The sequence below is a fragment of the Nocardia sp. NPDC041819 genome (assembly GCF_055590505.1).
Window position 1 is genome coordinate 284,770 of sequence record NZ_JBVJAP010000002.1, and the last position, 57,671, is coordinate 342,440.

45 protein-coding genes and 3 tRNA genes (2 of these 48 only partly in view) are annotated in these 57,671 nt (G+C 65.5%); 20 read left to right on the top strand and 28 right to left on the bottom strand.

The window, feature by feature from the left end:
• The 3 genes from ACZ6DL_RS08125 to ACZ6DL_RS08135 all read left to right on the top strand — a co-directional run.
• On the top strand, positions 1-8,753 hold the 3' portion of the coding sequence (locus ACZ6DL_RS08125; RefSeq protein WP_466049909.1) for a LuxR C-terminal-related transcriptional regulator. Its footprint begins 16,477 nt before the window's first position; only the last 8,753 of its 25,230 coding nucleotides appear in the window; the start codon falls outside the window, past its left edge; it ends in the stop codon at positions 8,751-8,753.
• An 82-nt stretch (positions 8,754-8,835) separates the two neighbouring features.
• Positions 8,836-10,269, top strand: a complete 1,434-nt coding sequence (locus tag ACZ6DL_RS08130) for a hypothetical protein (protein ID WP_466049910.1) — start codon at positions 8,836-8,838, stop codon at positions 10,267-10,269.
• A gap of 148 nt (positions 10,270-10,417) precedes the next feature.
• Positions 10,418-10,846 (top strand): ester cyclase, encoded by a 429-nt coding sequence (locus ACZ6DL_RS08135; protein WP_466049911.1) that lies wholly within the window; start codon positions 10,418-10,420, stop codon positions 10,844-10,846.
• An 88-nt stretch (positions 10,847-10,934) separates the two neighbouring features.
• On the opposite strand, the gene ACZ6DL_RS08140 is transcribed toward ACZ6DL_RS08135, so the two are convergent.
• Positions 10,935-11,017 (bottom strand) — tRNA-Leu (locus ACZ6DL_RS08140).
• A 225-nt stretch (positions 11,018-11,242) separates the two neighbouring features.
• Between ACZ6DL_RS08140 and ACZ6DL_RS08145 the strand changes: the two genes are divergently transcribed.
• The 8 genes from ACZ6DL_RS08145 (at position 11,243) to ACZ6DL_RS08180 (ending at position 21,759) form a co-directional block, all read left to right on the top strand.
• Positions 11,243-12,646 (top strand): DUF3662 and FHA domain-containing protein, encoded by a 1,404-nt coding sequence (locus ACZ6DL_RS08145; RefSeq protein WP_466049912.1) that lies wholly within the window; start codon positions 11,243-11,245, stop codon positions 12,644-12,646.
• A gap of 205 nt (positions 12,647-12,851) precedes the next feature.
• Positions 12,852-13,319: an FHA domain-containing protein FhaB/FipA gene (locus ACZ6DL_RS08150; protein WP_014980860.1), complete on the top strand. Its 468-nt coding sequence runs from the start codon at positions 12,852-12,854 to the stop codon at positions 13,317-13,319.
• Positions 13,316-14,833 carry a PP2C family protein-serine/threonine phosphatase gene (locus ACZ6DL_RS08155; RefSeq protein ID WP_466049913.1) on the top strand — a complete coding sequence of 506 codons (1,518 nt, stop codon included), beginning with the start codon at positions 13,316-13,318 and terminating at the stop codon, positions 14,831-14,833. Before ACZ6DL_RS08150 ends, ACZ6DL_RS08155 begins: the two co-directional genes overlap by 4 nt.
• Positions 14,833-16,317: an FtsW/RodA/SpoVE family cell cycle protein gene (locus tag ACZ6DL_RS08160; protein WP_466049914.1), complete on the top strand. Its 1,485-nt coding sequence runs from the start codon at positions 14,833-14,835 to the stop codon at positions 16,315-16,317. The genes ACZ6DL_RS08155 and ACZ6DL_RS08160 overlap by 1 nt, the downstream gene beginning before the upstream one ends.
• Positions 16,314-17,780, top strand: a complete 1,467-nt coding sequence (locus ACZ6DL_RS08165; RefSeq protein WP_466049915.1) for a peptidoglycan D,D-transpeptidase FtsI family protein — start codon at positions 16,314-16,316, stop codon at positions 17,778-17,780. The genes ACZ6DL_RS08160 and ACZ6DL_RS08165 overlap by 4 nt, the downstream gene beginning before the upstream one ends.
• Before the next feature lie 37 nt (positions 17,781-17,817).
• Positions 17,818-19,335, top strand: coding sequence for a protein kinase domain-containing protein (locus ACZ6DL_RS08170; RefSeq protein ID WP_466049916.1), 1,518 nt, complete (start codon positions 17,818-17,820; stop codon positions 19,333-19,335).
• A complete protein-coding gene (gene pknB, locus ACZ6DL_RS08175; RefSeq protein WP_466049917.1) occupies positions 19,332-21,233 on the top strand; it encodes a Stk1 family PASTA domain-containing Ser/Thr kinase in 1,902 nt (633 codons plus the stop codon). The genes ACZ6DL_RS08170 and pknB overlap by 4 nt, the downstream gene beginning before the upstream one ends.
• A 106-nt stretch (positions 21,234-21,339) precedes the next feature.
• Positions 21,340-21,759 (top strand): CBS domain-containing protein, encoded by a 420-nt coding sequence (locus ACZ6DL_RS08180; RefSeq protein ID WP_393231560.1) that lies wholly within the window; start codon positions 21,340-21,342, stop codon positions 21,757-21,759.
• Positions 21,760-22,039: 280 nt separating this feature from the next.
• Here the strand turns inward: ACZ6DL_RS08180 and ACZ6DL_RS08185 are convergent, their stop codons facing one another.
• A complete protein-coding gene (locus ACZ6DL_RS08185; protein ID WP_466049918.1) occupies positions 22,040-22,720 on the bottom strand; it encodes a RibD family protein in 681 nt (226 codons plus the stop codon).
• Complete coding sequence (locus tag ACZ6DL_RS08190; RefSeq protein ID WP_466049919.1) at positions 22,717-23,361, bottom strand: aminodeoxychorismate/anthranilate synthase component II; 645 nt, start codon at positions 23,359-23,361, stop codon at positions 22,717-22,719. The genes ACZ6DL_RS08185 and ACZ6DL_RS08190 overlap by 4 nt, the downstream gene beginning before the upstream one ends.
• Before the next feature lie 96 nt (positions 23,362-23,457).
• On the opposite strand from ACZ6DL_RS08190, the gene crgA reads away from it, so the two are divergent.
• Positions 23,458-23,721, top strand: a complete 264-nt coding sequence (gene crgA / locus ACZ6DL_RS08195; protein ID WP_040871406.1) for a cell division protein CrgA — start codon at positions 23,458-23,460, stop codon at positions 23,719-23,721.
• Positions 23,722-23,810: 89 nt separating this feature from the next.
• Positions 23,811-24,296 carry a PH domain-containing protein gene (locus ACZ6DL_RS08200; protein ID WP_466049920.1) on the top strand — a complete coding sequence of 162 codons (486 nt, stop codon included), beginning with the start codon at positions 23,811-23,813 and terminating at the stop codon, positions 24,294-24,296.
• 53 nt (positions 24,297-24,349) lie between these two features.
• Here ACZ6DL_RS08200 and ACZ6DL_RS08205 read toward each other — a convergent pair whose 3' ends face one another.
• The 5 genes from ACZ6DL_RS08205 to ACZ6DL_RS08225 form a co-directional block, all read right to left on the bottom strand.
• Positions 24,350-25,222 (bottom strand): rhomboid family intramembrane serine protease, encoded by an 873-nt coding sequence (locus ACZ6DL_RS08205; protein WP_466049921.1) that lies wholly within the window; start codon positions 25,220-25,222, stop codon positions 24,350-24,352.
• Positions 25,223-25,226: 4 nt separating this feature from the next.
• Positions 25,227-25,754 (bottom strand): peptidylprolyl isomerase, encoded by a 528-nt coding sequence (locus ACZ6DL_RS08210; protein WP_466049922.1) that lies wholly within the window; start codon positions 25,752-25,754, stop codon positions 25,227-25,229.
• A gap of 334 nt (positions 25,755-26,088) precedes the next feature.
• Positions 26,089-26,937: an ABC transporter permease gene (locus ACZ6DL_RS08215; protein ID WP_466049923.1), complete on the bottom strand. Its 849-nt coding sequence runs from the start codon at positions 26,935-26,937 to the stop codon at positions 26,089-26,091.
• On the bottom strand, positions 26,934-27,935 hold the full coding sequence (locus ACZ6DL_RS08220) for an ATP-binding cassette domain-containing protein (protein ID WP_062966936.1): 1,002 nt from the start codon (positions 27,933-27,935) through the stop codon (positions 26,934-26,936). Before ACZ6DL_RS08220 ends, ACZ6DL_RS08215 begins: the two co-directional genes overlap by 4 nt.
• An 819-nt stretch (positions 27,936-28,754) precedes the next feature.
• Positions 28,755-29,681 carry an acyl-CoA dehydrogenase family protein gene (locus ACZ6DL_RS08225; RefSeq protein WP_466049924.1) on the bottom strand — a complete coding sequence of 309 codons (927 nt, stop codon included), beginning with the start codon at positions 29,679-29,681 and terminating at the stop codon, positions 28,755-28,757.
• A 213-nt stretch (positions 29,682-29,894) separates the two neighbouring features.
• Here ACZ6DL_RS08225 and ACZ6DL_RS08230 point away from each other — a divergent pair, with 213 nt between their 5' ends.
• A complete protein-coding gene (locus tag ACZ6DL_RS08230; protein WP_466049925.1) occupies positions 29,895-30,599 on the top strand; it encodes a YoaK family protein in 705 nt (234 codons plus the stop codon).
• A gap of 77 nt (positions 30,600-30,676) precedes the next feature.
• On the opposite strand, the gene ACZ6DL_RS08235 is transcribed toward ACZ6DL_RS08230, so the two are convergent.
• The 3 genes from ACZ6DL_RS08235 to ACZ6DL_RS08245 form a co-directional block, all read right to left on the bottom strand.
• Positions 30,677-31,159 (bottom strand): C40 family peptidase, encoded by a 483-nt coding sequence (locus ACZ6DL_RS08235; RefSeq protein ID WP_247611246.1) that lies wholly within the window; start codon positions 31,157-31,159, stop codon positions 30,677-30,679.
• Between the two features lie 695 nt (positions 31,160-31,854).
• Positions 31,855-32,646, bottom strand: coding sequence for a hypothetical protein (locus ACZ6DL_RS08240; protein ID WP_466049926.1), 792 nt, complete (start codon positions 32,644-32,646; stop codon positions 31,855-31,857).
• A complete protein-coding gene (locus ACZ6DL_RS08245) occupies positions 32,646-33,371 on the bottom strand; it encodes a ParA family protein (RefSeq protein ID WP_174554905.1) in 726 nt (241 codons plus the stop codon). The genes ACZ6DL_RS08240 and ACZ6DL_RS08245 overlap by 1 nt, the downstream gene beginning before the upstream one ends.
• 373 nt (positions 33,372-33,744) lie before the next feature.
• On the opposite strand from ACZ6DL_RS08245, the gene ACZ6DL_RS08250 reads away from it, so the two are divergent.
• Both ACZ6DL_RS08250 and ACZ6DL_RS08255 read left to right on the top strand, forming a co-directional pair.
• The gene (locus ACZ6DL_RS08250; RefSeq protein ID WP_466049927.1) at positions 33,745-34,257 is read left to right on the top strand and encodes a type VII secretion system-associated protein; all 513 of its coding nucleotides are present in this window, start codon (positions 33,745-33,747) and stop codon (positions 34,255-34,257) included.
• A 123-nt stretch (positions 34,258-34,380) separates the two neighbouring features.
• Positions 34,381-35,178 carry a hypothetical protein gene (locus ACZ6DL_RS08255; RefSeq protein ID WP_466049928.1) on the top strand — a complete coding sequence of 266 codons (798 nt, stop codon included), beginning with the start codon at positions 34,381-34,383 and terminating at the stop codon, positions 35,176-35,178.
• A gap of 12 nt (positions 35,179-35,190) precedes the next feature.
• Here ACZ6DL_RS08255 and ACZ6DL_RS08260 read toward each other — a convergent pair.
• From ACZ6DL_RS08260 to ACZ6DL_RS08280, 5 genes are all read right to left on the bottom strand, one after another.
• Positions 35,191-35,263: transfer RNA gene (locus tag ACZ6DL_RS08260), tRNA-Ala, on the bottom strand.
• Positions 35,264-35,373: 110 nt separating this feature from the next.
• Complete coding sequence (gene mhpA / locus ACZ6DL_RS08265) at positions 35,374-36,951, bottom strand: bifunctional 3-(3-hydroxy-phenyl)propionate/3-hydroxycinnamic acid hydroxylase MhpA (protein ID WP_466049929.1); 1,578 nt, start codon at positions 36,949-36,951, stop codon at positions 35,374-35,376.
• Positions 36,948-37,304, bottom strand: a complete 357-nt coding sequence (locus ACZ6DL_RS08270) for a DoxX family protein (protein ID WP_466049930.1) — start codon at positions 37,302-37,304, stop codon at positions 36,948-36,950. The genes mhpA and ACZ6DL_RS08270 overlap by 4 nt, the downstream gene beginning before the upstream one ends.
• Before the next feature lie 210 nt (positions 37,305-37,514).
• Positions 37,515-38,450 (bottom strand): fumarylacetoacetate hydrolase family protein, encoded by a 936-nt coding sequence (locus tag ACZ6DL_RS08275; RefSeq protein ID WP_466049931.1) that lies wholly within the window; start codon positions 38,448-38,450, stop codon positions 37,515-37,517.
• Positions 38,447-39,580, bottom strand: coding sequence for a VOC family protein (locus ACZ6DL_RS08280; RefSeq protein WP_466050474.1), 1,134 nt, complete (start codon positions 39,578-39,580; stop codon positions 38,447-38,449). The genes ACZ6DL_RS08275 and ACZ6DL_RS08280 overlap by 4 nt, the downstream gene beginning before the upstream one ends.
• Before the next feature lie 133 nt (positions 39,581-39,713).
• Between ACZ6DL_RS08280 and ACZ6DL_RS08285 the strand changes: the two genes are divergently transcribed.
• Entirely contained in the window at positions 39,714-40,349 is a 636-nt protein-coding gene (locus tag ACZ6DL_RS08285) for a TetR/AcrR family transcriptional regulator (protein ID WP_466049932.1), read from the top strand.
• Positions 40,350-40,371: 22 nt separating this feature from the next.
• Here the strand turns inward: ACZ6DL_RS08285 and ACZ6DL_RS08290 are convergent, their stop codons facing one another.
• Complete coding sequence (locus tag ACZ6DL_RS08290) at positions 40,372-42,573, bottom strand: MMPL family transporter (protein ID WP_466049933.1); 2,202 nt, start codon at positions 42,571-42,573, stop codon at positions 40,372-40,374.
• Positions 42,574-42,777: 204 nt separating this feature from the next.
• Between ACZ6DL_RS08290 and ACZ6DL_RS08295 the strand changes: the two genes are divergently transcribed.
• Positions 42,778-42,850: transfer RNA gene (locus ACZ6DL_RS08295), tRNA-Ala, on the top strand.
• A gap of 125 nt (positions 42,851-42,975) precedes the next feature.
• Here ACZ6DL_RS08295 and ACZ6DL_RS08300 read toward each other — a convergent pair.
• From ACZ6DL_RS08300 to ACZ6DL_RS08310, 3 genes are all read right to left on the bottom strand, one after another.
• Positions 42,976-43,770 carry an LLM class F420-dependent oxidoreductase gene (locus tag ACZ6DL_RS08300; protein WP_466049934.1) on the bottom strand — a complete coding sequence of 265 codons (795 nt, stop codon included), beginning with the start codon at positions 43,768-43,770 and terminating at the stop codon, positions 42,976-42,978.
• 99 nt (positions 43,771-43,869) lie between these two features.
• Positions 43,870-44,664 (bottom strand): sugar phosphate isomerase/epimerase family protein, encoded by a 795-nt coding sequence (locus ACZ6DL_RS08305; RefSeq protein ID WP_466049935.1) that lies wholly within the window; start codon positions 44,662-44,664, stop codon positions 43,870-43,872.
• Entirely contained in the window at positions 44,661-45,854 is a 1,194-nt protein-coding gene (locus ACZ6DL_RS08310) for a class II D-tagatose-bisphosphate aldolase non-catalytic subunit (protein ID WP_466049936.1), read from the bottom strand. The genes ACZ6DL_RS08305 and ACZ6DL_RS08310 overlap by 4 nt, the downstream gene beginning before the upstream one ends.
• A 337-nt stretch (positions 45,855-46,191) precedes the next feature.
• Here ACZ6DL_RS08310 and ACZ6DL_RS08315 point away from each other — a divergent pair, with 337 nt between their 5' ends.
• Together ACZ6DL_RS08315 and asnB are read left to right on the top strand one after the other, a co-directional pair.
• A complete protein-coding gene (locus ACZ6DL_RS08315) occupies positions 46,192-47,007 on the top strand; it encodes a TauD/TfdA dioxygenase family protein (protein ID WP_466049937.1) in 816 nt (271 codons plus the stop codon).
• Between the two features lie 90 nt (positions 47,008-47,097).
• Positions 47,098-48,942 carry an asparagine synthase (glutamine-hydrolyzing) gene (asnB, locus tag ACZ6DL_RS08320; protein ID WP_466049938.1) on the top strand — a complete coding sequence of 615 codons (1,845 nt, stop codon included), beginning with the start codon at positions 47,098-47,100 and terminating at the stop codon, positions 48,940-48,942.
• A gap of 121 nt (positions 48,943-49,063) precedes the next feature.
• Here asnB and murC read toward each other — a convergent pair whose 3' ends face one another.
• The 8 genes from murC to ACZ6DL_RS08360 all read right to left on the bottom strand — a co-directional run.
• Positions 49,064-50,482, bottom strand: coding sequence for a UDP-N-acetylmuramate--L-alanine ligase (gene murC / locus ACZ6DL_RS08325; protein WP_466049939.1), 1,419 nt, complete (start codon positions 50,480-50,482; stop codon positions 49,064-49,066).
• Positions 50,483-50,706: 224 nt separating this feature from the next.
• Entirely contained in the window at positions 50,707-51,396 is a 690-nt protein-coding gene (locus tag ACZ6DL_RS08330) for an SDR family NAD(P)-dependent oxidoreductase (RefSeq protein ID WP_466049940.1), read from the bottom strand.
• 43 nt (positions 51,397-51,439) lie between these two features.
• Complete coding sequence (locus tag ACZ6DL_RS08335) at positions 51,440-52,510, bottom strand: hypothetical protein (protein ID WP_466049941.1); 1,071 nt, start codon at positions 52,508-52,510, stop codon at positions 51,440-51,442.
• A 74-nt stretch (positions 52,511-52,584) separates the two neighbouring features.
• Complete coding sequence (locus ACZ6DL_RS08340) at positions 52,585-53,607, bottom strand: NAD-dependent epimerase/dehydratase family protein (protein WP_466049942.1); 1,023 nt, start codon at positions 53,605-53,607, stop codon at positions 52,585-52,587.
• Positions 53,608-53,655: 48 nt separating this feature from the next.
• The gene (locus ACZ6DL_RS08345; RefSeq protein WP_466049943.1) at positions 53,656-54,822 is read right to left on the bottom strand and encodes a Gfo/Idh/MocA family protein; all 1,167 of its coding nucleotides are present in this window, start codon (positions 54,820-54,822) and stop codon (positions 53,656-53,658) included.
• Positions 54,819-55,889, bottom strand: a complete 1,071-nt coding sequence (locus tag ACZ6DL_RS08350) for an inositol-3-phosphate synthase (RefSeq protein ID WP_466049944.1) — start codon at positions 55,887-55,889, stop codon at positions 54,819-54,821. The genes ACZ6DL_RS08345 and ACZ6DL_RS08350 overlap by 4 nt, the downstream gene beginning before the upstream one ends.
• Positions 55,890-55,892: 3 nt before the next feature.
• Entirely contained in the window at positions 55,893-56,825 is a 933-nt protein-coding gene (locus tag ACZ6DL_RS08355) for a Gfo/Idh/MocA family protein (protein ID WP_466049945.1), read from the bottom strand.
• On the bottom strand, positions 56,822-57,671 hold the 3' portion of the coding sequence (locus ACZ6DL_RS08360) for a cupin domain-containing protein (protein WP_466049946.1). It continues 14 nt past the right edge of the window; only the last 850 of its 864 coding nucleotides appear in the window; its start codon lies off the right edge, out of view; the stop codon is at positions 56,822-56,824. Before ACZ6DL_RS08360 ends, ACZ6DL_RS08355 begins: the two co-directional genes overlap by 4 nt.

Sequence of the window (57,671 nt, forward strand, 5' to 3'; positions counted from 1 at the left end):
TATTCGAGAGATACGCTTGGATCGCTGAAATAGTAGCCCGACGATGGCAGAATGTCGGTGAGCGCGACGACCTCGTGCAACGCGGAAACGAGAAAATTCTCAGTGCTATCCGTAACGCCGCTCCTGGTAGAAACTTGGGCTCCGTTTCGTTCGCAGGTGCTCTTTTTTCCATGCGCGACGCCTTTGTCGAGTCCCGCGATCCAGATTCGGATCGGAAAACGGTCCGGATGCTCCGCAAGATATCTGCGTACATCAACCGTCGTGTCGATGAGACCAGCCAGAAACCCACCGATACCGAGATCGCGCAGGCCACGAACTTTACCGTAGCCCAGGTAGTCGAGGCGAGAAGTTTGCTCGCGCGGCGGATGCAATCGTTGGACGAACCGATAGGTGAGGAATCCGGAAGAAGCCGACACGATATCAAGGCGCATTCAGTCTTCACAAACGAGGACGCATCCTCTTCTCAATTCTATGACGTGGAATTCGAGGACACACTGGACAGTGCGTTGTCGGGTCTCACCGAGCCGAACCTCACGAAGCAGGTAGTGCTCCATCTCATGGAGGACCAGGCTCTCGACGAAGTCGCCACTCTGCTCGGGATCACAACCGACCACGCTGCGCAGTTGCTCGAGGAAGCCCGCGGCAGGCTACGTACGGCATTCGGCAGGCCTGATGCAAAGAATGTTGCCGAGGGAGCGTCACCACAGACCGCTCGGCCACCGAGCAACTCATACGGCGGTGACCGTCCCAAACCTCACCAGGCGGCAAAGCCGCAGGTGGATCAGTTCAGCCAGCCGGCTGAACTGTCGACCGACCCGGAACAACAGCTTCCCGAGCGTCGCGGGCATGCCGAAGTGGTCGAGCCGATTGACGACGCGGGGTCGGTAACCGAATTCACCGGGCAGCCAGCCGATCCGAACCAAACGGCGGTTGCGCCGCGCCGATCCGCAATCACCCACGGTGAAGCGGATGCAGGGGGGGTACCGGCGGCCGGCGATCACGCCGCCCCGATTCCCCGGCCCACCGCTGTCCGGCGCGTCGGCCTGATCGGCGGCGTTCCCGACCTCGTCGATCCCTTCGACGACCGCGGCAAACCGTGGGATCGTGGCGGCCCGGTTCCCAAGCACAAACGAATAAGCAGGCTCGTGGAACCTCACGCCGACGGCGGTGGATTCGCCCGCGGTACGGAGCAGAGCAGGCGCGAGGAGAAAGCCGAAACGCATTCGCTGCCGGAGCGAGTGCGGGGAGAGCCGACGGCGTCGGTGCTCGCGGATACTGCCGAATCCGGACCGGGATTGGTTGTCGAGGCGGTCCCTCACGCAGAGCTCACGGCCGCACTCGCATCGTACGGCGACACCGGCGACGGATGGACAGGTGCGGACAGCACGTACTCACGGCGCTTGCCGGACGGTCGTCATCTGTGGATGTTCTCCGACACGTTCCTCGGCACCGTGCATCCCGACGGGTCCAGGCCCGCGACGAGCCCGATGGTGAAGAACACGTTCGTTGTGGACGACCAAGGCCGGATGTCGACCGTTCACGGTGGGACGGCCGACGCCCCGACAGCTGTGGTGCCCTCCCCCAAGGGACAAATGCTCTGGGTGGGAGGCGGATACGTCACGGGAGACGTCCTCAACATCATGCTGGTTCGGTTCGTCAACAACGACCCGGACGACCTGATGTGGGGTCTCACGTGGGACGAGAACGTACTCGCCAGATTCGACGCCTACGACCTCGGCCTGATCGATCTCACCCCGATGCCCTCGCAGGCAGGAGTCATGTGGTCGGCCTGGCTGGACTACGACGGCACCCACACCTACGTCTACGGCACCGAGGAATCGGGCAGCGACAAATTCATGCACGTGGCCCGGGTCTCCGGTGATGACCTTCGTGCGCGATGGGAATTCTTCGACGGCGAAGGTTGGACGCCGAACGAAAACGATTCCGCCCGCATCATGCCCGGCGTCGCCAACGAATACAGCGTGACTCGATGGCGCGACCGTTATCTGCTGATCACCCAGGACACCAGCGCCCCTTTCAGCGCCGAGATATGGGCGTATCTGTCGGATTCGCCCACCGGCCCCTTCACCTCGCCGACCTTGGTGTACCGAGCGCCCGAGGCCGGCGCCACCGGATCCTTCGGCGACCCGAATGTATACGCCTACAACGCACACGAACATCCCGACCTGCGGTCCGGAGACACGCTGATCGTCAGCTACAACGTGAACAGCCTCGACTTCGAGGGCGTCGTCGGCGACGTGTCGAAGTACCGACCACGGTTCGTCACCGTGAGATTGAACCCAGGATTCGGGTCTTCCAGCACAGAAGCTGCCGAGCGCACACCCGGGCCGGAGCGCGGGACGACACCGGATGGCATCCCAGACCAGGCCCCGGCCGAACCGATCACCCCATCGCAGTCTCCGTCACGGAACGAAGAACCGGAAGCTGTGGATGTCCAGCCCGCCGAACCCCTGACCGAGACTTCGGCCGCCCAACGCCGAGAAGCCGACCGATCAGAGCCGGATGCGCCCGATGGCCTCGACCCCGCAGCGAATCCCGTGCTCGCGGCGGTGCTGAACCCAGCCGGGGATCCTGCCTTCGCTGCCGGAGAACCAGCGGGAAACGCCTCGGTCAGTCGACCCGCCGCGCAACCGACGCCGCGTGGCGACGAGATCGAAACGACCGACCACCATGAGAACGGATCTCGCTCCGCAGGACAGCCAGGTGCTCGCGAGAACACCGACGGCGGTATTCGCATAACTCCCGCCGGCCTGATCGTGCCCGCCGACCCGACCAACAGCTTGATCGTGCCCGCCGCGCATGTGATGCCCGCCGATCCCTCTCTGGAAGAGCTCATGGAGCGGCTGAGGCCGTGGAAGGAGATCTTCTCGTACTTCTGGGAGTTTCCGATGCCGCGGGAGGGTGAGTTATCCGGCCGGGAGTGGATCGAAAGCAGCGAGCGAAAAGCTTGGATGAGGCGGCGAGCGATTCGACGGGCACCGCTCTATGCGGGGGTCGACGCGGCCGTACGGTTGACGCTCGGAGCCGAGCGACTGCTGATGGCTCCCAACGCGACTCCTGGACCCGGGACGATCCGGCAACGACGGGTCATTCCGGGCCGTGGCCAGATCGATGCGGAGAAGAAGCGGACCATGCGCGCCGACGCGGAGGTACGCGAAGCCAATCGCGCCGACGTGGAGGAGATGACGGCCTTCGAGAAGTTCTGGAGGAGAGTGTCCGGGGACGAGCTGCCCCAGACCAAGCAGATCCGCCAGGGCGAATTGGCTTACGTGGGAGGCCGCCTGCTTCGAGCCGAGGGGCACAACCTCATGGTGGCGGGCCGTTATGCCGCAGGCTACAACCTCATGGTGGCCGGACGTGATCCCGTCCTGACTCCGGAAGAGTACGCACTGTGGCTGATGTTCAGTCACGACGCACTGTGGACCGTGCACTATCCCGGCTGCCGCGAGCTGAAATCGCAATCCCCCGAATTCCTGCTCACGCGCTACCTGACGGTGGCCATCTTCGACAAGATCGCCTCCAAGCCGCTCGAAGTGCAGTACTTGAATGAGGTCGTCCGTCCGTATTTGCGCCGTCAGGGTGCGGCAGCCGGCCGGGTATTGCTCCACGAACTATCCCATCACCTACTGGATTCGAGTCGCTCCACCCTGAAGCAGCTCGGCATGCGGAACCGAAGGGGCTTCGGCCGAAAGGCAGAAACCGAGGTCGAGGAGTATCAGGACAACTGTGCGGCCTGCCGGAACTCCGCTGCCGATCTCCCCGCAGCAGGCGACCTGGGTGGCCGCGAAGCGGTCGACCGGCCGCTCCATGCGACGGAATCCGTGCAGACAGCGACGACCGGCATCGGCGACGACGCGGACGAGTCCGACCCCGCCGAAACGGCCTTCGTGGTTACTTTCGAGGCGGTTCTTTCGGAGTATCCCGCACTGCGGGAACTTCTTCCGGAACGAGAGTACCGGCACCTCGGCGGCGACGAGGGCGAGGAGATGCCCTCCGAGCTGGCCCGGTCACTGCACGAGGCAGGGGTCCGGTACGGCGAAAAGCACTCGGGATCTCAGAAAGACGTCTATCTGATCGGCGATTACGCGCTGCTGATACCCGAGCCGTCGCGCACATCGCTGGACTTCGTGCTCTGGCCGGACGAGTACCAGACGCTGCGGGCGATCGCGGAGGTGGCGCTGCCGGGCGAGCGGCTGCCGGTGCCACAGGTGCTGCACGTGGAGCGGGATTCCGACGGCCACATCATCTTCGCGATCCAGCGGCGGATCTACGGCGAACCGGTGGCCAACGTCTTCGACGATGAACTTCGCTCGGACATGTCGACTTTGGCACAGTTGTTCACCCGGATTCAGGTCCAGCGGGACTCGCTGCCACTGCGCAAGGGCTCGTTGCGACTGCCGGCGGACTATCCGGAATCCGGCGACTCGGTGGGATTCTTCCGGATGATGATGGAGTACCTCGAGCGCGTTTACCGGCATTACCGCGAATTCGAGCCGTATCGCGTCGCGTTCGATGAGTTGCGGCTCTCCGAATCGCTGGTCGAAAGCCTGGAGCAAATGGTCGGCGAACTCCGCAGCCAGCCGTTCCGCGTGCTCCACGCGGACATCACCACAGCCAACGTCTTGCGGACAACCGGCGGCGGCATGATCGTGGACTTCGGCCTGGCTCTGTACGGCCCACCAGATTACGAGGCGGCAGTAGCCAGGCATCGTGCCCCCGGTGCGGTTGACCGCGACCACATCCCCCTTCACCTGCTGCCATACTTCGGTCTTCTCGACGTGATGAGAGTCCTGCTCGACACGATCCGCCTCGTCGACGAAGCGACCTCGCCCGATCCCGACGCCGACCGGATCGAAGAAATGGCCGCAAGCGTGGCCTTGGCGCTCGGCTTCCCCCACCGATTGCAATATGGCGTTACTCGAGCGATGCCGACGTATCTCCAGATCCGCGACCTCGCTGACCGGTTGATACAGCAGACCGCGGCGCGCTCCGGCGCGTCGACGTCCACTGAAAACGACCCCGAGGAACCGCTCTTCGTGGTTACCGAATTCGACGAGCCGGTGTACGTAGTCACCGAACCCGACGAGCCGAGTCCGACCACCGCGCCGGACAACCATGCCCCGGCAGTGGCGCTCGACCTTCCGCCGCAGCGCGCCCGTGGTCTGGATGGGCTCGTTCTCGATCCGGCATCGGCGGTGTCGGATCCGTTCGGCGGTGTGCGGCGCGGTCTCCCCGACGGTGTGCTGGCGCATGCCGGGCATCCGCATGACCCGGAGGGCGGGGCGATGGGCGGTGGGCGGAGCGAAGCCGAGCGAATAGCCAACGCCGCGCTGTCGACCTTCCGTGCCGAGGCCACATTCGAAAGTCTCCAGAATTGGGCCGCACACCTCTCCGACGGCAATCTCGATCACCTGCTGGTCGGCTTCACCGGCAGGGTCACCGGCCAGATAGCGGCGATACATCGCGGCGAACCGCCGTCGGTGACCGACAGCGTGATCAATCCGGCACGACTGTTGAACGCGCTCGTGGCCGAAGCGACTCGCCGCTTCGGCGACAGCGTTCCTCCTACCGCGCCGACCACCTATGCGGAGTTGTTCGCCCTCGGGCCATGGCTTCAGGCGAAGCGACGCGCCATCGGCGAGCTGGACGACGCCATGACCGCCGTGCTCGACGCCGCGTACGCGGTGACCCGCACCGCCGCTGCGCACCGTTGGTCGGTGGACGCTTCGCATCACACGATTCCGTCACATCTCGCGGAAGTGGGGCTGCGGATCGAAGAAGCGGGACGGCACGACATCTGGCTCGAAGAGGATTCATTCCAGCCGTCTGCCGTCCCCACGGCGGAACATGCGCGGCTGGCGGAGTCCTTCGTACGGAATGTGGAGCACGGCCGAACGATGGCTCGAATGGTCACGGAGTGGGCCGGTCTTATGAATACAGTGCTGCGGCCACAATCCGGCGAGAGTTTTTCCCCGAGGTACACCACGATCTTCCAGTCGCTGCCCATCCACGCCGTTGCGCTGGAGCGGGCGCGAACCGGCTCCGACAGCCTGTTCGCCGCGACGGCCGCGACTGCCCTGCCGCATCTGCTCGATGCGGCGTTCTACCTGTTGCCCACCAGCAACTTCACCCTTGGACTCGACTATCTTCGTCAAGTCGACGAACTGCTGACCGAGGCCATCACTCGCTTCGGAAACCGGGTCGTCATCTACTCGCTCCAGGAAGCAACCGACGGCATTCGTCGACTTTACGAAGACATCACAGTCGCGGGCTCCCGCAGATCGCCCGAAGTCCGGTCACGGCGCATACATGAGACCCTGTCGGAATATTTCGACATCGGATCGGAGCCCGCCCTCGCCCACTGGTTCCACTGGGGAGTACGGGCGCTGTGGGGGCTGGGTAGTCAGAGCCCGGGAATCGAGTACGCCCTTGGAGATCACCGGCTGGATCGCGACCTGCCCTGGGACTGGGATACCACCGATGACGAGCGCGCCCTCGCGGCAACCGCAGTGGATCTGCTGCGAATAGTCCACGGTCGGGGAGCCGAGATTCGGTCATTGCTGGAGCACTGCGATGCCGCAGATCTATTCCAGACGGCCTTCGACATCGTCTCGAAGAATATGCGATGGTGGATGAAGCTCAGGACCTGGACCGGCGGGAATACACCGATCGGCAGTCTCTTGGCGGGCGCCACAGACTTCTCGGTATCCCAGATTCAGTTGGCGGTGCTGAGACAGTATCCGCACATCATCGGGGCCGCCGCCGGAATCCCATATCGGGCGCGGGATCTGGCGAATCGGCTATCGCTCGCCCGTGACCTGAGATCCCGCCGCGTCGCGCCCGAGCGTCGGCGTGAACTCGCCGCGCTGCGCGAGCAGCTGGCAGAGGTCAGACGCATGGCCCACCGACTCGCTGTCCCCGGCTCCGGTCCGCCACCGGTGCTGCTGGTCTCCTACGATCCCGTGACGGAAGGCGGCACGGGTCGAGCTGTCGTCTCGATCGGGGAAGCCGACCACGCATCCTTCATGGCGTTCAACGTCACCGCAGCCGATACACCTGTCACCGATCTGGCGTACTGGGCGGATCACGCCTGCCTGCAGTACGAGGTTGCCCAGCAGCACGCGCCACGGAACAACCGCATATCGATCATGTTCACTGTCGGCTTACCGCGCGGGTTCGAGGCGCCTTCGCACAGCGCCGGGCCGGACCCCACGGCCAGGGGCAACGTCATCGAAGCGCGAGACGTAGCCGGGGACATCTTGGCCAGGGAACTCATGTTCTACGACGCAACCCGCGAAATGGCCCTCGACAGCCGCGACGAGAGCTGGTCTCGGATGGTGCAGCTGTCCACCGTAGTCGGGCACGGCGACGGCATCGGTGTGCTGCGCTCGTCCGCCGAGACGCTGGCGCTCAGCAGCGCTGTGGACCAGATCGTTCTCGTGCCCGGCTCGGCTGACGACCGTCTCCTTACCGCCAGCCAGCTCCATACCGGTACCGAGCGCGTCTACACACTCAATCCCCATCGCGACCGAAACGGGGATCCCGGCACCATAGGACTGATCGTGGTCGGCCACGGCGCCGATATCGAATCCGCACCCGAGGCCGCCGGCCGTTCAACCGCTCCACTGATCGAGACGCCCACCACCGTCCGTGAGCTCACGCAGCTGCTCTCCGCCCACGAATACCGCCCCCTCGAGGGCAGCCGGGGATACGTCATGACGCACGACGAGGGCGTGGCGGTGTACCGAGCAGCGCAACCACTGCTCCATGACGCGCTGACGGGAACCTACAACACCACCGTCGTCCTCGAAGACCTCGGTTTGGTCCTGCGCATCGGTCAACCCGATACCGGCAGCTACGATCCACGTTTCGGGCCTGAGCACAGGACTCTGCCGGTCATCTCCCGATACGTTCGAAACGCACCGCAACTACTGCAAGTCATCACCGGCCGCATGCCGGACGGGCGCGTCGTCGACGGTTCAGCGCCGATTCTCATCGAAAGGCTCGCGCGGGGACAGAATCTCGCCGAGACTTTCCGGCGAGCCGACCGGAGAGCGATCCGGTCCCATCAGGATCTGATACTGCGGACCTTCGCGAACATCCACGGGCAGCTGCGCACCATACCGGAGAACCATCCGCTGCTGGATCAACTGACACCACCAGGCGTCACGAAGGGAGACACCGGCGGGTGGTACCTGAATCATATCGATTGGTACCTCGAGAATTTCTATCGGCGGCACCTCGATCGCTTCGGTCACCTGTTCGACGAGTTCGGCCTGCTCCGCGGAAACCCATTCGAGCCGCTGATCGATGACGCTCGATCGATGCGTGAGTCCCGTCACCACATCCTGCACGCCGACCCGAACGAGGGAAACTTCCTCATCAGCAACGAGCTACGCGTGACACTGCTCGACTGGGAGCTCGCCGTCAACGGCCCGAGCGCCTACGACTGGGCTCGGCTGGACCATCTCATTCCCGGCATCGAGGTGCCTCGTGCATTCGGTGGCCCCGACATGGTCAAATTCGCCCGGGTCGAGAAGTTCAAACGGGTCATGAACGACACCGTCAAACTGGCGCCGCTGGCTGCCGCCGGACAACTCACCCCGCAACTGATCGAATTCATCGAGACCGAATTCAGCGAGGCCGTCATCCAAGTGCGTCAGCTATCCGGTCACACCGACCTGCTGCCGCCACGCGCGGAACTCGAAATACTCCGATCCTGGCGACCGTGAAAGAAGGAGAGCGCGGCATCTCGCGCCTCGGCTATCTTCGACGTTCGCGTCGCCACCGCAGCCGGCACTGCCAGGTCCTCGGGTGCGGCGAGAGCAGGGCCTGGATATCGATACGGAGGACGACGTGGTGGACGCGCCCGGTGGGCTGACCATAGAACACCCACTGGCTCGTGCGCTGGCGGCGAACGCGCCGACCGGGTGGCAGCGGCTGGATGCGGTGTTCGCGGTCACGGTGGAGAGTGAGATCGCCCGACTCGTGTATTCCGTCGGCCCGCAGGCGGTACCGATGGATCCGCCGGAGCCGGTGCTTGCCCTCGTCCGGGAGCACCGTGCGATCGCGACGGGCTCCGGAGCGGACCCGTGGTGGCGAATGATGATCGCGATGACGAGTTCCGGCGGGATCGAGGTCGCCTACGACTACGGCGACGAACCCTTCCCGGACGGTCAACTGTTCGTGCCGGAGGCGTATCGCGCCGATCTCGAGGCGTATCCGCGCGAAAAGTTGCCGGTGTGGTTGGCCGCCTACATCGGGCACGGCGACCGGCAGCGGCGTACTCCACAGCAGGCCGCCGCCCAGGCCCGTGCCGACCGGGCCGAACAGGTGTGGGCAGTCCTCGCGGAGAACGAGTTCCCCCCGTTCCCGCAGATGTGGGCCCGATGGACGACGATCTCGGCGGCCTTCGTGGCGGCGAAGTCGGAATGGGGCCCTCGAATGCTGCCCTGGGTCGGAGTATTCGAAGGCACTGCGCGCGGCGGCTCGACGTTGCACGCGCTTCCGGCCGGACGCGCCGTGTTGTCCGGTGGCGTGTGGAACGCGCCGACCCTGGACGCCGTGTACAACGCCGGCGCACCGATGCCCGAGCTGTACGGCGGCGCGCCGGACTGGGTGGCCGACCCCGTCTTGAATCCGCGGGCCGCTTCCGGCCTGCTGTCGTTCTGTTACTGGTGGGAAGCCGGGCGCTGGTATCGCGGGCAGTCGCCGTCGGCCCAGGAGTGCGCGCCCGCGGTGCCGGGCGTCTGGACGCGCGAGACGGCGACGAAGATCGTGGCGGGGACGCTCGGGGATCGTCCGGGCGAGGATGCGATCGAGGCGATAGGAGCGTTGTTGTCCGCCGCCGAGGCGGGCCGGGTGACACGAGCCACACTGGCCGCCGTCTTCGGCGACGACGGCCGCTTCGACATCGACGGCGCGCTGTATCAGTTCTCCGTGGCCGGGCTGCTGTCCACGGCGCCCGAGCCGATGCCCGCCGAAGCGGCGATCAGCCGGGTACGGGACTACGTCACCGGACGGCAGCTCGACACCAGCGGGTATCCGCTGTCGCGGCTGACCGCCGAGCGCTTCCGCTTCGGCTGGAGGGTGCACGCGCCCGCGGCGGAGCGCCCGCGGTCGGACCGGGCGATCTTCTATATCGCCGACGACGGCGAGTTCGCGCACTCGTCCTCGGCCGTCGATCCGGCGCGATTCATCGCCGCGTTCGAGCAGCGTTTCCTCGACCGCCACGGCCCGGTCGACTGAGCGCGCGACGCGAAGGTTCGTATCTGATCGTTCGCTACCAAGCTGTATCCGTTTTCTGAGCAGTGTTGGCAGAGGTTGCTGCTCGTCCGGTGCGACACTCGGTGAACGACAGCAGTTCGCCGCAGGCATCCGAGGAGAAAGGTCGATCATGTCGCTGGAAGCCAACAAGGCGCTGGTCCGCCGGTTCTATCAGGAGATCGACGCGGGGAACGTCGACGCCATGGACGACCTCGTCGCGGAGGATTACCTCGACCACTCGCCACCGCCGTTTCCCGGCCTCGCCACCGGCCGCGAGGGCCTCAAACAGGCCTTCCGCATGTTCTGGGACGCCACTCCCGGGCGGCACGTGATCGAGGATCAGCTCGCGGAGGGCGATCGGGTCGTGACACGACTCACCGCGTACGGCCGCCATACCGGGGACCTACCGGGGATACCGGCGACCGGGAACGAATTGGCGATGACCGGTACCGCGATCCACCGGATCGCGGACGGCAAGATCGCCGAGAAGTGGTCCGACAAGGACGTGCTCGGGTTCCTTCAGCAGCTCGGAGTCTTACCCGCTGTGGGAGGGCAGTGACCGACGCGGCCCGAGCGCGGCGTTTCGAAACACGAAAATGGGGAAAGCCGCGTATCAGTAACAATCCGATACGCGGCTTTCCCGTCTGTGGGCGAAGGGGGACTTGAACCCCCACGTCCCGAAGGACACTGGCACCTGAAGCCAGCGCGTCTGCCATTCCGCCACTCGCCCGAGCGACTGGGAGACAGTATCACGGCCTCGCGCCGGATACGAAATCGCCATTTCAGAGGCCTGACCGGGGGGCTGTACAGGCCCGGGAACCCGAGGCCGTCGCCAAGAGTTACAGGTGTGGACGATCGTGGATATCATGCAATGAACGTGGTCGATTAACGACACGCCATACACGCGTGTCGTTGTTACGAATCAGGAAGAGACGCGCACCGAAGGGAGGCCTTGATGGGCATCGTTTCGCGATTCGAGCGTCGCCTGCAAGGCGCCGTCGGTGACGTGTTCGCCCGAGTATTCGGCGGCAGTGTCGTTCCCCAGGAGGTGGAGGCGGCGCTGCAACGCGAGGCCGCCGACCATGTCCAGGACGTGGGCGGAGGGCATCTGCTGGCACCCAACAGCTATGTGATCACGATCAACTCCTCCGATCACCAGCAGTTGGACGCCGACCACGACCTCACCACCCGCGCGTTCGCCAAACACCTGCAGGACTACATCCGCGAACAAGGCTGGCAGACCTACGGCGAAGTACACGTGGCGTTCGAGGCATCACCTACGCTGCACACCGGACAGTTCAGGGCGAGTGGCCGCGTCGATCCCGACGCCGGACACAGAGCCGGCGCGGCTCGCGGCCCCGAATCACCGCCACAACGACCTGCAAACCCGCAACCAGGAGCTGGCCCCATGACGCAGAACTCAGGCTACGACCCGAGCCGTGAGCCCGCGGAGTCCGATCCACGCAACCGCGGGTACGCTCCACCGCCTGCCGGTCGCGGCGGTGCGCAGAACGGCGCGTACCGCGACGACTACGGCCGCGGTGGCGCGTACGGGGCCGATTACCAGGCTCCGGACGCACAGCAGGGTTACGGCGATTACCAGAACGGCTATGACTACCCCCAGGGTGGCCAGGGCGGTCAGGGCTACGGCCAGCAGGGATACGGCGAATCCGGTTACGGCCAGCAAGCCGGGTACGGCGAATCGGGCTACGGCCAGCAGGGCGGCTACGCCGAACGCGGTTACGGCCAGCAAGGCTACGGCGACCAGGGCTATGGCCAGCAGGGCTACGCCGATCAAGCCTATGGCCAGCAGGGCTACAGCGATGCAGGTTACGGCCAGCAGGGCTACGCCGAGCCGGGCTATGGCCAGCCAGGCTATGGCCAGCCCGGATACGGGCAGTCGGGATACACCGATCCGAGCTACGGCGATCAGAGCTACGCCGATCAAGGCGGCTACGGTCAGGACGACCAGGGCGGCTACGGTCAGGCGTACTCGCAGCAACCCGGATACGGCGCGCCGCAGGCTTACGCGGGCGGCCAGGGCTACGGCGCCGCGCCGCAGGCCGGTTCGGGCTATTCGGCGACCCTCCAGCTGGACGACGGCAGCGGCCGGACTTACCAGCTGCGGGAAGGCAGCAACATCATCGGCCGCGGCCAGGACGCGCACTTCCGCCTGCCCGACACGGGCGTGTCGCGCAGGCACATCGAGGTGCGCTGGGACGGACAGACCGCGATGTTGTCCGACCTCGGCTCCACCAACGGCACGCTGGTGAACGGCTCCCCCGTGCAGGACTGGCAGCTCGCCGACGGCGACGTCATCCGTGCCGGGCACTCCGAGATCCTGATCCGTATCGTCTGATCCCGTAAGCTCGCGGTGCAGGTCACGACATGGCTCTCGAGGGATTCGTCGGCCGTATCGTGATCGAACTCGACCGACGGCCCTATGATGCTGCCTACACACGCGCGGCGCCGACACCGGGGCCGGCAAGACCAGCAGGCTGGTGGGGGTGGTCGAACCGCACCTACGGCACCGACGTACACGGTCGAACAGGAGGTGGAGCGCCGTGCAGGGACTGATCCTGCAACTGACCCGTGCGGGGTTCCTTCTGCTGTTGTGGTTGTTCGTGTGGGCTGTGCTGCGCACGTTGCGCAGCGACATCTACGCGGCATCCGGCATTCGGATTCAGCCCAGGGCCGCACGCGGTTCCGCGGTGCTGCCTTCCTTCAGCCGGGGCCAGAAGGGCGCCAAATTTCTTGTGGTGACTCAGGGTTCACTCGCCGGCACCCGCATCTCGCTCGGCACCCAACCGGTGCTGATCGGGCGTGCGGACGACTCCACGCTGGTACTCACCGATGATTACGCCTCGACCAGGCATGCGCGACTGTCTCCGCGTGGTGACGACTGGTACGTGGAAGACCTCGGCTCGACGAACGGCACGTACCTCGATCGCGCGAAAGTCACCACCGCCGTCCGTGTTCCACTCGGCACGCCTGTTCGTGTCGGCAAAACAGTGATCGAGCTGCGATCGTGACACTTGTTCTCCGCTACGCAGCGCGCAGCGACCGTGGTCTCGTCCGAGGCAACAACGAAGACTCCGTGTACGCGGGCGCCCGGCTGCTCGCACTCGCCGACGGCATGGGTGGCCATGCCGCGGGAGAAGTCGCGTCCCAGTTGATGATCGCCGCGCTCGCCCATCTCGACGACGACGAACCCGGCGACGATCTGCTCGGCAAGCTCGACGCGGCGACCCGAGAAGGCAACGCCGCCATCGCCGATCAGGTCGAGGAGGAGCCCGAGCTCGACGGCATGGGCACCACGCTCACGGCAATCCTGTTCGCGGGCAAGAAACTCGGCCTCGTGCACATCGGCGACTCTCGCGCCTACCTGTTGCGCGGCGGGGAGCTGGCCCAGATCACCCGGGACGACACATTCGTCCAGTCGCTGGTCGATGAGGGCAGGATCACACCGGAGCAGGCGCACACGCACCCGCAGCGTTCGCTGATCATGCGCGCGCTCACCGGCAACGAGATCGAGCCGACGCTGATCATGCGCGAATCGCGCGCCGGCGACCGCTACCTGCTGTGCTCCGACGGCCTCTCGGACGTGGTCAGCGACGAGACCATCGCGAACACGATGCGCGAGGGCACCACCGACGAGTGCGCCGACCGGCTCATCGAGCTGGCGTTGCGCAGCGGCGGTCCGGACAACGTGACCGTCGTCGTGGCCGACGTCATCGATCTGGACTACGGCCAGAGCCACCCGATCGTGGCGGGCGCCGCGTCCGGCGTCGACGAGGACAGTCCTCCGCCCAACACCGCCGCGGGGCGGGCCTCCGCCCTGCGGCCGCCGCGCTCCGCGCCGCGCCGGGCCGCCGCCGCGCCCGAGCCGCCCGCGAAGAAGTCGCACCGGCTGCGCTGGATCGTGCTCGCGCTGGCGCTCGTTGTCGCCGTCTGTGTGGGGCTCGTGGTCGGCTACAAGATGATCCGCAGCAATTACTACGTAGGCGCGGACGATGGTTCGGTGGTGATCCTGCGCGGGTTGCCCGGGTCGATCCTCGGCTACTCGATCCATGACGTGAACCTGGTCGGGTGCGTGACCCGCAACGGTGAACTCACCCTGTCCGAGCCCGGCGCCGATCCGCCCTCCTCGTGCAAGCCGCTGAAGGTCAACGATCTGAAGCAGACCGGCCGTGACCAGGTGGACAAGGGACTGCCGCCGGGTTCGCTGGACAAGGCCAGGGACTCGATGACCTATCTCGCTCAGCGAGAACTGCTGCCGCCGTGCCCGGTCAAGGAATCGGCGCCGCAGCCGGGAGTCGTCCCGTCCGCCGAGACCACACCGCCCGCGCCCAACGGCGCTCCGCCCGCACCGGCCACCACCACACCGGCGCCTGCGCCTGCGCCTGCGCCTGCGCCTGCGCCGGAACAGGGTGACGCGAGGGGCACCGAGATCAAGACGCCGACCAAGTCGGAGGCTCCTGCCACGCCGTCGAGCACCTCGCCCAATCCCCAGACCACGGGGGAGAACTGCCGGGTGACGGACTGATGTCCGCGCCGGCACCGCCGTCGGCTGGGGCTTTTCCCAGTCCCCCGGGCGGCTTCGCTCCCGCGCCACCGCCGAGCACCAGACGAAATGCGGAACTGCTGCTGCTCGCGGGGGCAGCGGTCATCACCACCGTGTCCCTCTTCCTGGTCGAGGCCAGTCAAGAACAGTCGGTCACCTGGGATATAGCCAAGTACGGTCTGGCCTACCTGGCGCTGTTCGCGGTGGCGCACCTGGCCGTGCGGCGGTTCGCCCCGTTCGCCGACCCGCTGTTGCTGCCGATCGTCGCGTTGCTCAACGGACTCGGTCTCGTGCTGATCCATCGGCTCGACCTGGCCGACCAGCAGACCGCCGCCTACAACTCGTGGGCGACCCCCTCCCCCGACGCCAATCAGCAGATCCTGTGGACCGCGCTGGGCACGATGGTGTTCATCACACTGCTGATCGCCCTGCGCGACTACCGCACCCTCGCCCGCTACAGCTACACCCTCGGCCTTATCGGCCTCGTCGCGCTGGCCATCCCGGCGCTGCTGCCCAGCGCGTTCTCCGAGACCAACGGCGCGAAGATCTGGATCCGGCTGCCCGGGTTCAGCGTCCAGCCTGGTGAGTTCGCGAAGATCCTGCTGATCATCTTCTTCGCCTCGGTGCTGGTGGCCAAGCGCGAGATCTTCACCGCCGCCGGGCGTCACGTCCTGGGCATGGAGTTCCCGCGCGGCCGCGACCTCGGTCCGATCCTGGCCGTGTGGATCGTCTGCATCGGCGTGCTGGTGTTCGAAAAGGATCTCGGTACCTCGCTGCTGATCTTCAGCACGGTGCTCGTGATGCTCTACATCGCCACCGAACGGGTCGGCTGGCTGGTCATCGGCGGCGGGCTGCTCGCACTCGGATTCATCTTCGCCTACCAGTTGTTCGGCCACGTGCGGGTCCGGGTGGAGACCTGGCTGCACCCGTTCGACGACTACAACAACACCGGCTATCAGATCTCGCAGTCACTGTTCGGCCTGGCCACCGGCGGTCTCGCCGGAACCGGCCTCGGTAGCGGCAGGCCCAACCAGGTGCCCTTCGCCAAGACCGACTTCATCGTCACCACGATCGGCGAGGAGCTCGGCCTGATCGGGCTCGCCGCGGTGCTGGTGCTGTTCCTGGTGTTCGTGGTGCGCGGGCTGCGCACCGCCCTCGCGGTGCGCGACAGCTTCGGCAAGCTGCTCGCGGCCGGTCTGTCGTTCACCATCGCGATCCAGCTGTTCGTCGTGGTCGGGGGTGTGACCAAGCTGATTCCGCTGACCGGTCTCACCACTCCGTTCATGTCCTACGGTGGCTCCTCGCTGTTGGCCAACTACGCATTGCTGGCGTTGCTGATCAAGGTCTCCGACGCCGCCCGCGCACCCGCCCCGGTGCGTAAGAAGGAACCGGCGCCGATCGCCGACGCGCAGACCGAACTGCTGCGCCGCGACGGGGGACGACCGGATGCGGGGCCGCTGACATGAACACTCCACTACGCCGAGTCGCGGTCGCGGTGATGGTGATGGTCGTCGCACTGCTGGCGAACGCCACCTACGTGCAGGTGATCAAGGCCGACGACCTGCGCTCGGATCCTCGCAACTCCCGGGTGCTGCTGGACGAATACGCCCGCCAGCGCGGGCAGATCTCGGCGGGCGGCACCGTGCTGGCCAGCTCGATCGCGACCGACGATCGCTACAAGTACCTGCGCGCCTACCCGAGCGAGCCGGAGGCGTACGCGCCTGCCACCGGCTTCTACTCGATGCAGTACGGCAGCACCGGTTTGGAACGCGCCGAGGATTCGGTGCTCAACGGCTCCGACAGTCAGCTGTTCGGCAGCCGTCTCGTCGACCTGATCTCCGGCCGGGACCCGCGCGGCGGCAACGTGCTCACCACGCTCAACCCGCTGATGCAGAAGGTCGCCTACGACCAGATGACCAGCAAGGGCTACACCGGCTCGGTGGTGGCCATCGAGCCGAGCACCGGCAAGATCCTCACCATGGTGTCCACGCCGAGCTACGACCCGAACCTGCTGTCCGGGCACGACGGCGCGCGCGGCACCCAGGCGTGGGAAACGCTCAGCGCGGACCCGAACCACCCCATGTTGAATCGCGCTATCTCGCAGACCTACCCGCCCGGGTCCACGTTCAAGGTCGTGGTCACCGCGGCCGCGCTGGCCAACGGCATCGCGACCCCCGACGACCAGTTCACCGCCGCGCCGACCTTCACACCGCCAGGCACCAGCACTCCGATGGAGAACTACAACGGCACCACCTGCGGTCCGAATCCGACCGCTTCGTTGTTCGAGGCGTTCCGGCGCTCGTGCAACACCGCGTTCGCCGAACTCGGCATCAAGGTGGGCGCCGCGGACCTCAAGGACGAGGCGGCCGCGTTCGGTGTCGGCCCGCACCGGGGGATCCCGATGCCGGTGGCGGAGAGCACCGTCGGCCCGATCTCCGACGACGCCGCCCTGGCGCAGAGCAGCATCGGGCAGCGCGACGTGGCGCTGACCCCTTTGCAGAACGCGGTCGTCGCGGCGACCATCGCCAACGGCGGCGTCCGGATGGAGCCGTACCTGGTCGATCAGTTGCAGCGCCCGGATCTGAGCGAGCTGACCAAGACCAAGCCGGTCTCGGTCGGCCAAGCCGTCAGCGCCGATGTAGCGTCGACCGTAACCAACTTGATGATCGCGTCGGAGAGCAACACCTCCGGAGGTGGCCAGACCCCCTATCAAATCGCGTCCAAGACCGGCACCGCGGAACACGGGACCAACCCGCGTAACACGCCGCCGCACGCTTGGTATATCGCGTTCGCCCCCGCGCAGAACCCGAAGATCGCCATCGCGGTGATCGTGGAGAACGGTGGGGACCGGGCGCTTGCCGCGACCGGTGGCTCGGTGGCCGCGCCGGTGGCTCGCGCGGTTCTGGACGCCGGTCTTCGAGGGGGCTGAACGATATGGATGTGCGAGTGAAGGTACGGGGACCTCGATGCTGAACAACGGTGCGATGATCGCCGACCGATACCGGCTGCAGCGACTGATCGCGACCGGCGGCATGGGCCAGGTCTGGGAAGCGCTGGATACCAGGCTCGACCGCAGGGTCGCGGTCAAGGTGCTGAAGTCGGAGTTCTCGGCCGACCCGACGTTCCGGCATCGATTCCGCACCGAGGCGAAGACCACCGCCCAGCTGAATCACTCCGGCATCGCGGGCATCTACGACTACGGCGAGACCATCGACCCGCAGGGCAGCGAGATCGCCTACCTCGTCATGGAGTTCGTCCAGGGCGAGCCGCTGAACACCGTGCTCAACCGGCTCGGCAGGCTGTCGGTGACCCAAGGACTCGATCTGCTCGAGCAAACCGGGCGCGCGCTGGACGTGGCGCACCGCGCGGGCGTGGTGCACCGTGACGTGAAGCCGGGCAACATCCTGGTCACGCCGACCGGCCAGGTGAAGATCACCGACTTCGGTATCGCCAAAGCGGTGGACGCCTCCCCGGTGACCAAGACCGGCATGGTGATGGGCACCGCCCAGTACATCGCACCGGAACAGGCGGTCGGCGAGGACGCCACCGCGGCCAGCGACGTGTACTCCCTCGCCGTGGTCGGTTACGAAGTGCTGGCCGGACAGCGGCCGTTCACCGGCGACGGCGCGATCACCGTCGCGATGAAGCACGTGCGCGAGACACCGCCTCCGATGCCGGCCGATCTGCCCGGCAACGTGCGCGAACTGATCGAGATCACGATGGAGAAGGACCCGTCGCGGCGCTACGCCAGCGGCGGTGAGTTCGCCGACGCGGTCGCCGCCGTCCGCGCGGGCCGCCGCCCGCCGCCGCCCAGCGGAGCGCACTCCGCCGCGCCCCTGACCGGCGCCACGCGGGTGCTCCCGCCCGGCCCGACCGCCGTGATCCCCTCCACGCCCGCCGACTTCGACGGTGCGACGGTGCGCTACTCGACACCCGCCGCGGGCGCGGTGGGCGCGGCCCATCAGGCGGGCACCCTCGCGGCTCCGGCCACAGTGCTGAGTCGTGGTGCGGCGAGCGGTCCCCCGCCCGGTAACGGCAACAGGTTCACCACGACCCAGAAATGGCTGACCGGGCTCGGCATCGGCGCCGTGCTGCTCGGGGCGCTCACGGCCTACCTGCTCTTCGGTGGAGACACCAATCCGGATTCCACGCCGTCGCCGACCGTGACGGTCGCGCCGACCCCCAAGCCCGTCCCGCCGGTGGCCACGACGACCCCCAAGCCCGCACCTCCGCCCGTGGACACCGAGACCTACGAACCGCCCACCACCGAGCCGAAGACCACGACACCGGAGCCGACGACGACCACCCCGCCGCCCACCAGCACGGCACCGAGCACGACGAAGCCGACGACCACCGCGCCCACCGCCACCACCAGCCGTCCGCGCATCCCGACTCTCGACATACCATTCCCGGAGATTCCCGGTGCCCGAGGGCCTTCGGCCACCCGCAGCGGATCCGCCACTTCTTCGCAAGGACTGCCATGACGACCCCGAAGAATCTCTCGTCTCGCTACGAGCTGGGCGAGATCATCGGGTTCGGTGGTATGTCCGAAGTGCACAAGGCTCGCGACATCCGGCTGAGCCGGGACGTGGCGATCAAGGTCCTGCGGGCGGACCTGGCCCGTGACCCCACGTTCTACCTGCGGTTCAAGCGCGAAGCGCAGAACGCGGCCGCGCTCAATCATCCGGCCATCGTCGCGGTCTACGACACGGGCGAGGCGGAGGTGGACGGCGGCCCGCTGCCGTACATCGTGATGGAGTACGTCGACGGCGACACGCTGCGCGACATCGTGCGCGGCAAGGGACCGCTGCCGCCGCGCCGCGCGATGGAGATCATCGCGGATGTCTGCGCCGCCTTGGACTTCAGCCACAAGGCCGGGATCGTGCACCGCGACATGAAGCCCGCGAACATCATGATCAACCGGTCGGGCGCGGTGAAGGTGATGGACTTCGGCATCGCCCGCGCACTCGCCGACAACTCCAACCCCATGACCCAGACCGCCGCGGTGATCGGCACCGCGCAGTACCTCTCCCCGGAGCAGGCGCGCGGCGAAACGGTGGACGCGCGCTCGGACGTCTACTCCGTTGGTTGTGTGTTGTTCGAGATCCTCACCGCGGAGCCGCCTTTCACGGGTGATTCCCCGGTGGCCGTCGCCTACCAGCACGTCCGGGAAGACCCGCGACTGCCCTCGCACGTGTATTCCGGGGTGCCGCGCGAACTGGACTCGGTCGTGCTCAAGGCGATGAGCAAGAATCCGGCCAACCGATACCAGACCGCCGCCGAGATGCGCGCCGACCTGATCCGGGTGCTCGGCGGCCAGAAGCCCAGCGCCCCGATGGTGATGACCGACGAGGACCGCACCACCATGATGGGCGCGGACGAGCCCCCGCCGCGTAACTACCGTACGGTCGAGCGCCACGACGACACCGCCGAGCAGGATCCGGCCGAGCCGAACGGACGGCGCCGGACCGCCTACATCGCGATCGGTGCCGTCGCGGCCGTCGCGGTGGCTTTCGCGCTGTTCTGGGTGCTGCTCGGGCCGGGAAGCCGACCGGACCAGGTGGCCATTCCCGACCTGTCCAACAAGTCCTCGCAGCAAGCGCAGGACGCGCTGCAGAAGCTCGGCTTCACCGTGGCGATCCAGCAGAAGCCCGACAGCAAGGTCGCCACGGGCAACGTGATCGCGACCCAGCCACTCGGCGGCTCGCGGATCGACGAGGGCAGCACGGTCACGGTCCAGGTGTCCTCGGGTCCCGCGCAGGTCCAGGTGCCGAAGTTGACCGGTCTGTCCCAGGAGCAGGCCGAGCAGGTCTTGAACTCCAAGGGCCTGCGGATCAATCCGAACGTCGAGCGCAAACCGTCGAGCACCGCCGAGAAGGACCAGGTGATCGAGCAGAACCCGTCGCCGGGTTCGAAGGTCGACGTCGACTGGGAGATCGTCGTCACCGTCGGCACCGGTCCGGAGGCGGTCCGCGTTCCCTACGTCGTCGGGCAGAGCATCGACGTGGCCCAGCCGAACATCGAGGGCAACGGCTTCAAGGTCGTCGTCCAGGAGGTGCAGTCCTCGAAGCCCAAGGGCGAGGTGGTCGCCTCCAGCCCGGCAGGCGGCAGCAGCGCCGAGAAGGGTTCCACGGTCACCGTCCAGGTGTCCGCGGGTGACCTGAAGATGCCGTCGCTGGTCGGTCTCACCGTCTCGCAGGCGGTAGAGAAGCTGCGCGCGGAAGGCTGGACCGGTAGCACCAGCCAGATCAGCCAGTCCCCGCAGGGCACCTTCGACGCAGGCAATGTCGGCCGCATCCTCAGCCAGCAACCGTCGGCGGGCAGTTCGCTCCAGAAGAACAGCGCCATCCTGGTCGGCGTGGGGGTACTCGGCCCGCCGTGAGCGGCGCCGGCGCCGGTATCCAGAAAACGAGACCAACCGGTGTGAATTGCGGGAGAATGATGCTGCTTCATCCCAATCAGCGCAGCTGAGCACGAGGAGGTAGCTCATGACCACTGCCAGGGACATCATGAAACCGGGCGTCCAGTGGATTTCGAAGGACACGACGATCGAGCAGGCCGCACGAACCATGGCCGAACTCAACGTCGGGTCCCTGATCATCTCCGACCAGAACGAGCGGATGTGCGGCATCGTCACCGACCGCGACATCGTCGTGAAGTGCATCGCCCAGGGCAAGGCCCCATCGGATTGCCGGGTGGATGAACTCTGTGAATCGACCCCCCGGTGGGTCGATGCCAACGCCGACATCGCGGAAGTCCTCGACGAGATGGAAAGCAACCGGGTCAAGCGCATGCCGGTCATCGAGGACAAGCGGCTGGTCGGCATGATCAGCGAGGCGGACCTGGCCCGGCATCTGGACGACAACCAGCTCGGCGAGTTCGTGACCGCCGTCTACGGACGTCCCTAGGTTTCGGACCGGCGCGGAGGAACGTACCCGACAACGTCTCCCGTGTCCGCACAAAGCACTCGGCACCGTGCGGCCGCGCTCCCGCTCGGCGATGAACTCGAGCGGCCGGGTGCCAGGTGAGTTCGGGCCGCGGACGGCCGATGGCCGTCCGCGGTCGCTCGTCCTCGACGGTCGCGCTGCGCGATCAAGCTGAAAGCCTCGCGATTGCGCATCAAGGCAAGGCTGCGCCGAGCTGTTTCGCGCGGGCCGTCGGTGCGGGATCGTCGACGTGGTGCCGACGTCAGACCGTCTCGGCCTTCGGTAGGTAACGCAACACCGCGACATCCCCGACTTGCGTCACGCCGGTAAGGCGCATCCGGCGATGCGGCGCGCCCGGAAAGTCGGCCGGGTCGAGAAAGCGCGGCGCCGCGATGTCTCCCACCAGGATCGGGGCGATCGCTAGATGCAGTTCGTCGGCCAGATCGTCGGCGAGGAACGCGGTGTGGATGCGGGTGCCGCCCTCCACCATGAGCCGGTCGACACCCCGTCGGCCCAGATCATCCAGCAGTGCACCGAAATCGAGCTCGGTCCCGAGATCCACGACCTCGGCCAATCCGGCCAGGCGGGCGGTGAGCTTCGGCGCGGCCGCCGCGGTGGAGTACACGAGCTTGTCGCCGCCGTAGTGCCAGAATCGCAGCTCCGGAGCCAAGTCGCCGCTCGCCGATACGGTCACCTTCAGCGGAAATTCCGGTTTGCCCGCCGCGACGCGCGCGGCCCTGCGTTCGGCGCTGTCGACCAGCAACCGCGGGTTGTCGCTGCGCAGTGTCTGCGCGCCGACCAGGATGGCGTCGGAGTCCGCGCGGACCTGGTCCACCCGGTCGAAGTCCGCCGCGTCGGACAAGCGCAGCCGCTGCGGGCTCGCGTCGTCGATGTACCCGTCGATGCTCGCCGCGACCGACAGCAGCACATGCGGACGGGTCACTGCAGCACCAGCGCGGCGACCTCCGCCTCCAGCGTCTGCACCAAACCCTCGGCGGGGCGCTCCCCGCACACGCCGAGCCAGTTGGCCAGCATCCGGTGCCCACCCTGGGTGAGCACCGATTCCGGGTGGAACTGCACGCCGTGGATGGGCAAGTCGCGATGACGCATGGCCATCACGATTCCGCTCTCGGTGCGTCCGAGCACCTCGATCTCCTCGGGCAGAGTGTCTTCGACGACGGTGAGCGAGTGATACCGCGTGGCGGTGAACGGGTCGGGCAGACCGGCCAGCACACCCGCGCCGATGTGGAAGACCTCGCTCGTCTTCCCGTGCAGCAGCTCCGGGGCCCTGGTTACGGTGGCGCCGAACGCCTCGCCGATCGCCTGGTGGCCGAGGCACACGCCGAGCAGCGGAACACTCTGCTCCGCGCAGGCGCGCACCAACGGAATGCTGGCGCCCGCACGGTCGGGTGTGCCGGGGCCGGGACTGATCAAAATGCCGTCGAAATCGCCTACGACCGCGCCGACGTCGGCCAGATTCGGGTCGTCGTTGCGCCAGACGACAGCGTCGACACCGAGTTGCCCGAGGTACTGCACCAGGTTGAAGACGAAGCTGTCGTAATTGTCGACGACCAGAACACGCATGACATCGAGATTACGTCCCCGCCCGGCACCGCGTCGCATCCATTACCTGTTGGGATAGCCTAGAGACCACGACCTGCAGCCGAATACGAGGACGTCATGCCCAAGTCGAAGGTCCGTAAGAAGACCGACTATACGATCAACCCCGCCAGCCGGACGCCGGTGAAGGTGAAGGCGGGGCCGTCTCCGGTCTGGTATGTCGCCATCATGCTCGGGTTCATGCTCGCCGGGCTGGTGTGGCTGCTCGTCTACTACCTGGCGGCCGAGCAGATCAGCTGGATGAACGACCTCAACGCCTGGAACTTCCTGATCGGCTTCGGCCTGATGGTGGTCGGGCTGATCATGACGATGCGCTGGCGCTGAGCACAACGCCGACCCGGATTACAGACGTGTCATTCATGCACACCTGTGGATGAGCCTGTGGACAACTCGAGGAGCGATTGGGGAGTGCTGTGAGTCCAGAACTCCCGGTCCCCGGCCCGCGGGACCGCGAAGAGCCGCGTCTGGCCTGGACCACGCCGACACCCGCGCTCGTCGCGGTCACCGTGGGCGGCGTCGCGCTGGCCGTCGCCGCGGTGGTCACCTCCGAAGCGGCCAGCCGCCTGCTCGTGGGACTCGCCGCCGTCGGACTGCTCGCCCTTGCCGGGCTCGGGTTCCGGCAACGCCCGCGACTGTCGGTGATAACCGGCGCGCGACCGCGCATGGTCGTCCGCACGCTGACGGGGGCGGACGAATACGCCCCGGAGCAGATCACCCGCGCACGCGTGGTGAGCTACCGACGCCTCGGGCGCAAGATGCCGATGTTGGAACTCGACGTCCAGCACGACGGCACCGAGCGGCTCCTGATCTTTGGCCGCTGGGATCTGGGCGCCAACCCTGAACTCGTCTACCAAGACCTGGTAGGAGCACTGCGGCTCACCGAGGACAAGACTCGCTGACGTGCGTTCGTCCCACGCGGACGCGAATGTTTCACGTGAAGCGAATCCGCGTGTCACGCAGTGGAAGTGATCGCGCTCACCGCCACCGTTGCCAGCGCCGCGACGGCGACGAGCGCCACCGCCGCCCAGCCCACCACCCGTGCCGCTTGCGGCGTTTTCACTCGCAGCCACCCGGGCAGGAACAGGATGCCGAGGGTCGCGAGCGTGCCCGCGGCCAGACCGCCGAGATGGCCCCAGAGTGAGATGCCGGGCAGCGACAAACTGATGAAGACGTTGATGCCGATGATGATGAGCATCTGATTCGGGTTCTGCCGCAACCGGAGCAGGATGATCGTGATCGCACCGAACAAGCCGTACACCGCGCCGGACGCGCCCGCCGTCAGGCTGTTCTGCGAGAACAGCATGACCCCGGCGGACCCGCCGAGCAGCGAAGCCGAGTACACCGCGAGATAGCGCAATCGTCCCAGCACCAGCTCGGCATCGCGGCCCACCACGTACAGGGCGAACATGTTGAGCAGCAGGTGGATCGGGCCGTAGTGCAGGAACCCGGAACCGAGCACCCGCCACCATTCGCCGTCCGCGACGGCCGGTGCCCACAGCACCCAGTCCAGGAACAGCGCGGAGCCCAGCTGGTTGTCCATCAGGTTCTTGGACTGGGCCGCGGTGATCGCGTAGATGACCACGTTGATCGCGATCAGCGCATAGGTCACATAAGGCGCGGATGTGCGGGCCGCTGCCGCGCCCGAGACCGTCCGCACGGGAGCGACGCCGCGCTGATCCGTGCGCACACAGTCGACACAGTGTTGGCCGACCGCCGCGGGACGCAGGCATTCCGCACAGGACGGCCGCCCGCACCGCGTGCAGGCCAGGCCGGTCGGGCGATTCGGATGGCGGACGCACGTGGGTGCGGGCGGCTGGGGATTCATAGTCTCATTCGATCGTGATCTTGGTGATGACGACGGGTTCCAGCGGCCGGTCGTTGCGATCGGTCCTGGTGGTCGCGATCGAGTCGACAACCTTCCGGGAATCCGGATCCACCACTTCACCGAAGATCGTGTGCTTGCGGTTGAGATGCGGCTGTGGGCGAACGGTGATGAAGAACTGCGAGCCGTTGGTGCCCGGCCCCGCGTTTGCCATCGCCAGCAAGTAGCCCCGGTCGAACCGGAGCTCCGGGTGGAACTCGTCGCCGAACTCGTAACCCGGGCCGCCGCGACCGGTACCGGTGGGATCGCCACCCTGGATCATGAATCCGGCCATCACGCGATGGAACAGAGCGCCGTCATAGAACGGGCCGGTGTTGCCCCCGCTGGCGTTCGCGGTGGTGTACGGCGCCGAACCGTCGGCGAGACCTAGGAAATTGCGCACCGTCTTGGGCGCGTGGTTACCGAAGAGCGCGAGCTTGATATCGCCGTGATTCGTGTGCAGCGTTGCCACGGATGTCTGATTCGGTGAGGTCACGACGCCCATCGTGCCACGGTTGGCGATCCAGCCGCGGAACTGGGCCGGACCGTGCTGTGAGCTGGGCCTCCTGCGCGAATCGGCGGGCTGTGCCTAGAGTGGTGCAATGACCTCGGGGCGCTTGCATGTCTCTTCGCGTTCACGTAACCGGCTCCTCCTCGCGGCGGCAGTCGCGCTGGCGGGCGGCGTGGCCTATCTGGTCCGTAGCCGGCGGCCGCAACAGCCGGAGCCCGCCCCCGCTCCCCCGCGCATCGGATACTCCCGTAACGGCTCCGCGCCGGCACCCTTGGCGGAAGCCGGCGCGGAACACGATCGCTGATTCGGGAATCGCCGGTCAGCGACTGACCGTCTTCTTGTACTGACGCAGAGCCAGCGGCACGAACACCACCATGATCACCACCACCCACACCAGGGAGGTGATCACCGGGTGCCGCAGCGGCCAGGAGTCCGACGTCGGTGCGATCGGGCTGGTGTTGCCGAACAGGTCACGCGTCGCCTGGGTCAGCGCGGATACCGGGTTCCATTCCGCGATCACCCGCAGGGCGGTGGGCAACTTGTCGCTGGGGACGAATGTGTTGGCGATGAACGTGAGCGGGAAGATCACCATGAAGCTGGCGTTGTTGAACACCTCCGGCGCCCGCACCAACAGGCCCACCACGGCCATGATCCAGGACACCGCGTAGGCGAACAGCAGCAGCAGGATGTAGGCCAGCACCGCGTCCAGGAACGAACCGCGAATCCGCCAGCCGACGACCAGACCGGTCAGCGACATCACCGTCAGGCTGACCACGTTGATCACCACATCGCTGATCGTTCGGCCGACCAGCACCGCCGACGAAGCCATCGGCAGCGAGCGGAATCGGTCGATGATGCCCTTCTGCATGTCCTCGGCCAGTCCCGCGCCGGTGAAGGTCGCGCCGAACACCACGGTCTGCGCGAAGATGCCCGCGATGAGGAACTCGCGGTACCCGCCGGACAGACCGGGCACATCGATGGCCGCGCCGAAGACGTAGGCGAACAGCAGCACGAACATGATCGGCGAGAGTGTGGAGAAGATCAGGACGTCGGGTACCCGCTTGATCTTGATGACATTGCGTTTCGCGATCGTCACACTGTCGCTGACCACGATGGACAGTCGCTCGCCCAGCGAGGGCCGTGTCAGGACCGGGGCCGTCGCGGTCATCGGATCGTTCCTTCCGTAGCTTCCAGCTTGTCGTTCGCCGCGTCGCCGCCTGCGCTCGTCTCCGCTTCGTGGCCGGTGAGGGTGAGGAAGACGTCGTCCAGGGACGGACGGCGCAGACCGACATCGTGGATCTGTACGTTGTGCTCGGCCAGCCGCCCGACCGCCTCCACCAGAGCCTGCGATCCGTCGGCGACCGGGACGGTGATTCTGCGCAACCCCGGTTCGAGGTGGATCTCGCCGTCGGCCAGGCTTTTCAACGCGGTCTCGGCCGTCGCGAGATTGTCGACGCGGTCCACGGTCAACTCGATCCGGTCGCCGCCGACCATGGTCTTGAGTTCGTCCGCCGTGCCCTTCGCGATCACCTTGCCGTGGTCGATCACCGCGATCGAATCGGCGAGCCGATCCGCCTCTTCCATGTACTGGGTGGTGAGCAGCAACGTGGTCCCGCCTGCGACCAATTCCTCGATGACGTCCCAAAGATCCAGACGGGCGCGGGGATCCAGCCCGGTGGTCGGCTCGTCGAGAAACAGGACGGGTGGATTCGCGACCAGCGCGCCCGCCAGGTCGAGACGACGGCGCATACCGCCGGAGTAGCCCTTGACCGGCCGGTCCGCGGCGTCGGTGAGCCGGAATCGTTCGAGCAATTCGCGCGCTCGTTCCTTACTTCGCTGTACGCCCATGTGATAAAGACGTCCCACCATTTCCAAATTCTCGAAACCGGTGAGGTATTCGTCGACCGCGGCGTATTGCCCCGATGCCCCGATGCGGGAACGCAGCGCTTGCGGCTCGCGCAGCACATCGATTCCCGCGACCGTGGCGCGTCCGGCATCCGGCACCAGCAGGGTGGTGAACACCCGGACGGTGGTGGTCTTACCTGCGCCGTTGGGTCCGAGCAGTGCGGTGACGGTCCCTTCCGGGACGCTCAGGTCGAGGCCGTCGAGGGCCACCAGTTGGCCGTATCGTTTGACCAGACCCTCGGCGACTATTGCGTCGGGCATGATTCTCCTGGGGTTGATGAGTTCGATGTGTTGCAGTGCGACGCCAGGCGCCCAACGACTCGCTGGATCGGGTGACCGGCCGATACCCGAGTCAGTATTGTCCCGCCCGCCGACAATTTCATCCGATTTGTTCCGGGTGGGCGGCGTCGCGAACTACCCGGGCACAGCAGAAGGCCGCATTCCGATCCAGTCGGTGCTCGGGGATACCGGATCGGAATGCGACCGGTTCGATGGTCCCGCGCGCCCCGGTATCGGAGCGCGCGTAGCGGACTACCCGAATCGAGGAAGACCCGTACTCGAATGGGGGACGTTCGAGCGCTGGCCGTCGCGACGAGCGGGTGCGCTCGGCGGGAACCATCGAGTCGGTGAACACGAACACATGTTCGCATCGGGGTACGACAAGTTCGGGCGTCACGCACGCCCCGGCGCCACACCCGGCGTGGTCGACACGCCGGAATTTCTATCGATTTCGTGGCGCGGCGACTGGTCGGCATGTTCTGTGCCGCTCGGTGCCGTAGCAGGTCACCACCGCGAAATGACTCGGAAGAGGTTGCTCGCCAAGGCTTTTGGCAAACTATAGGACAACAGTCCGGAGCGAGGGAATCGGCCGGTCGCGCGGCAAGGGCCGTCAGAGGTCGTCCGGAAGGTGAGCCAACCCGAAAAAACTTGGAACGTGGCCGTCCCCGCGCACACACAATCGCACATCATCGAGTAGCATCGTTCACGTCGGCCCCTCCCCCCCGGGCCGACCCTACGCGGGCCTCGGCTAACTCCCCCCCTTCGCCGAGGCCCGCTCCCCATCTCAGGCCAGGTCGAGCGCTATTCCGACTGGTCGTCCGGTTCTATCGCCCGCCACGCGGCGGTGAGCCGTTGCCCGCGCACCCGCCCCGCGGTGGCCAGCAGCGGCCGGTCGCGCTCCCACCGCTGTCGCGTCACCGGCTCCGCGGACTGCCACAACGGCTCGAGTTCGGCAAGCAGCGAACCGAACAATTCGAAGACGCCGCCGAGAGCGATGTGCACGCCAGCGGAACTCGGCGCGGCGATGTCCAGGCCGCGCACCGCGGCAACCGCGGTCAGCAACTGTTGCCGACTCGCCCGCGGCCAGTCCGAGGCCCGGGCCACCCGTACCAGCCAGCCCAGCGTGGCGGCCAGCACGTGGATGTCCTCGATCGTCCGGAACGGCTTGAGGTAGTCCAGATATCCGTCGCCGGGCAGCATCAGCGCGGGCGCGCCGGTCAGCACGACCGAGGCGTGCGGAATCTCGGGCGCGAACGGGAGCGCTGGACGATCGGCTAGACGCACGCCGGCTTCGCCCGCCTCGACCATGCAGGCGCGCAGCCGATTCCGTCCGTCGGGTGCCGCGCCGACACTGGCGATCACCACCAACTGTCGCGCGAACGAGCCCATGGTCGCGAACGACTTCGTACCGTCGACCAGCCAGGCCCCGTCCCGTTCGGTGAGCGTGGTGTGGATCGCGGCGGGGTGGCCGCCGCCCTCCTCGGTCGCGCACATCGCGACCAGGTCGTCGTCCGGCAGGTCCGGAATCAGCGTCCGCAACGCCTCCTGATAGCCGGACAGGAAGGCGAACCCGAGCCGGTCGGCACCGAAGCCACCCGCGATCGCGATCTCCACCGGCTGCTCGAATCGACTCGCGGCCACGCGATGTCGCGTCCACGCGGCGGCGACATCGTCCAGCGGCGCGGTGGCCACCGGCTCGGTCAGCAGGAAGTCGAACAGAGTATCCACCTCAGCACGGTAACCGAGCAGCGATTCCCCCGGGCCATACCGAGCCCGGCCCCGGCCGCCGCGTCCGGACGCTCGATGCCGGTTACGCAGGGTGACCGCGCGGGAACTCCTCGCCGCCGCGGGACAGTGGCGATCTCTCGGCGCTGCGTCGGCGAATCCGAGGAACTGCCTGCTTCACTGGGGTGTCGCGTCGTACCGGAAGGAGTTCGACCTGTGCCGGAACTGGAGGAAAGTCGGAGAAGAGCACTATTCGACTCCGAGGCCAGACTGTCCTGGGTACTGGCCGCACTCGCCGGGCTGATCGGCGCCGCGGCATTCATGCATACGGCCGGTTATTTCGTCACGTTCATGACGGGCAATACCGAACGGGCTGTCCTCGGGTACTTCCACGACGAGCCGGACATGGCGTTGGCGGCCACCGGGTTGCTGCTGTCATTTCTCGCCGGTGTGGTCGTGGCCTCGTGGTGCCGCAGGCGTTACTGGTCGGGGCACCCGCATGGAGCCACTCTGCTCACCACCGTGTGCCTGGCGCTCGCATCCGTCATCGACATTCTGGAGTATCTGAGGGGAATCGAGCCGATCGGGCTGCTGCCGATCATGCTCGTCGCTTTCGGCGTCGGGGCGCTCAACACCTCGTTCGTGCAGAACGGTGAGGTATCGGTGCCGCTCAGTTACGTCACCGGGACACTGGTCAAGATGGGGCAGGGTATCGAACGTCATCTCAGCGGCGGCGACTACGCCGACTGGCTCGGATACTTCCTGCTCTACACCGGTTTCGTGCTCGGCGCGCTGCTCGGCGGACTGCTGAGTCTGCTGGTGGCGGGCTGGGCCATGCTGATCACCGCGACCGTGGTGTGCCTGCTGGTCACCGGATTCACCTACCTGCACCTGGATCGGCACGGTCCCCTCACGGACTGAGTCGCCGGGCATCTGTCGGTGCTCGTCGCGGCGGTCTCCGCCGGACCGGGAACTGCGGTGTGGATTCACCGGGGAAGTCAGAATCGCCGGGCGCCGGTCGCCGGCATCGAGGAGAGCGGGGAAGTGGTCACCCCGATGCCGTAGGTCGATGCGTGGATGACTTTGCCGTCGCCCGCGTAGAGGGCGGAGTGGCTTCCGCCGTAGAACGACACCACGTCGCCTGGCTGCAGGTCGTCGAGCGGCACCGGCGTTCCGGTGGCGAGCTGGTCGTAGCTGGTGCGCGGCAGCTCCACGCCGGCCTGCTCGTAGGACCACTGCACCAAACCGGAGCAATCGAAGGAATCGGGGCCCACCGCGCCATAGCTGTAATCGGAGCCGAGTTTGGTTCGTGCCGCGTCGACTGCCATCTCTCCGGCACTCTTCTGCGGTATCACCGCCGCGGGCGGGGTGGGTGCCCTCGGCATGATGTCCGGGAACTCGGCGAGGAACGGGAGTTCGATCTCCGGGAGTGCGCCGAGAAGCGGAATCTCGATCGCCGGAATGATCGTCGGCACCGGCAGTTCGATCGCCGGGACGACGACCGAGACCGGGGACTCGACCGCCGGGCCGAGCGTGGCCGGTGCGATTTCGATGTGCGAGACGGCAGTAGCGGCGGCGGCCTCGATTTCCGGGATTCCAGCCGTTACAGGAGCTTCCGTGACCGGAAGGATAGCGTTGTTCCGGAACAGCTTTTCCGGTGCGTCGGGAAGCGGTATTTCGTCGGAAACCTCGAATGTTCCTACGCCCGGGATGGTCAGCGGCTGAGCCGATGCCTCCGCGGCGTTGAACAACATGCCCAGCAGGGCGGCCGCTCCCGCGGTGAGTGCCCAGAAGACGGCACGCCGCAGGTAGCGGATATATCGGACGTCGGTCGATGATGCCATGATGCGGTCCTCCGATGCTCATATCGCTTGCCTTCGGTGTGCCGTACGACGCCGTGGTTCCCGGCGCGTGGGACGTCACCAAAGACTTCGAATTGATTCGAAAACCATCACGGTGATTCGTCAGTCCAGCGGATCCGATCCGAGCGTTCACCTTTCGGCATATATCGCACCTTGTAAAGCACAACGCGCCTTTGATTTCGTAACGAAATAATAACTCGTTTCGCCGTGGTGTCCCGCGATATGAATTCCACGACACCGAAATGTATTCACCTGGAGACACTGCGCCCCGCACGGAAACGGTTCCGCTGCGGGGCGCATCGTCCATTCGTAGTTCACGCGGTGATCTGTTCCTCGATCTGTCTGGCGATCGTCCGGAGCCTGGCCGCGAACTCGCGGGCCGCGCGCGGGTCGTCGTTGGACCCTCTGACGACGCGCTTGGTCAGTGCGGCGAGCCGGGATTCCATGGCGGTGAAGATATCGGCCGCACGGTCGTTCTCGCTGCCCTCCAGTTCACCGCGCAACCACGCCTGAAGACGCTCGATCACCACGTCTTCGTCATAGCGTTCGGGCAGGAGCGCCACCGCTTGCCGGAGCTTTCCCGCGGTGACCTTCACGTCGGCGCCCGCCGCCACGGTGGTGTACACGGTGACCGCCGCGTCTTCGCCGTATTCGGCCGCCACCGGCAGCAGTTCACGCACCTGCCCCTCGTTGATCGCGGGCGCGATCGGATGCAGCCGCGCCGCCAGCGGCCAAGCGCGAATGAGCTTGTGGGCGTAGGACCGCTGCATGTCCCACCGCTGTTCCACGTACTCGTCGAACGTCTCGTGGCTGTCCCGGTACAGCCGGCCGTCGCGCACGATCTGCAGAGCGCGCCCTGCCGCCCAGAACGCGATGCGCAGCGTGTCGATCGATGACTCGCACACCGTCAACTGCGCGCGCTCGCGGTCGCTCAGCGGCCCGTCGCCCGCGTCGGGCACCGGCATGGTCAAGACATTCGGGCTCACGGCCGGCTTCGGCCGCCGCCATTCGGCATCGCGCAGCGGTGAGACGGGCGGGGTGTGCTCCGCGGCGTCGGACAGCGGATTGGCGCCGCCGATCGAACCCTTCCTGCGTTGTGGAGGCATCAGGCCGGCACCTCCAATAGCGCCCGGTACGCGTTTACCAGCTCGTCGCCCACCTGCCGGTATTCGCCGAGATCCTCGATCGGGTTCTCCGCGCCCTCCCCGACCTCCCCGTCGGCCGCTTCTCGATACCATTTCCACGCGCTCAAATAGGAACCGAAGACGTCGTAGCCCGCGCTCTCCAGATATCCCCGCTGCGCACGGTATTCGGTCGAGACATTCATGCCTTTCTTCATGATCACCGGCACTTTTGTCATCAGCACCCGCACCCGTATTTCCCGGTTGCTGTCGGCCGCTGCTTCCTCGGCGGCTTTGAAGGTGCTCGGGACTCGTTTCACCTCGGACGGGCTGACACTCGTCAGCAGCAACAGTTCATCGCTCTCGGGAATCGCGGCCTTGAAGATCTCGGCCGACTCACCCCCGGCATCCACGATGATGACGTCGAAATCGGCGGCGTTGTCGGTGATGCAGTCGTTGACGTGCCGTGAGGGGAAAGCGACCAGGTCGAACGGCACCTCGATGCCCCCTTTGACCAGGCGCCGGTACCAGGAGTACCCGGTTTGGCTGAGCGGGTCGGCATCGATCACCAGCACCCGACGTTCGTGAACCGAAGCGAAGTAGCTCGCCAAGAAGAACGCTGATGTCGTTTTACCGACACCGCCCTTGAGATTCCCCAGCGTGATGACCAGAGGTTCGGGCAATTCGAGTGGCGCAACAGAATTCGTCATAGACGGTCCTCCGAGGGTGAGGAGTGCATTACTGTGCCGGGCCAGTCTGGCACAGTACCGGCGAATTCCGTCCGATTGCGCCCTGTTGTCGCGGCTGTGCCGCCACTGCTCTGTGTCCAATTGGACACAAAAACCGTCGGTGGATCGGCCGACGAATCCATCGTGCCGCCGAATCGAGGACCCGCAGGACAACCGCCTTACGTCGTCGCGCCTTCCGCCTCACGATGACACCACCGGACCCGGCAGAACTTCCCCATGTTGGGAATATTCGAGGTTAGCTCGGACTGTGCCAGACCGATGATTACCGCGAAGACTCTCGCGGTTCGATGAGGGACCGTGTCGAGAAGGGCAGTTTGTGATGGAGCCGCAACCGGTGACGATCCGGCGTGACGACTGGCTGTTGTTACTCGATCGCGGGTGGAAGCGGGCCAGCCCCTGGTCCGAACCGCCCACAGAAGCCGTCATCGGCGGCTGGATGATGGACGAGGGCGGCAAAGCCGGTCCGTTTCAACCGAATCCGGCATATCTTCCCGGTGACGAAGCGACACCGACCGACCCCACGGATGCGCTGCTGCGCTCGATCGCCGCGGGCAATCCGGTCGGCGAGGAACTGCCGGCTCTGATCCGCAACTCGGTGGTCGAGATAGTGTGCGATGAACAGGGCGAACCGATTGTGGACACCGCGCCGGACGGTGTTCGGTGCGTGCTCGTAGCCACCGCGGAAGCACAGAAGGTGGACGTGGAGCCCAACCGCTGGTGGCCGGTACTCGGGAGCGAACTTCCCTCGGTGGTTCCCTCGGGAATCGATATCCTGCTCAATCCCGGCGGGCCGGCCCCATTCCGTCTCGCGGCGGAGGTGTTGCGGAACGCCGGCCGAAATCAGTGAGCGCGCCCCGTGTTACAAGTATTCGCCCGGATGGTCGGGCGTCTGGATACAGCTGTCGAGAACGCGGCGCGAGCGGTGGCAGGCCGCCTTACGACCACCGGCGCTCATCTGCGGGGGACGGCTGTGCGCCTCGAGCACGCCGATGCGGAAGGCGCACTTCCCTTCCGGCATTCGGACACACAACCTGTGGCCCGGCGCATGGTCGGTGCGGACCCTCGTTCCGGACAGTTCGTCCGCTTCCAGGCCGACGACGTCATCACCGTTCCCCTGACCGATTCGCGGGGGAACGTCATAGGCGTGTCGTTTCCTTCGAGAAGGGGCGATGTCGGGAGCAAGAAGCGATGGGCGCGTGCGAAATTCAGGTCCAGCGATCACGTGCACTATGCCTTCTGGAAGGAGGATCCGGAGGCGAAGAAACCCAAGTGGGTCTTCGGCCGCCGGCGCGCGGCGCCATGGGCGGACACCGACCCCGTCTACGCCCATGCGCACGCCGACGCCCGCACGTTCCATGTATCGATCAAGACGGGGCGTTGGGGATCGAAACCGGTGCAGATCGATGGAGCGACATACGCGGAGTTGCTGGCCGCCAACAAACATTTGGCGCAAGCGCTGGACACGAGAGCGGGGCCATTGGTCCTGCTGTCTTGCAGCCCGGCTCGACCCGGCGGTTCCGCAGCGGCATCGATGTCCGGACACCTGCACAGCCGGACGAACATCGATCGTGACGTGTATGCCGCGAAAGGTGACGTGATGACCCAGACATGGCGCTCGCGCGAGGAGGTCTCGAGTGTTGGCGTCGAGGTGGATTCTTCGGTCGGAGACGCAGCCGACTCCCTGTGGGAAGTTCATCGGGCCCCTCGCGACACCCCTGCCGGGTCCGACGACCAACTCCCGCCCCCGACCGTGCGGAACGAGCTTTGAACTGCGTGTTCGTGGAGCCTAGGGGAATCGAACCCCTAACCCCTGCCTTGCAAAGGCAGTGCTCTGCCAATTGAGCTAAGGCCCCCGGGTTTCAGCGGGTGGTCACCTCGTGCCACATGTCCGCGTCGCTGCGCCGGCGCAGTTTGGAGATGCCGAAGAGAACCAGAAGCGCGACACCGGCGGTGAGGAGAAGTTTCATGGTTTCCACCCTACTGCGCTGCCGGAAGCGGGCCCAGGAGGGCTCGAGCCGTCGGCGCGATCCTCGCGAGCGCGCGACCCGAATCGAGGCATGGCCGCGCAGAGTCCCGGCAGGTCCCGGGCGCAGCGCTGCACGGCGCCGTCCGGACGGACGAGAACCGCACGAGCGCCGGCCCGCCGCAGCCACCTCCGCAGATCAGTCCCTGGGGCTGCTATCACCAGCACTCCCCCGCGTTCGCTGACCAGTGCGCGATCCGCCGAGGTCGGCTGAACCGCGGTGACGATCGCGTACCGGCCCCCGATGACGTCGTCGTAGCGACGACCATCCGCCAGGACCGCGTTGGGCACCAGATGGCCCGCCCGGCCGCCACCCAGGCGCGGCCGCGCGACCAGTCCGGACCGGCGTAGCGGTGGTGTCTCGCCGCTGGTGACCAGTGCGTGGAAACCGGGTAGGCGACGCAAGCGCGGAGCGAGGAGACGGCGCAGTAGGTTGCCCAGTTCACCGCCCTCGGTCATCGCAATGCCGGTGATCTTCGCCAGCCGAATCATGTTTCGCGCGTGTGGTTTTCGTTCGATCTCGTAGGAGTCCAGCACCTGTTCGGGCAGGTCTCCGGCGAGCACGCCTGCGAGCTTCCAGGTGAGGTTGGCCGCGTCCCGCAGGCCCGCGCCCATGCCCTGGCCGATGAACGGTGGGGTGAGATGGGCGGCGTCGCCCAGCAGGAAGACCCGGCCCGCCCGCCAGCGGTCGGCGAGTTGCGCGCGGAAGGTGTACTCGGCCACCCGGAGCAACTGGACTGCCTCCACCGGAATATCGCCGGTCCAGGGGCGGATCAGTTCGTGAACCCGGCCGATGTCCTCGTAGTCGGCCGCTGCCTCACCGGGACGCAGGCGGAACTCCCATCGATACCGTGTCGTTCCGATGCGCATGTAGGTCGCGGCGCGGAAGGGATCGCAGACCTGATGCACGCCTTCCCACGCCCCGAGGTCGGCCCCGGTGGCCACGTCGACGACCAGCCACCGTTGCTCGAAGTTCAGCTCACGCATCTCGGCGCCGATCGACGCGCGAACCAGGCTGTTCGCCCCGTCGCAGCCCAGGACGTACCGCGCATGGACCGACTCCGCCGCGCCGGTGGTCCGGTCGGTGAAGTCGACCCGGGCGCCGCGGATCTCCTGGGTCACCGCCGTGACTTCGGCATCACCCCGAACAGTCACTCCCCTATGGCGCTGCGCCGCGGTACGCAGAATCGCCTCCAGCTCCGGTTGGTCGAACATGTTCGCGTCCGGGTACCCGTTGCGGCCGCCGGCCGGATCGCGGTGAAATTCGGACAGCACCCGCAGATCTCGGTCGACCAGACGCAGCCCGAGCGCAGGCCGGGAGATGGCGTCGAATTCGTCCCCGACGCCCAACCTTCCTAGGAGCCTGCGGATTTCACCGTCCAAGTGCACCGCGCGCGGTTGCGGATAGATGCCCTCCCACCGTTCCAGGACCAGCGACTCGACACCGTATCGGGCGAGCAGTAGGGCCGCGGTGAGCCCGGTGGGTCCGGCGCCGACGATCACGACCGGAACGTTCACCGGGCGGCTCCCAGCAGCGTCACGAGATACACGACGGCGACGAGGCAACTCACGATCGCCGGGGCGAACTCGCGGACGCCGTCGCCGATGCGCACGTGGACGACGACGGCGCCGACCAGCAACAGCACCAGGCCGATCCCCGCCACGAGGCCGAGCTGCCACCAGCCGATGCCGAGCAGGAGTCCGAGGGCGCCCGCGATCTCCGCGAAGCCGATGCCCCGGTAGGCGGCGACGGAGTATCCGGTGTGCGTGGCCCGTTCGCGCATCGACGGCACCGCCAGTATCTTCGCCCCACCGATCGCCGAGAAGAACACCGCCAGCACCGCGGCGAGCAGGACCGATGCGACGCTCATCGGAGCACCCCGCGCTTCCACGCGAGGGCGTACGGACCCGGAATCACCGCGCCAATCCTTTCGCTGCTGGTGTGGTCCAGCTCGACAGTGGCGACTTTCGCGCCGTCGTCGACCGTGACCGCGATACTCCGCACTCCGGCCGGCTCGTCGAGGGCGTCGAGAAGATCCCGGCGGGTTGCGTCGGCGCGCGGCGGCCACCGCAGGTCTCGGTCACCGGTACCTCACCGTGGTGCGCTGGCGGCCGAGGTCGATCACGCCGTCGTCGGTGGCTATCGCGGCCTCGACGACGTCGCCGTCGTGCAGATACTTCGGGTTCTTGGCCTGGTTCTTGAAGAACATCTTCCACTTGACCGCGGGCGGAAGCAGCGAGCCGATGATCTCGACCGGTTTGGGCGGGGCGCTGATCGCCGTGCCGATGGGGGTTCCGGTGAGCAGCAGGTCGCCTGCGTCCATGCGCTGGAAACCGGTCAATGCCCGCAGGGTCTCCAACGGCCGGTAGATCATGTCGGCGACGGTCATGTCCTGACGGAGGCCGCCGTTGACCCACAACCGCAGCCGCAGATCGGTGAATCGTTTCAGCTCGTCGTCTTCCAGCAGCACGAGCACAGGTCCAACGGGGGTGAACGTCGGATACGATTTCGCCTCGTAGAACTGGGTTTTCGGCAACTGGACGTCGCGGGCGGAGATGTCGTTGGTGACCACGAGACCCCCGATGTAGTCGGCCAGGTTGTCGCTCGTGATCTCCGATCCGACCGGCATGTCGCGACCGAACACCAGCCCGATCTCCACCTCGTAATCCAGCAGGCGCACATGCGCGGGCCGGATCACGTCGTCGTGCGGGCCGCTGATCGACCCCGAGGCTTTGCGGAAGAACGTCAGCGGCACCCTCGCCGGATCACCACCGGAATCCCGGACGTGCGAGGCGAAGTTGGTCATCTGGGCGACCACCCGGCACGGCGCGGTCACCGGTGAGACCGGCGCCAGGCTCTCGGTCGGCACCACCTCGCTGCTCGTGGACGCCGCGCGGATCGCCTGCCGATCCGCCAGCAGTTGCCCGGTGGTGGTCGCCGTGGTGTCGACCTCGGCCGCGCCCGCGGGTGTGACCACCCACCAGGCGCCGGTGGTGCGGAGAACGGAAATGCTCATGAACCGGCTACTTTCAACAGGCCGCGCAGGCGACGGAGATCGAATTCGTTGTCCTCGCGCAGCGCGTCGACCATCGTGCGCAGCTCGCGAAGGGTTTCCCGGCTCGGTTTGAGGCCGAGGAAGTCTTTGCTGGCAGGCGGCCCCCACTGCGCCAGCCCGGACGCGGTGAACGGCGCCCAGCCGGGCTCCACCGTGCAGTCGAACATGTCGCCGTCGCTGAAATGCTCGACGAGGAATCCGTCCGGGTCGCGCCAGTAGTCGAAGATCTGGCTGCCCTTGATATGCCTGCCGATCCCCCACGACCGGTAGTAACCGTGATCACGCAGGTACTCCCCGCCCGCCGCCATGGCATCCAGATCGGCGACTTGGTAAGCGGAGTGCACGTACCGGTTCGACGGGCCGAGCACCAATGCCAGCGTGTGATGGTCGGCGGGCGTCCGGCCGCGATCACAGCGGATGAAGCTCATCACGGGGCCGCGCTCGCGTTGCCCCGGGTAGTAGTGGAAGTCGCTGACGATCAGCCCCAAGTGACCCAGGTACCAATCGAGCGTTTCGAGATACCTGTTGGTCTGCACCACCACATGCCCCAGACGCTGAACCCGCGCGGGCACCCGGGGCGGCCGCTGCGTCCGATTGACCCGCGCCACTTCGCGCCCGAAGTTGAACGTATGCGGCTGCTGGGCGGGCAGAGCGGCGAGCTCGTCGGTGTCGGCGACTACCCGCACCCGCAATCCGCTCGGATCGGTCAGCTCGACGGTCGACCCGCCCAGGGTCTCGGGCAGGGGCGCCACCGTACGGCCCGTGACCTCGGCCAATCGGAGCAGGTCTGCGGTGTCCGCCGCACGAAAGGCCGGGCCGACGAACCGCGAGCGCACGCCTCGGCGGATCAGCACGCACGGTGCCTGCGGATCCGCACCTCGTAAGTACAGCTCGTCTGCGGCACGGAACGAGGTGGCGAAACCGAACGCGTGCGCGAAGACCTCGGCGCGCTCCAGGTCCGGCTTCTCGAATTCGAGCCACGCCAGATCGTGCACTTTCACGATCGGTTCGCGCGCCCGCCCCGGATGTTCGCCCGCTACCGCGCCGTTCTCGCTGTGCAATCCGGTGTGTGGGTCGTGACGGTCCATCAGCGACCACTCCCTTTCCTTGTCTGACGATATCGTCACATACGACGCGATTTTCAGTCAAGGCATCACTGAGGAATTCGTCATCATTGAACCGCAGCGCTACCATGGTCGGGCGCCGACAGGGAGAGGAGCGGGCATGACCGATCGGACCGAGGTGGAACCCAACCGCCTGGAGCGCCGCAAGGCCCGTACCCGAGCCGCCCTCGTGACGGCGGCCCAGTCGTTCATCGCGACCGGGAAGCCGAACGCGCCCATCCTGGAGATCACCCAGGCCGCGGATGTCGGCATGGGGTCGTTCTACAACCACTTCCAGAGCCGGGAGGACCTGTTCCAGGCGGCGGTGGAGGAAGCGCTCGAGAAGTACGGCGCGGTCCTCGACCACTTGACCGAGGGCATGGACGATCCCGCCGAAGTCTTCGCGCAGAGCTTCCGGCTGACCGGCCGTATGCACCGCAGACGGCCGACCCTGAGCAAGGTGCTGCTCAACACCGGCCTCGCGCGAACCACCTCCGACAAAGGACTCGCACCCCGCGCTCGGCGCGATATCGAAGCCGCGGCTCGCACCGGCCGGTTCCAGGCGCCTGACGCGGAATTGGCCATGACGATCGTGTCCGGGGCCGCGCTGTGCCTCGGCCAACTGCTGCACGATCATCCCGAGCGCGACGACGCGGCCGCCACCGATCAGGTCACCGAGGACCTCCTGCGCATGTTCGGTATCCCCGCCGACGAGGCGCACGAGATCTGCTCGCGTCCGCTGCCGTCCCTCGACTAGGCCGCCGGAGCACCGGCAGGCGTCACCCGCTGTTGCCCCGGACGGCGCTCACGGTGAACTCCTTGTCCAGTTCGGTGCCCTCGATGTCGAGATCGGGGACGTAACGTCCGAACCAGCGCGGGTGGTACCACATGCGCTCGCCGATCAGGGCCATGACCGCGGGCACCAACGTCAGCCGCACGACGAAGGCATCGAGGAGCACGCCGATCGCCAGCGTGAGGGCCAGCGGCTTGACCACCGGGTTGTCGACCCAGGTGAACGCCACGAAGACGGAGAACATGATCAGCGCCGCCGCGCTCACTACCCGAGCCGAGTGCGCCACACCGTTCTGCACCGACCCGATCGCGTCCCCCGTGCGGCTGTATTCCTCTTTGATCCGGGAGACGACGAAGATCTGATAGTCGCTGGAGAGCCCGAAGACGATCGCCAGGATGATGATCGGCAGAAAACTCAGCGTCTGCGCCTTCGTCACACCGAAGAATTCCGCTCCCCACCCCCACTGGAACACCGCGACCTGGACGCCCAGTGCCGCGAAGACCGACAGGATGAAACCGACGATCGAGGACAACGGCACCAGCACGGTGCGGAAGGCGATCGTCAGCAGCACCAGCGCCAAGCCGACGACGACCAGGAGAAAGATCGGCAGCGCCTCGGCCAGCCGGTTGGAGGTGTCGATGTTCGCGGCGGTCGTTCCGCCGATCAGGAAGGTGGCACCCGTATTCGCCTCGATCCGGTCGCGGTTGTCGCGCAGCCGGGTGACCAGCTGCGCGGTCGCCTCGTCGTCCGGCCCGGTGGTCGGCACGACCTGGATGAGTACCAGGCCGTCACCACTGCCCGCGGGCTGAACCGCGGCGACATCGGGTTCGGCGCGCACCCTGTCCGTCAACGTCTGGGCGGCGTCCGGGGTGGTGGCCCTGGACAGATCGGTCACCATCAGCAGCGGTCCGTTGAAACCCGGACCGAACGAACGGCTGACCAGGTCATAAGCCTTGTGTGCTGTGCTCGATTCCGGCTGCGACTCCCCGCTCGGCAACCCGAGATGGATACGGGTGACCGGGATCGCCAAGACGATCAGCGCCGCGATACCGAGCACGAGCAAAGGCAGCCGATAGCGCGTGACGAACCGGCCCCAGCTGTGCCCCATCGTGCGCTCCGGTTCGTAGGCCGCGATCCGCGCCACCTCTTCGGCGCGTCCGGGATGCAGCGGCGGCGAGACGAAGCGCGCGACCGTATCGCCTGCGAACCCGAGCAGCGCGGGCAGCAGTGTCAGGGCCACCAGCATCGCCACCAGCACGGCGCCCGCCGCGGTCAACCCCATCACCGTGAGGAACGGGATACCGGCGACCGCCAGCCCGCACAACGCGATGATCACCGTCACCGCGGCGAACACGACCGAACTGCCCGCCGTGCCGACAGCCAGGGGTATCGACTCCTCCGCTGCCAGACCCAGCACGATGTTGTGCCGATGCCGGGACAGGATGAACAGCGCGTAGTCGATTCCGCACGACAATCCCAGCATCAATGCCAGGGAAGTCGCCGCCGCGGGCACGTCGACGAACGCGGCCACACCGAGGATTCCGGTCAGACCGATCGCGACACCGACCAATGCCGTGACGATGGGCAGCCCCGCGGCGACCACCGCCCCGAACGTGATCAGCAGGATGACGAAGGCCGCGGCGATGCCGAGAATCTCGGGCGTCTCGGGCACCTCGGCGGTGAAGCCCGGGTACACCGCTCCGGAGAACTCCACCTCGAGCCCCGCCTCGCGGGCGGGCGCCGCGAGGTGGTCGACCTCATCCAATGTCTCCTCGGTCACCTCCCCCACCGGCACCGAGAACTGGACGCTGCCCAAGGCAACGCGCTGATCGGGTGAGATCGTCTTGGCCTCGAACGGGTCGACCACCGTGGCCACCTGCGACTGCCCGCGCAACCCTGCCATGACCTGCTGGATCTGCGCGCTCGCCTGCGAGTCGGTGACCTTGGCCAAGCCCGGGGTCGCGAACACCACCTGCATCTGCGCGCCGCTGTAAGCCGGCATCCGCTGCTTCAGCAGCGAAACAGCGTCCTGCGACTCGGTGTTCGGAATGGTGAAGTTGTCCGTGGTTTTGCCGCCGCTCACCGCGGCGAACCCGATCGCGCAGGCGAGCAGCACCAGCCACACCGCCAGCACCCACCAGCGCAACCGAGCGACCGTGCGGCCGAGGGCGAACAGATACCGAGACATGCGGGTCCTCTCATCGAGCAACCGACAACACATCGAAGAACCGGATCGTGACGCTGCGACCAACCCTAAATGTCCATACCTGGCCGGACAGCGACATCGCCGCAATCGTCGTGCGCCTCGGCGCCACAACCTGCCGTTTTGACCATCTCAGCGGGGAGAAGGTAACGTTTCGAGGCGTCTGTACACGCAAGCTGTGACAGCTGCGGGGCCTTAGCTCAATTGGCAGAGCACTGCCTTTGCAAGGCAGGGGTTAGGGGTTCGATTCCCCTAGGCTCCACCGTAGGAAGGCGAGCGCTCCACAGAGAACGCTCGCCTTTCCGCTGTGTGTTACAGACCAGCTTCCGAAGCTCCCACCCATGGCCGCGCCCTCGATTGCGGCGTACCGGACCAGCAACGAGCTAACTAAGCCTCATCAGCGCTCGAGTCCTGCGCGAACTGGTTACGCCAACGGATGGCTTGCTCGACCTTGGTCAGGTCGTAGTCCGGCCCTCCCGTCCCTATGGTGAACAAAGTCGCTCCGGCTTCCACCAGTGCCAGCGCACGCTCGGGCCCCGGCCAGCCCACCGAACGTTCGATGCGCTGCGGATCGGTTCCGGCGGACGCACAGTGCTCGGCCAGGATCGTCGACTTGCGCTTCAGGACCTCCGCATCGGCGAAGGTGTGCCAGATGTCCGCGTATTCGGCGACCAGCCGCAAGGTTTTCCGCTCACCGCCGCCTCCGATCAGTATCGGCAGCTTTCGCACCGGCTGAGGATTGAGCTTCCGCAGCCGTTTGTCGATACGCACCAGGCTTTCCCCCAATAGCGCCAACCTCGTTCCAGGTGTGCCGAAGTCGTAGCCGTACTCGGTGTAATCCTTGTCGAACCATCCGGCTCCCAGACCGAGTATCAGGCGGCCGCCTGAGATGTGATCGACAGTACGGGCCATATCGGCGAGCAGATCTGGATTCCGGTAACCTCCGCCGGTGACCAGAGCGCCGAGTTCGACGCGCTCGGTCTGCTCGGCGACGGCGGCCAACATGGTCCAGCATTCGAAGTGCGGACGATCCGGATCGCCGTGTAACGGGTAGAAGTGATCCCAGTTGAATACGATGTCCACACCCACGTCCTCGGCGCGACGCACCGCGTCACGGATGAGAGCGTAATCGGGGGCGAGCTGCTGTTGCAGCTGGACGCCGATACGAATCGGTCGAGTCACGTAAGAGTTCCTCTTGTCCTAGGTCGAGTGCGCTGGTGCGAACCGATCCGCACCGGCCGACGATGTCGTGGGCGGCTTCCGCACCGATCCGCTGCCCCGTCAGGAATTGAATGGGTACAACCCTCGGCTCCGAAGGAACGCAAGGCTCTCTTCGACAGCCGGGATTCCGCGATGAGCGATCCCTATGAGCACATCGGGCTGGCTCGATGAAGCGGCGGCCAACTCCGAGACTGCGTGCCAATCGACCGTGCCGGTTCCCGGCGGAAACGACGCATCCCAGGTGCCGTCGTTGTCGCTGAAGTGGAAGTACACGAGCTTGTCGCCCAGAGTCTCGAACCACTCCTGCATCGGCACCTTGGAAAACACGTTCGCGTGGCCGACGTTCAAGCACGCTCGCAAACGGTCGCTGCCTACACCCTCGATCACAGCGGAAATCGCTGCGGGAGACGGATCGAACATGTTCTCGATGAGCACAGTCGAGGTCGTCTGCTCGACCACGCCAGCCCAGAACTCGATGTTCTGCGCGATCCAGGTCTCCTCGTACCCCTCGTACGTCGCTACCGACGGAATGATGTTCGAGTGGAAGAGGATGTATTCGACGTCGAAAAACGACGCCAACTGGACTCCTTCGTTCACTCGGCGCCGGGAGGCTTCCGCAACATAGATGTCCGGGCTGGTCACGGTGAGATCCATGAAAGCGCCATGGAAGGTCACGATCTGCCGGCGGTTCTCGCCGAAGGCGGCTGAGTATCGGTCGCGCATCTCCTGCAGCTCGGGCCAAGTGAGATCGGCGTGGCTGAACTCGATGAGTTCGAAGTGCAGAGACTCGCGCTTCGCCAGGGCCAGATAGTCTTCCAGGCGCGAGAGCCGCGGCTGAACCAGAACACGCTTCATATGAGGACCTCCGATTTACGTGCTTCCACACCACCCCGCGGCAAACCGGACGCCGGTACCGGCTCCAGTGCGCGGCAATACTCGTGCACGAGGTTCTTGAGCCTCGACACGACGACCTTTGTCACATCCACCTCCGCGCCGAGGTCATCGAGCAGGTCGCGATATTCACCGAGGTCGTAGTGATAGTGGCCGCTCGCCAACACCGCCATTCCGCGCGGTGTCGATTCATCGGCGAACCATTTCTTCCACAGACCAGCTCGGTAGACACAGTCTGCGAACCTCTTGGCTTTATCACGACAGCCGTATTCCGCCGCGAGTTGCAGTACCATGCGAGTCTGGACTACGCCGAATTCAGGAGCCACATTGAAAGCGGCGACATCGGAACGCGATCTGGCGACCATATCGTATGTGCTGGAGTAGTCGATATTGTGCTCCTTCAGACCGATACCGAACTCGGCGAGAATCGCCACCAACCGCTCGGCGTGCTCCTGATCGAAATATCCGGCCTGATGGATACCGCGCACCAACGATCCGGTCTGCGCCACATAGAATGCCGGTTCGACGATCTGAACAACTCGGCGAAGATCCGACTCGACCTCTTGGATCGGCGTCGGAATTCCGTCGTTCCCGTAGAGGCTGATCTCGAAGCGCACAGGATATCCCCGCTCGGCAGCGGCGCCGACCGCGACGTCGACCAACTCCGCGAGGCGCTCGTACTTATCCGCCTTGTCTCCGGGGTGGGCATGGACATCCACGTGCACCAGGTCGAACCCGGCCGCCACGTCTTCGCGGAGGCTGGCAGAAGCGCGCTCCATCGCCTCCGCCGGGTCGCATCCACGGTCTCCGTCCCGCAAGAAGGGTCCCCCATGATCGCGGCAGACCGCGACTCTTCGGTCCGCCCGGGACCTCGCCATCGCGGTCAAACGCTCCGGTGTCATACCGTTCACATAACCGCCACCGAATTCCGCGCACTCGGCTTGATTTCGCGAAGCGATCAGCATGATCCGCTTATTGGATTCACTGGTGAATTCGGCGACCGCCTGCAGTATCTCCAGACTGGTGAGCCCGACGGCCAGCCTCTCCCAATTCTCGTATCCCCGCGCAACATCGATATCTATGGGAATCCCCTCCGCTCGTCGCAGCTCGGCATCGCAAATCTGATTTGCATGCGACGCACACCAAGTGCACACTCAGAAGCCTAAAGCGGTCACCGGTCGCTCGCAATCGATTCACACATTCGGTACCGCATACTTGCACGTCATCAGCCTCGATTCGATGTCCGGTCCGGACACTGGCGACAGAAATCCCTTCCGAGCTACATCAGTGTTCCGGAAGACCCGATTCGATGCTATGCTCACGGACGGGCGGGGATTCTTCTGGCGCATATTCCAAGACGCAGATAGTTGAACTCTGCCTGTCTCATCTGCCCTATTAAGTCGTCAGGTGTTCGAATCAGCAGCGGTGCACGACTTTCGCACGCTCCGAAATCCGACGACGTGTTACGAAAGACACGCCACCATGAGGACCGTGCCGCTCAGCGCAACGATCGGCGTCGAACTTCAAGACGTCGACATGTCCAAGCCTTTCGACGACCAAGAGATCGCAACTCTCCGCGACGCCTTCGACCATGGCCTCGTACTCGTCCGCGGCCAGCAGCTGGCCGACGAGGACCAGGACCGCTTCGTCGCAACGCTCGGCGAGCCGCACACCTTTCGCTGGGGCTCGACGGTCGAGTACTTGTCGAACGTCATCGCGGGCAATCCCAGCCCCGCCGGAAGCGGCCCACTTCTCTTCCACAACGACGGCGCCCACCAACCGAGCGTCTCGGCAGGCACCTGCCTGTACGCGCAGAACGTCTCCCCGACCTCCCCACCCACAGCGTTCGCCGACTCCGTCCGCGCATACGAAGGGCTGCCGGAGGAAATCAGAGAGGAGATCGACGCCCTGCACGCGTTCAACATGTTCGACTCCACAGTGCCGCAGGGGGTACAGAAACGCATGCGTCTGGCCGCGTACCCCGAAGGCGCGGATCTGTCGCATGTCCGGGCAACAGTGCATCCCGTGGTCGTCACGGTGCCGCACACCGGCAAGAAGGCACTGTTCGTGAACGAACTCAACACCAGCCACATCGTGGAGTACGGGCCGCATTCAAGCGCGGGCGAGGAGCTGCTCCAGGCCCTGTTCGCTGCTCTCTACGACGAGTCCAACCGGTACTACCACCACTACCAAAACCATGATCTGGTGCTTTTCAACAATGTCGCCGTGCAGCATGCGCGCACCGGCCAGATCGACCACAATCCACGCACGCTGCGGCGGCTCGTGCTGAAGACGCTCAACTGGTGACCGCGAAATCGCTTCCGACCACGGTCCCACGACGGCGACCCGACGACAGACAGGGCCACAGAGGCCCCACTCCCCATTCAGGACGGCAACATGTGCGGCATCACCGGCTGGGTCTCCTTCGAGTCGGATCTGACTCGCCAGCGCGACGTACTCGACGCGATGACCGAAACGATGGCGCTCCGTGGCCCGGATGGGCGCGGCACATTCGTCCGTGCGCACGTCGGGCTGGGGCATCGACGACTGGCCGTCATCGATGTACCCGGCGGAGCACAACCGATGGCCGTGAGCACACCCGACGGTGAGGTGTGCCTGGTCTACTCCGGGGAGACATACAACTTCGTCGAGTTGCGGAAACAACTGGTGACTTGCGGGCAGGCCTTCCGCACCCAGAGTGACACGGAGGTGGTGCTGCGAGGCTACTTGCAGTGGGGCGAGAGATTGGTCGATCACCTCAACGGCATGTATGCGTTCGCGATCTGGGACGAGCGCCGGCAAAAGCTGGTCATAGTCCGCGACCGCTTGGGTGTGAAGCCGCTCTACTACTACCCGACACCGGACGGAGTGCTGTTCGGGTCGGAACCGAAAGCGATTCTGGCGAATCCGCTGGTACGCAGGATCGTCGACATGGACGGCTTGCGGGAGCTGTTCGTGGCGGCCCGGCGGCCGGGCTGGTCGCTGTGGAAGGGTTTGCACGAAGTCCTGCCTGGGACGATGATCACGGTAGACCGTCAAGGCATCCATCAGCGCACCTACTGGCGTCTGACCGCCGAAGAGCATCCGCACAGCCAGGAAGACACCGTTGCGCGAGTACGAGAACTGCTCACCGACATCGTCGACCGGCACCTGGTCTCGGACGTCGGGCGCTGCGTACTGCTCTCCGGCGGACTGGATTCCAGCGCCATCACCGGTCTTGCCGCAGCTCGACTAGCAGGGCGAGGTGAGCAATTGAGCACCTTCTCGGTAGATTTCGTGGATCAGGAAGCGAATTTCGTGCCGGATGAGGTCCGCGATACCCCGGATTCTCCGTTCATTCGGGAAGTGACGAAGTTCGTCGGCACGGTGCATCGCGACATCATGTTGCATACGGCCGACCTGTCGGATCTGTCGGTGCGGCGCGCGATGGTCGCCGCGCGGGACTCGCCCCTCGGCCGCGGCGAAGTCGATACGTCACTGTATCTGTTGTTCCAAGCGATTCGGGAACAATCGACGGTTGCGTTGGCGGGAGACTCGGCCGACGAGGTGTTCGGCGGCTATCGCTGGTTCCACGACGAGGCGGCCCTGCGAGAAGCGACCTTCCCGTGGATGGCGTTCGGCAACTCGCTGACCAGTGCAGCGCGGTGGAACTTCGTCCACCCGGGGCTGCGTGAACGTCTCCACTCGCGGGCTTATATCGCCGATGAGTACGCGGCCGCGGTCGCTGAGGTCGACCATCTGGAGAGTGAATCCGATCAGGAGCGCCGCATGCGCACCGTCTGCCATCTGCATGTGTCGCGATTCCTACGCCCGTTGCTGCACCGCACGGACCGAATGTCGATGGCGGCCGGACTCGAGGTGCGAGTGCCGTTCTGTGATCACCGGCTGGTCGAGTACGTCTACAACACACCCTGGTCAATGAAAATCTTCGACGGACGTGAGAAGAGCTTGCTGCGGCAGGCAGCGAAACATGTCCTACCCCGGTCGGTGATGGACCGTGTCAAAAGCCCATATCCTTCGACTCAGGATCCCACCTATACCGCAAACGTTCAGAACATGGTGAAAGACATCCTTACCGAGAGATGTTCGCCGCTGTTCGTATTGATCGACCGGGACTGGTTGCAAAGCGCGGTCACTCAAGATCCGGCACGCATGGAGAGCCCTGTCCGTGTCGGGCTCGAGCGTGCGATAGACATGCATATCTGGTTGGACCTCTACTCGCCCGACCTGTATCTCGACTAGGAAACGTGCCATGTCCGGCTACGGCAGCAACTCCGGGTCCCGCTCATAAACTCGATCATGAGACGGCGTGACACGATCATCGACGTTCGCAACCGAGCCCGGACCAGGCCCGAAACTACTTTCAGTCCCTTGCCTCAGCGGCGTCCCGGTGTTCGAGCGCGGCAAGCAATTGGGGTCCGAGATTCGTCACACTGCCGGCTCCCATCGTGACCACCAAGTCACCGTCGCGCGCAATTCCGAGCAGAAGCGGCAATACATCGGACTCGTTGGCCAGATGAACCCGCTCTGCGGGCAAGCCCACAGCGTTCGCGACCAATTCACTGGTCACACCGGGAATGGGATCTTCCCGCGCACCGTAGATGTCCAACACGACTACTTCATCGGCCAGGGCCAGCGCAGTGCCGAACTCCGCTGCGAACATCGCGGTGCGCGAGTACATGTGCGGCTGGAATACGACGATCAGCCGGCCTCGGGCATCGGGCCCGCTGCCGACGACATCACGAGCGGCTTGTAGCTGGGCCTCGACCTTCATCGGGTGATGGGCATAATCGTCGTAGACCGCAACGCCCGCTGCCATTCCCTTCTGCTCGAACCGCCGTTGCACGCCTTCGTAGGTCGCGATTCCATCGGCCATGTCGGCGAGTTGGGCGCCGACTTCCCTTCCCGCAAGGATCGCTCCCAGCGCATTCATCGCCATGTGTTCGCCCGGCACCGACAGCGTCACGTCGAATCGCTCTTGCTGGAACTGTGCCCGCACCCGGCCGCCGTCCGCGGTCGGCTCGAACGCGAGCATCTCCAGGTCGGCAGGACCTCGACCGTAGCGACGCACCGTTACGCCGCGTGCCTCGGCGTACTGCGCCAGTCGCGCGGCGCCGGGGTCGTCGGCGCAGACGATCAAGACGCCACCCGGGCGAATGGCGTGAACCATCGTTTCGAAAGTCGCGGTATAGGCCTCTTCCGTACCGAAGTAGTCCAGATGATCGGCCTTGATGTTGGTCACCAACGCGACATCGTGGGAGTAGGCACTGAGGGAACCGTCACTCTCGTCTGCTTCCACCACGAAGACATCGTCGCTACCTACGAAAGCACCGGAACCGACCGCGTTCAAGATGCCGCCGATGGCGAACGTGGGGTCCAGCCCGGCTGCGCGTAGTCCGGACACCACCATCGAAGCGGTAGACGTTTTCCCAGCGGTACCCGCGACCGACACCGTACGATGCTTCTCCATCAATGCGGCGAGTGCCTCCGCGCGGTGCAGCACCGGGAATCCGAGCTCACGGGCCGCGGTCAATTCCGGATTGTCCGCGCGTATCGCCGAGGTCATGACGATGGTCGCCGGCGGCGTCGGCAGATTCGCCGGATCCTGGCCGATGACGACGTGTGCACCCAGTTGCCGCAACGTGCGAGTGGCGTCGGATTCCGCCTTGTCCGAACCCGACACCACCCAGCCCTTGGCGAGCATGATTTGGGCGACACTGCTCATACCAGTGCCGCCGATGCCGATGAAGTGCACGTGATGGCCGACGAGCTGGTGACGCATGTCAGGTTCTCCACCCTGTAGGCATGATCGTGGGCGTACACCTCCACGGCATAGCCGTACCGGTGGGGCCATTCGTCGTAAGCAGCGACAAATTCTAGCCGATGCCCATGACGGTATCCGCCCGGGTCAGGGGGTGCGGCCGTGCTACCGCTGGCACGGGAAGATGGATTGCCGAACGCGGCGATTCGTGAAGTCGTGCTCACCCGTGGGTCCGGCGGCCGCCGTCATATCAGCGTCCCACCGTTCGGACTCAAGATCTGGCCGGTGATCCAGCTACCGCCGGAGGAGAGCAGGAACGCGGCCAGCATGGCCAAGTCTTCCGGCTGCCCGAGCCTGCCCAGCGGTACCCGCTCCGCGGTAACACCAGCGCGAGTCCCCATCGGTGTGTCCACCGGACCCGGTGCAATCGCATTCACACGCACCCCGTTGGGGGCCAAGCGCCTCGCCGCCCACTTGACGAGACCGTGCACCGCCGCCTTGGACGCCGCGTAGGCAGGTCCGCAGGAGTAGCCACCGTCCAGACCTGCGACGGAGCCGAACAGCACCATCGAGCCGCCACCCGAGCGCACCATCGTGGGCGTCGCATGTTTCAACACGAGAAATCCAGACGTGACATTCGTTCTGACGATCGCGTCCCAATCCTCGAGTTCCGTGGAATCCAGGCCCCCCTTCTCGAAGGAACCGACACAGTGCACCACCCCGTCGAGCCGGCCTTCGGCGCCGGTGCACTCCGCGATGAAATCTCGCACGAATGGTTCTTCGCCAATGTCTCCCTGGAAGAATCTCACCCCGTCCGACAACAAGGACTTCTCGGCGGGCCGGATCACATCCGCCAGCCACAACGACGCATTACGCGCTTTCATCTCCCGGGCGACGGCGAGACCGATACCGGATGCCGCACCGGTGACGATCACCACAGGATCCGTCATGTGTCCACCTGGCCTGGCATCGGGACGCTCAAGACAGCGACTCCGAGTTCCTGATCATTTTCACCAACCCGGCCTCGGCGAGTAGGTCCCGATATCGACCGGCCGTAGCATGGCGCAACTCCAGCAACCGCTCTCGTTCCACCACGCGCTCTCGGACAGCCCATGACGTGATCTCCATCAATCGCTCCGCCGTCACGTCCTTCACATAGCTGTACGGCAGGCCTAAGGGCTCCATTGATCTCATCCTGGAATCGTTTCCGACGAGAAACGACGAGATACCCACGCCAGCCATGGGAATGGCCAGGTGCAGCCGGTTGACAATCGCGAAGGTGATGCCTGCCGCCGCGGCATTGAGCTGGTCGAGGGTTTCGACTCGAACCGTTCTGGAACCGGGAAAGCACTTCGCGACCAAGTCCCGCTCGGGACGGCCGATCGGCGCGAAGACGTGGTCGATACCGGCCTCGTCGAGCATCGCGACGAACCGTCGCATCTCCGCGAGCCAGCCGGCCGCATCGATGCCTTGCCCGCCGTCGTAGTGCCCTCCGAGCCGCATGCAGTTCAAGAGCACTGTCGGCTTCGCCGGTGCGTCCGCTCCCACATCGGTCAGCGAGAACAGCGACGGACATGGAACCACGGTCACGTCCTTGATGCCCGCGCCCTGGAACAGCGACTGAGCGGCAGCGTCACGCACGGTATTGACCAACGCCGGCGTACACAGCTGTCGCGCGTACGCGATCGTCGGGTCGGCAAGCGACGAGGGCTGAGATTCCCACGGGTAACTCGCGCCCAATCCCACGTTGACGATAGGGGCGGTCCTGCGCCGGGTGTGAATGGAGCGCTCCAGGACCGGGTCGACCCAGCCGCCATGCTCGCATCCGTTCCAGAGCAACGGCGTTCCGCAGTGCACGATGAGATCCGCGTGATGCAGCTTATTGAGGCACAGACTGTTCCCCGCCTCGACGAGCAGTCCCGGTGGCCGGCGGATCAACCACTCCCTTCGCACGCCGGCCAGATAGAACATGCTCAACGGATCGTGTTTGCTGATCCGGCGGAAGGTCGGCCGTCTTGCCCCGGCGAACGATGCGAACAGTCGGATCACGCCGTCCGCGATTCGTTCGTCCCCGGGATTTCTACCGACCGTTGTCAACAACGCGACACGGGGTCTGCGGACGCTCACGTGACGTTCCGTTCCAGAAGACCACGGTTCAGCGCGACCTCGACCTCCTCCTTGGTCCTCATATCCTGATACCAGGCGACTGTCTCCTTCACACCGGCCGCCAACGGCCAACGTGGCTCGAATCCCAGCTGCGTGCGTGCTTTCGCGATACTTGCGATTCGCCGGACAGGACCGGTGGGCATGTCGGGCAGCGTGGTGATGGGCGCGGAGTACCCGAAGCACTGCATGATCAGCTGCGCCGCGCCACTGACGGGGGTTTCCTCTTCGGTGCCGATATTCAGGGCCGAGGCGTCACCGATGTGCTCTCCGGCCAAGAGCGTGCCGTCGATGATGTCCGCGACATAGGTCCAGTTCCGGATCTGACTGCCGTCCCCCCATACCTCGAAGGGATCCTGGTGCAGATAGGCCCGCGCGATCATCGCCATGATCGCGTGGTTCTCCTTTGCCCGGGGTCCGTAAGCAGTGAAGTACCGGCACGACACCGACTCGATGCCGTGCCTGACACGCAGTTCGCTCAAGTAGAGCTCGCCGGCCAGCTTGGCGAGGCCATAGAGCCCGTCGGGCCAGTACGGCGGGCCGACCATCTCTTCGCTGAGCATCTCGACGGAGGTCACCGAATCCTGCCTGTTCAACGGGTAGATACATCCCGACGACGCGAATACGACCTTGGAGCATCCCGCCCGCAGGGCGGCGTCGAAGACGGCTTGATCGAGCGTCATGTTGCCGCCGCACTCCAGGTTGTGCGTGTCGATGTATCCCCGGCCGCCGTGATCAGCTGCGAGATGGAAGACGATCTCCTGCCCCTGACTCGCAGTTGCGCTGTTCGTGGTGTCACGCAGGTCCACCTCAAGGAAGCGCACGTCATCGATGACATCGCTCAGATTCTTCGATGAGCCGCTGGAGAGATCATCCGCGACAGTGACCACCGCTCCGAGTTCCAGAAGCTGTTCAGTGAGGTGTGAGCCGATGAACGACGCCCCGCCGGTGACGAGAACTCTTCTGCCGCTGTAGAAACCCACGGCTAGCTCCTAACTATGGATGAGGTGCGAAATCGGTCTTGTGCACGTTCACGACCGTGGGGGCTGGGATCGCACGGGAATCGGAGAGATATCGGAGGGCAGGTCAACAGCGTGGGTTTCGCCATCCACTGCGCTCCGGTAGACGGCGTCCATGACGCGAAGATGGAAGACGGCTTCCTCGCTGGTGACGGCCGTGGTGCGATTGACGACGCCGCTCTGCCGGTCGCGAACTGCGGCGGCGAACAGTTCGAAGGGCTGGGAATTGGGAAATTCGGTGCGTGTCGGCACCGACCTGCGCGTACGTTCGACGGACCCACCGCGGTCCGTCGCGACCTCCATGGTCAGAGGATCCTTGATCCAATCCCACGTGAGAGTCGCCCTGGTCCCGCGCAGCCGGACATACGTCTCCGACTCGCCGTGCACGCAGGAAGTACGCTCCCAGCGCACGGCGATCGGTGGACGATCCGAGTATTTGAATGTCAGTGCCGCGCCCGATGTGGTGTCGACGTCGTACGAGACGCCGCTTGGCGGCTCGAAGGAAGTTTCCAGCTGCACGCTGAAGGCGCTTGATACCACCACTTCATCGGCAAGAGGCAGAAAACGCAACATCATGGTCAGGTCGTAGGCGCCGTGCCCCCAGAGCGACCCCCCGCCAGTGAACCGCTTCTCGAGACGCCATTTCGGTGATAAGCCGTCGTCGATGCCCGCGCGGGCCCGTGCCTTCCGGGCGATGAATTCCACCGCGAACAGATCGCCGAGCTCCCCCGATCGGATGGCCCGGTGAAATTCATCGGTGACCGGCCCCAGATACCGGCTCGAACATTCATGCAGGATGCGGTCGTGCTTACGGGCGAGCTCGTGTAGCGCCAGCCCCTCTTCCACATCCCGAGCGAGGGGCTTCTCGCACAGTACATGCATTCCCCTGGACAGTGCGGCCTCCACCGGCGGATAGTGCAAGTACGGAGGCAGAGCTACAACGACCACCGCAGTGGTGTCGGCCTGGGCGATCGCATCCGGCCAATCTTCATACTGCGCAATACCATCGGGATCCAGACCGGCCGACTCGATGGCGGCCGCGCGGGACGCCGGGCGTGGATCACAAATCGCGACGAGCTCAAAGCCCTCGGCCGCGGCGATCGCTCGAACGTGCTCGTGGCCGATCATGCCGCAGCCGACCAGCACGACGGGGACCGTAGGCCGGGTCGCGGTGCTCACGCCTTTTCTCCCCACACCTGAACGATCTCGGACAATCGCGGCAAGCTCTCCGCTTCGGGTACCTGTTCGACCGGCCGCTTGAAGAACGGACTGCATGCCTCCGCCACCGTTCCCCCGACCTCCGCGGTGCGCTGGAGTGCGGCCATCCGGATCGCGTCGATCACGACGCCTGCCGAGTTCGGACTGTCCTCCACCTGCAGTTTGACCTCGAGACGCACCTGCATGCCGAGAAAAGCTTCTCCTTCGATCTGCACGTACGCGACCTTGTGATCTCGAAGGCTACGAATGTGGTCCGGCGGCACCAGCTCGATGCGGTCCGGGTCGACGCCCGACGCGGCCAGAATCGCCGAGTGCTTACTCGTCTGCTTCGAGGTGAACCGCGATCGATCCAGCATGTTCTTGAAGTCGTTGTTCCCACCGAAATTCAGCTGGTAGCTCGATGTGACGTCGATCCCACGCCGCTGGAAGAGTTCGAGCAGCGTACGGTGCAGAACAGTCGTGCCGAGCTGGCTTTTGACGTCGTCCCCCAGCAGGGGCACCCCTTTGGCGTGGTATTCGTCCCGAATCTCCTTGGAATTGGCAACCTCTTCAGGGTTGCAATTGATGAACGCGGCGCCGGCACGCACCGCCGCCATCGCGTACAGCCGGGTCGCCATCGGCGATCCGCCGGGCAATTGGCACACGACGATTTCGGCTCCCGCTTCGCGGAGCCGAGCCGCGACTCGATCCTCATCCAGCGAGGAGTCGTCGATCAGCGGGATCTCCGCTTTCACGTGGGCGGCGAGGCCGTCGAGAATTGGGCCTGGTTCGACCGTCACGCCAGTTGCCGGCACCTCGGTGTACTTGGAGGTGCAGTTGGGTTCGGCGAAGATTGCCTCTGCGAGATCGAGCCCAACTTTGCGCTGATCGACATCGAAGGCTGCGACGAACTCGACATCCAAGGCCAGATCGTTCTCAGCGAAAATCGCCTCCACACCGGACGGTTTGGAGACCACCGTTCCGAGCACGCCCTGGACCAGGCTCGACGTCGAATTTCCGACGCCGACTACCGCGACTTTTGCCTTCAACATCTAGTGAACCTCCGAGTTCTCTGACTGATTTGAAATCGACACACGTCTTCCGGTGGACAACGCTGACCGCGTCGCATCGAGAACCTCCATCAGGAGGTGGCCGTCATCGACACCCAGGCCGGAAACGACGGTTCCGTCCGAGCAGAACCGCTGCAGGGCGGCGTTCAGAGTTTCCGTGAAACGTGCATCGCGAACGAACGCGTTTTCTGTTGCGGTGACCGTGCGACCCGACGCAGTGGTCACCTCAAGGGTCATCAGACGACGCGAACACGATGCATCGCGCGGTCTGATCACAACACTCGATGTCGCGCCACCGCGATGGGTGAGGCGACACCAAATAGACTGGGCCGCTGTGTATTCCGCGCTTACTTCGGAAACCGGGCCTGCTATCGCACTGACGAGGTCCAGCAGATGTGGACCCAGATCCAGCAGCACTGTGCCGGGACCGCGCCATCCCGGAATCGGATCGCAATAAAGCGAGGACCGATAGGAGAGTTCAACATGTCGCACGGAGACCGATTGGAGCTGCTCGAGCAAAGCCACGAAGTCGGGCATGAAACGATAGGTGAGCATGTGGAGCGCCGGCACACTCGCGGCACGCACGGCTCCGACCAGCGCCCGGCAGTCCACAGCGTCTGGGGCCAGCGGCTTCTCTAGTACGAACTTCACTCCGGGACGGGCTAGCAGTGTCGCGAGGTCCGCCTGAGCCCGCGGAGTAACCGCAAAGATCACGATGTCCGCTGATTCGGCCGCCGACCGCAGATCGTCCTGAACGAGCATGCCGAAACGCGCGGCCAAGTCTTGGGCACGACCAGTGGACTTGGACCAGACCGCACACGAATCGAGATAGGACGCCCGGCTGATCAGCGGAGCATAGAACTGCCGGGCCCAGTTGCCGGCGCCGACCAGAAGAGTTCGAGCACCAGCGGTCATCGCGGTCTTCCGGTTTGGCCCAATAGATCGGTGCCGAAGAACTCCGCCGCAACGCGGCCGTCGCCCCTCCCCATATCGTCCTGGATCCGGATGTTGTCCGATCCGTCGTCTTCGGTGGACGCCTCGATGAGTATGACGTCGGTCTGAGCCTCGACCCGGTGCACGGCGCCCGGCGCCACCCGCGCCACATGGCCGGCCGGAAAGTCGATGGCCATCGGCTCGCCCTCGGTGTCCCTGCAATGCAAGGTCGCCAGGCCCGAGAGAATGAAGTATGTCTCGTGCTTTTCTCGGTGGTATTGCAGGCTCGTCCGCTTTCCGGCATGGATCGCGATGACTTTGAATCCGTAACCGTTACCAATTGTGTGGAGCCAATGCTCCACGCCCCAGTGCTTAACGACATCGTTGCCACCGCCCAGCCCGAAGATGGTGATACCGTCGATACCGGACCCCTCAGGCAGTGTCGTGCCGCGGATACCTGCGGGCACCATCGAACTGTGAAATGGTGTGAAAAGCTCGAGACGCCCGAAAGAGGCGGAATTGTCATCCCGGTGTGCTCGCACCATGGAGCTGGGGCTCGAAGCAGACGAATTCTCCTGACCGGAACATACCTCGAAGAGATAAATGCCGTGAGCAGGATCTGTCATCAGTAGCCGCAGACCGGTCCACTCGGGCTGTTCCAGGTCCAGCAGGAGACCGGCACGGACATGCACCTCACCGCCGGTAGCGGAATAGGATTCCGCGGCGTTGCCCAATATCAGCTCTGTGCGATCAGGATGGAGATAATCCCGGAAACTCTCCTTGGGGATGATGTCGCCGATCCCGAGGAGTTCGAGATCTACACATTTG

Excerpts from the sequence above, each read along its gene's own strand:
- ACZ6DL_RS08290 (WP_466049933.1), bottom strand. The coding sequence starts at position 42,573 with ATGTCTCGGTATCTGTTCGCCCTCGGCCGCACGGTCGCTCGGTTGCGC.
- ACZ6DL_RS08355 (WP_466049945.1), bottom strand. The coding sequence starts at position 56,825 with ATGACCGCTGGTGCTCGAACTCTTCTGGTCGGCGCCGGCAACTGGGCC.
- murC (WP_466049939.1), bottom strand. The coding sequence starts at position 50,482 with ATGCGTCACCAGCTCGTCGGCCATCACGTGCACTTCATCGGCATCGGC.
- ACZ6DL_RS08205 (WP_466049921.1), bottom strand. The coding sequence starts at position 25,222 with ATGAATCCCCAGCCGCCCGCACCCACGTGCGTCCGCCATCCGAATCGC.
- asnB (WP_466049938.1), top strand. The coding sequence starts at position 47,098 with ATGTGCGGCATCACCGGCTGGGTCTCCTTCGAGTCGGATCTGACTCGC.
- ACZ6DL_RS08245 (WP_174554905.1), bottom strand. The coding sequence starts at position 33,371 with ATGACGAATTCTGTTGCGCCACTCGAATTGCCCGAACCTCTGGTCATC.
- ACZ6DL_RS08165 (WP_466049915.1), top strand. The coding sequence starts at position 16,314 with ATGAACACTCCACTACGCCGAGTCGCGGTCGCGGTGATGGTGATGGTC.
- crgA (WP_040871406.1), top strand. The coding sequence starts at position 23,458 with ATGCCCAAGTCGAAGGTCCGTAAGAAGACCGACTATACGATCAACCCC.
- ACZ6DL_RS08170 (WP_466049916.1), top strand. The coding sequence starts at position 17,818 with ATGCTGAACAACGGTGCGATGATCGCCGACCGATACCGGCTGCAGCGA.
- ACZ6DL_RS08135 (WP_466049911.1), top strand. The coding sequence starts at position 10,418 with ATGTCGCTGGAAGCCAACAAGGCGCTGGTCCGCCGGTTCTATCAGGAG.
- ACZ6DL_RS08240 (WP_466049926.1), bottom strand. The coding sequence starts at position 32,646 with ATGCCTCCACAACGCAGGAAGGGTTCGATCGGCGGCGCCAATCCGCTG.
- ACZ6DL_RS08145 (WP_466049912.1), top strand. The coding sequence starts at position 11,243 with ATGGGCATCGTTTCGCGATTCGAGCGTCGCCTGCAAGGCGCCGTCGGT.
- ACZ6DL_RS08160 (WP_466049914.1), top strand. The coding sequence starts at position 14,833 with ATGTCCGCGCCGGCACCGCCGTCGGCTGGGGCTTTTCCCAGTCCCCCG.
- ACZ6DL_RS08190 (WP_466049919.1), bottom strand. The coding sequence starts at position 23,361 with ATGCGTGTTCTGGTCGTCGACAATTACGACAGCTTCGTCTTCAACCTG.
- ACZ6DL_RS08275 (WP_466049931.1), bottom strand. The coding sequence starts at position 38,450 with ATGAGCATTTCCGTTCTCCGCACCACCGGCGCCTGGTGGGTGGTCACA.
- ACZ6DL_RS08220 (WP_062966936.1), bottom strand. The coding sequence starts at position 27,935 with ATGCCCGACGCAATAGTCGCCGAGGGTCTGGTCAAACGATACGGCCAA.
- ACZ6DL_RS08270 (WP_466049930.1), bottom strand. The coding sequence starts at position 37,304 with ATGAGCGTCGCATCGGTCCTGCTCGCCGCGGTGCTGGCGGTGTTCTTC.
- ACZ6DL_RS08180 (WP_393231560.1), top strand. The coding sequence starts at position 21,340 with ATGACCACTGCCAGGGACATCATGAAACCGGGCGTCCAGTGGATTTCG.
- ACZ6DL_RS08285 (WP_466049932.1), top strand. The coding sequence starts at position 39,714 with ATGACCGATCGGACCGAGGTGGAACCCAACCGCCTGGAGCGCCGCAAG.
- ACZ6DL_RS08305 (WP_466049935.1), bottom strand. The coding sequence starts at position 44,664 with ATGAAGCGTGTTCTGGTTCAGCCGCGGCTCTCGCGCCTGGAAGACTAT.
- pknB (WP_466049917.1), top strand. The coding sequence starts at position 19,332 with ATGACGACCCCGAAGAATCTCTCGTCTCGCTACGAGCTGGGCGAGATC.
- ACZ6DL_RS08215 (WP_466049923.1), bottom strand. The coding sequence starts at position 26,937 with ATGACCGCGACGGCCCCGGTCCTGACACGGCCCTCGCTGGGCGAGCGA.